The sequence below is a fragment of the Clostridium sp. OM05-6BH genome (assembly GCF_003481635.1).
Classification (GTDB): domain Bacteria; phylum Bacillota; class Clostridia; order Lachnospirales; family Lachnospiraceae; genus Butyribacter.
Window position 1 is genome coordinate 141,065 of sequence record NZ_QULH01000004.1, and the last position, 57,671, is coordinate 198,735.

Genomic DNA, 57,671 nt, shown 5'->3' on the forward strand with positions numbered 1-57,671 from the left:
GCAGAAGAAGCAGCCAGACTTAAGGCAGAACAGGAAAGAAAGGCAGCAGAAGAAGCTGCTTTAGAGCAGCACCGGCATGAGTTGGAGCTGCAGAATAAATTACAGCAGCAGCGGGCAGAGACAGAAGCGTTAGCAAGAAAACAACAACAGTTGGAAGAAGCGGAAGCACAACGTATTGCACAGGCACAACGAGAGGCAGTTGCCAGAACTCGTGCTAAACTACAGCAGCAGCGACAACAGGAGCTTGCAAAACAACAAGAAACATTACGTCAACAGGAGCTTGCAAAGCAGGAATCAATCCGAAGACAGGAATTGGAAAGACAGAGAGAGGTTCAGGCAAGGCAGGAGGCAATGCGGCTTCGGGAGCAGGAGAAGCAAGCAAGACAGCTTGCGGCGAAACAGGAGCAGCTTCAGCGTGAGGAAGAGGCGAGAGCGCATACTGCAGCAATGGAACAGGCACGTCAGCAGATGGAAGTGCAGAGTCGGAGACAGGCAGATCAGGCAGAACAGCTACGATTGCGCATAGAAGCACAAAAACAGCAGACGGAGCAGGAACAACTGCGTATAGAACAGGAACAGCAGCAGAGAATACAAAAACAGCGTGAGGCAGAAAGTGCTGCACGTGAAACCTTTATACAGAGCAATAGCTCTTTGGCAGCAGAGCGTCAGCGTGCAGCGATGGAGGCAGAAGCTGAAGCAAGAATACTACAGGAACGTGCAGAGGAGCTGAAACGTCAGGCAGAAGTTGCAGCCTTGGAAGCGCGTATTCATCAGCTTGAGCAGGAATCTGCGAGAGCCAGAGGAGAGTATGCTGCAAGTTATGGTACACAGAGTGCGACACAACAGCCGGTATATACTGATCCGCTTGCACAGAGCAGGATACAGCAGCCGGTGTATATTGATCCACATACACAGAACAGGACACAGCAACCGGTATATACTGACCCTCGTACACAAAATACAGCGCAGCAGATGTATACAGGAACCAGTGCATCTGGCTATCCGGGACAGACGCAGACTGCGGCAGGTAGTGTCAGTAAGCAGAAATTATCTGAGAAACAGATCAATGAAATCTTTGCTCAAGGATTAGAGAAAGAGCGTAAAGAATCACGTGCAAAAAGAAATGCATTGATTCAGCGGCAGGCAGATAAAGAAAATGCCAGAATTCGTCAGGAACGTGCAGAGAATGGTGTGAAACCACCGGTAGAGCGTGTACTTGATATGGTAAAGGCCGGTAAGGACAAAGCGGTCGATATTCTATCGGATGTGTTCCATACGGTGAAAGAAAAGTCCGAAGATCCAGAGTTACAGGAACAAAAGACGAAAGCTTCACGTTTATTTGGAAATCTTTTAGTCATTGCCATCTGTGTATTTATTGCATATTGTGTTGCATCAGTTGTGACCTCTTTCGTTGCAAATCCAACGAAAGTAGAAGGCGAATCCATGGAATCTACGTTGACCAATGGGGATACAGTATTGATCCAGAAAATGAGTTATTATTTTGGAGATCCCAAACGGTATGATGTCGTCGTATTTCCGGTGCCTTACTACAATTCGGATACCAAATACATTAAGCGTGTTATTGGACTGCCTGGAGAGACAGTGCAGATCATAGAGGGAAAAGTATATATTAATGGCAAAGAATTAAAAGATGACACTTATGGAAAAGATAAAGTGATCGATGATCCGGGAGATGCGGTGGAGCCGATCACATTAGCGGATGATGAGTATTTTGTACTGGGAGATAACCGTAATATGAGTACGGACAGTCGAAGCAGTTATGTAGGGCTGATAAGGCGTAAAAGCATTATCGGAAAGGCTTGTGCACGTATTTTCCCACTCTCAAAAATGGGAGGCATTGCCGGGTAAGATAACAGTAAGGAGGAGCTTATGAGTGATATCAAGTCGATCGCACAGATCAAGCAGGAGTTTGAACAGTCAGGTGACGACAAAGAGGCTCTTTATGTGCAATATGCCGGAGATTCCCGGAAAGGGGTTCAAAATCTTATTACAAAATATCAAAAAGAAGCGCAAAAACTTGTGAAAGAGCGGGAACGCTTAGAGACAATGCGTTTTTTTGAACATAAATACAGTGAATATCATGCGATCTGCGGGATCGATGAGGCGGGCAGAGGTCCGCTTGCCGGTCCGGTAGTAGCCGGAGCAGTGATCCTGCCGGAAGATGTGGAAATTTTATATCTGAATGATTCTAAAAAATTATCGGCTGCGCGCAGGGAAGAATTGTATGAGGAGATCAAGGAAAAGGCGATTTGTTATGGCGTAGGGATTGCATCGCCAGAGCGGATCGATCAGATCAACATATTACAGGCAACATATGAGGCGATGCGGGATGCTATAGCAGCTTTGATGCCGGCACCTGATCTGTTGTTAGTAGATGCCGTGCACATTCCGGAGGTTGAGACGAAACAGGTGGGCATCATCAAAGGAGATGCCAAAAGTGTTTCTATTGCGGCGGCAAGTATCATCGCAAAAGTAACAAGAGATCATATGATGATGGAAATGGATGCATTATATCCAGAGTATGGATTTGCAGGTCATAAGGGATATGGGGCAGCAAAACATATTGAAGCAATTAAAAAGTATGGACCCTGCCCGATCCATCGCAGAACATTTATTAAGAATTTTATGGAGTGAGATGGCTTATGGAACAAAAGCATCAGGGGAAAATTTATGGGCGTGATGTCATGAAACAGGTGCGGAAACGTTCGGCTGTTGCATTGGAATACGAACCGGAAAAAGATCGTGCGCCAAAAGTGGTTGCCAGTGGACGCGGGTACGTGGCAGAGCGTATTTTGGATACTGCCAGAGAGCATGATATCCCGGTACATCAGGATGCAGGGCTGACGAAGAGTCTGGAGAATGTTGAGATCGGTGAGTTTATACCGCCTGAGCTGTATCAAGTGGTAGCGGAAGTGTTGGTATTTGTAGATTCTATGGATAAGATCAAGGGTAAATGGGACGTTGATCGCTTGAAGAAGTAAGGTCACCAGTAAAAGAGATGTTTGTCATTTGAAGAAGCAGGTGCATTAGTCAAAGGGATGTATATCATTTGAGACAGAAAGTGCACCAGTAAAAGAGATATTTGTCATTTGAAGAAGTAAGGTCATGGGTGGATTTAATGGGAAAGAATAATCGTCAGATAGGATCAAAATATGAGCAGCTTGCAGCGGATTATTTGAAAAAGCAGGGATATTGCATTGTAGAACGTAATTATTATACCCCCTATGGAGAAATTGATATTATAGCACAGCAGGATGAAGTGCTGGTTTTCGTGGAGATTAAATATCGCAGCAACCGTCGTTATGGTGCAGCTACGGATGCGGTAGATCATCGCAAACAATGGAGAATCAGTAAATCTGCAATGTATTATTATGCCTATCATGGCTATGAGGAACAAAGACCTTGTCGTTTTGATGTGATCACAGTGCAGGGGAGTGCGGTAACGCATATACAAGATGCATTTGATTACTGCGGCTAAAAAGGAGGAAAATAATGCGAAAAAAATGGAGCAGAGAAGCTTTTGAGAAAAAGTTTGGTAGTGTAGAATGGAGTCAAAATAAAAATACACCGGAGGCTAAGGAATACGAACGTATGTCATCGCAGTACTCGACATATATGGAAATACAAAATGGCATCCCAGTGCTGCGATTTTCTTGTTTTGATCCTTGGAAAGACTGGATGGGGGCAGCGTTTTCGACACGGTTAGGTGGTGTTAGCGAAGGGTATTTATCCAGTATGAATTTTGGCTGGAAACAGGGAGATGACCTGGAAAATGTAAAAGAAAATTACCGTTTGTTTGCCGGGGCGATCGGTGTCAGCGCAGATGACTATGTATTTTCGGATCAGGTGCATGATACAAAGGTAGTAAGTGTTACAAAAGAGCATACGGCAGGACCGGAATTACACAGGAAACTTCAGGGAATAGATGGTCTTATTACGGCAGAAAAAAATGTTGTTCTTGCAACATCTTATGCAGACTGTGTTCCATTATTCATTGTGGATCCGAAGCACCGCATTGTAGCCGCGTCTCATTCCGGCTGGCGGGGAACAGTTGGTCAGATTGGCCGCAAAACAATAGAAATGATGGTTCAGCAATATGGTTCAGATCCGAAGGATATGGCTTGTGTCATTGGACCATCGATCTGTCAACAATGTTATGAAGTAAGTGAAGATGTAGTGAGTGCACTAAGCTGCGTATATGCAGAAGATCAGATGCGTCAGATTGCTGAACCGGGTAGAGAACCGGGCAAATATCAGTTAGATCTCTGGGCAGCCTGTTATGAAACATTAAAAGAAGCAGGTGTTCCTCTGGAGTCGATCCAGGTATCCGGAGTGTGCACCTGCTGTCATAAAGATCTGCTATTTTCACACCGTGCAACTGCCGGCAAACGTGGCAATTTGAACGGATTTATTTGGAAGAAATGTTCTTAGAACGTTCTTCTAACAATTCCTGAATACGCTTTGTTGCATTCATAATGTCATTGACAGATGTGTCGTGATTAAGAGTATCAATGATGAGTGCAATGTAACGGCTCAGATCTACGTTATGATAATAAGGACGTTCCTTTAGAGCGGAAGGGCAGTAGCAAAGGTTTGTTGTGTAAATATGATCAAATACCTTTTCTTTGTATGCCTGATCAAGTTCCTCCAGTCCGTCATTGAATAAACCAAACGTTGCACAGATAATAACGCGTGCAGCGTTTCTTTTTTTGAGTTCTTTGGCAACTTCCAGTACTGTTTTGCCGGAAGCGATCATATCGTCCACAATGATCACATCTTTGCCGGAAACATCATTACCAAGGAATTCCATGGAGATCACAGGATGCTCTCCATTCACCAGTGTAGAATAGTTGCGGCGTTTGAAAAACATACCCATATCGACACCAAGCTGGTTGGAATAAAATACCGCACGGCGCATACCGCCCTCATCCGGGCTGATCGTCATTAAATGTTCATTATCCACAATAAGATCCGGCATATCATTTAGGATTGTCGAGATAAATTGATATGATGTGAAGAAATTATCAAATCCGTTGTTAGGGATGGCATTCTGGACGCGATTGTCATGCGCGTCAAAAGTAATGATCGTTTCAACGCCCATGCGGATCAGTTCCTGCATTGCCTGTGCACAGTCTAAGGATTCATTGATCAGACGCACGTGCTGTCTGCCTTCATACAAATATGGCATGATCACAGTGATTCGTCTTGGATGTCCGCTGCAGGCCATGATGACACGCTTTAGATCCATAAAATGATCATCGGGTGACATATGCGTCTTATTGCCATGCATATCATACGTCTCATGATAGTTGACAGTATCCGATATAATGAACAGATCGCTTCCTCGGATCGATTCGTTGACGACAGCACGTCCTTCTCCGGTCCCGAAGCGAAGACATTCAAAGTCAACCAAATAGTTGTCGATGGAATAATCTGATGTCATAAAATCCGGTTTGTTTGAAGCTGCAAGAGCTTCTTTACGTCTTGCAATGATGATCTCATTTACTCGTTTACCGATTTCACTACAGCCACCCATTGCCACGATCTTAAGTGGAGCGAGAGGCATTGCATCCTGTAATTTTCTGTTTGCCATGATCTTATTTCTCCATTCTGTAAATAACCGATTTTATTCTAATGTTCTGCTCACGATCCTGTCTGGAGAGAACAAAGAATTGTCCTATAAAAATATACCGTGTTTTAGTTTTTCAGTCAATAGACTTTCTTTTTTGGTCGTTTTATGGTATAACGTAGAGTGTTGTATATTGTGACAAAGTGTTTTTTGGATCGAATTTTGTTCTAAAATAACAGGAAAATATACGGTTTGAGAGATAAATCGTGGATTGGTAAAGGCCAAAATAAGGAGGAATATTGTGAGAAATTTAAAGAAGTATTTTGCAACTGCACTGTGCGTTGCATTGTGTGTAACAACATTAGCAGGATGTGGCAAGAAAAAGACGACAGAGCAGAAGGTGGAGAATATTGATTATCAGAAAGCGGTTACTTTGACAGAATACAAAAAAGTTACGCTCAAAAAAACAGATATTGAGTCAAAGCTCAAGACGCAGATCGATCAGTTGTTGGATCAGAATAAAACGTATGAGGCTGTGAAGAAAGGAACGGTAGCAAATGGAGATACGGTCAATATTTTCTATGTAGGAAAAGTAGACGGTAAAGCATTTGACGGTGGATCTTTGACAAAAGATACCAACCCATCCGGTTACGATCTTACGATCGGTTCTAATACGTTTATTGACGGTTTCGAAAAGGCATTGATCGGTAAGAAGATTGGTTCAACCTGTGACATTAAGCTTACTTTCCCGGAGAAGTATTCGGTCAATTCGGATCTTGCAGGAAAGCCGGCGGTATTTACGGTAACGATCAATTCTAAGCGTGGTAAGGCAAATGTGCCAAAGTTTGATGATACATTTGTAAAGAACAATGTGTCCGGTTATAATACAGCCAAGGAGTATCAGGCAAAACTTCGCGAGGATGTTGTAAAAGATATGGCATGGGACAAAGTTGTATCGGATTCCAAGATTTCCAATTATCCAAAGCAGTTGATCGAGGATAACAAGACTCGTCTGGAAACTGCTTTAAATACGTATCTGAAACAGCAGAATACGACATTAGAGGATTATATTTCAGCACAGAATATGACAAAAGACAGCTATGAATCACAAAAAGAGCAAACTGCTAAGGATGCAGCCGGTGAAGAAGTTGTTTACAATGCAATTGCTGAAAAAGAGAACCTGGAAATTACGAACAAAGAGTATAAAAGCGAGTTGGACAAGCTTTTAACGAATACCGGAAGTAAGAATGAGAAAGAATTGAATAAGACATTTAAGTCTTATTATGGATTTGATGCGAAAACAATTGTAAAGAAAGATCTTTTACGTGAGAAAGTACTCTCTTATCTCGTAAAGAATGTTGTTGAGCAATAATGCAGTGATTGTGTCGGAGCACACTTGACACAGAGGTTGTAATGCATGGAAAATGTGTGCAGAAATGAGGAAAGATATGAGTAAACCAATTGTGGCTATCGTTGGAAGACCAAATGTTGGTAAGTCAACGCTGTTTAATATGATCGCCGGAGAGCGGATCGCAATTGTCAAAGATACGCCAGGTGTAACAAGAGATCGTATTTATGCGGAAGTTAGCTGGCTGAATCATAATTTTACATTGATGGATACCGGTGGTATTGAGCCGGAGACAAGCAATCAGATGCTGCGCAGCATGCGAGAACAGGCGGAAATGGCGATTGAAATGGCTGATGTCGTCATGTTTGTCGTAGATGTGCAGCAGGGTGTTCTGGATGCGGATTATAAGGTGGCTGATATGCTGCGCAAGGCGCACAAAGATATCGTATTGGTTGTTAACAAGGTAGATAATTACGACAAGATGCTCCCGGATGTCTATGAGTTTTATAATCTGGGAATTGGGGATCCACATCCTATCTCCTCTCTGAATAAGATGGGACTGGGTGATATGCTGGATGAAGTAACCGCATTGTTCCCAAAAGATCTGGAAGAGGAAGAGGATGAGAGACCGCGTATCGCAATCGTTGGTAAGCCCAATGTTGGTAAATCCTCTTTGATCAATAAACTGTTAGGAGAGAACCGTGTGATCGTATCGGATATAGCCGGTACGACTCGTGATGCGATCGATACTGACATCTGCTGGGAAGGTAAAGACTATGTGTTTATTGATACAGCGGGACTCAGACGCAAAAATAAGATCAAGGAAGAAATTGAGCGATATAGTATTTTGCGAACGGTATCGGCAGTAGAACGTGCTGATGTGGTCGTGCTGATGATCGATGCCGAGGAAGGCATTACGGAGCAGGATGCCAAGATTGCAGGTATTGCACATGACCGCGGACGCGGTATGATCATTGCGGTTAATAAATGGGATGCCATTGAGAAAGACAATCATTCGGTTAAGAAATTTACCAATGAAATCCGCAATACATTATCGTTTATGCCGTATGCGGAGATCTTATTTATCTCGGCCAAGACCGGGCAGCGTATTCCAAAGTTGTTTGATGCATTAGAGACGGTAATCCAGAATCATTCGATGCGTATTGCTACCGGAGTGGTCAATGAGATCTTGATGGAGGCAGTTGCCATGCAGCAGCCACCTTCAGACAAAGGACGCCGTTTGAAGATTTACTATATGACGCAGGTGAGTGTGAAACCACCGACTTTTGTTGTCTTTGTAAATGATAAACGGCTAATGCATTTTTCGTATACCCGTTATTTGGAGAATAAAATACGAGAAGCGTTTGGCTTTGCAGGAACGCCACTGCGATTTCTGATTCGCGAGCGCAGTAAAAAATAAAAGTGATTAGGAGAGGTAAAAGATGATGTTGTACCGTATCATTTGTCTGGTGATTGGTTATTTTTGCGGATGTATATCCAGCGGTTATTTTGTTGGCAAACTGTATCATATGGATATTCGAACAAAGGGAAGCGGTAATGCAGGAACAACGAATGTGCTTCGAACACTCGGTAAGCTTCCGGCACTTATTACATTTGTCGGCGATTTGGCAAAAGCAATCGTTCCCATTGTGATCATCCGCTGTCTGTTTCAAGGTGAAGAAGCCTATTTATTATGCTTATACCTTGGTTTAGGCGTTGTTTTAGGACACAATTTTCCATTCTATTTAAGATTTAAAGGCGGTAAAGGAATTGCAGTTACGGCGGCCGTTGTATTATCGGCAGCCAATCCGATCATGATACCGATCGGTCTTGCGATTTTTATTATTGCAGTCGCTATAACACGGTATGTATCAGTGGGATCATTATTTGTAGCCTGGTATATCCCGGTGAATACATTGGTATTTCATTGGCTGGATGGAAAGAATCCGTTGTTTTTACATATGATGATCTTAAGTTTATTATTTACCGTGTTGGCTTATGTGCAGCACAGACAGAATATTGTCAGGCTGTTCCATGGTACGGAGAATAAGATTGGGGCAAAAAAGGAGGAGAAGGTAAATGAGTAAAGTAAGCTTTTTGGGGGCAGGCAGCTGGGGTACTGCTCTGGCAATCATGTTAGCACAAAACGGACATGATGTTACTCTTTGGTCAAAAGTGCAGGCTGAGGTGGATATGCTGCAGCAGCACAGAGAACATATTCATCGTTTGCCGGGTGTGAAACTACCGGATTCTATTGTTGTCACTTCAGACTTAAAACAGGCCTGCGAGGGCAATGATCTGATTGTCTTTTCGGTAGCATCTCCGTTCGTTCGTTCGACGGCAAAAGAGGCAGCAGTTTATATACCTGAGGGACAGCGTGTTGTCAATGTTGCAAAAGGTATTGAGGAAGATACGTTGATGACATTGTGTGATATTATCAAGCAGGAAATTCCGTGTGCAGAAGTTGCTGTTTTGTCCGGACCAAGCCATGCAGAGGAAGTTTCGATTGGAATGCCGACAACCGTTGTGGTAGGGGCGAAGACGAAAGAGTTCGCCTGCTATCTGCAAGAAGTTTTTATGAACGATCGTTTTCGAGTATATACCAGCTCTGACATGATCGGCATCGAACTTGGTGGCTCAATCAAAAATGTGATTGCCTTAGCGGCGGGTGTCAGTGTGGGACTTGGCTGTGGTGATAATACCATGGCAGCGTTGATCACCAGGGGAATTACCGAAATTGCCAGACTTGGAATTGCGATGGGAGGACGTTTGGAAACGTTTGCAGGATTGTCAGGTATCGGTGATCTGATCGTTACTTGTACGAGCAGACACAGCCGCAATCACAACGCAGGTGTATTGATCGGTAAAGGCTATACGATGGACGAAGCGATGAAAGAGGTTAAACAGGTTGTAGAGGGTGTTTATTCGGCGAAAGCGGCAAAGAAACTAGCCGAGAAATATCAGGTCAGCATGCCAATCGTATCAGAAATCAATGAGGTGCTTTTTGGAAATCTATCAGCAAAAGACGCGCTGGCAAATTTATTGACGAGAGATCGCTGCGAAGAGTATCCAAACGATCCATGGCAGCAATAAATCCGACACGTGCGCAGTATCCAACTGTTGTATTGCAGTGGAAATAGGAATATCTGTGCCGGTTGTCTCATATATACTATCAAAAGTGATCAGTGTTGGAGAATATGTGATGAGACAGCAGGAATATAAAAAACAGAATAAGGTTGTTTTAGAGGGGATAGAACCGGTAGAAAGCCGGGAGGAACGTCTTCATATGGCTCGACAAGCATTTGGCCGGGAAAATATGACATATGAAACGGCAAAACGCTCTGAGCATCCCGGTCGTCTGCTCCGGTTGGTGACGGCAGGGGTGCTTTTTAGTATAGCAGTGTGCTATTGTTTACAAAATGGTTCTGTTTTTGGGTACGATAAGGAGTGGATTGAGCAATGTCTCATGGATAATCACTTGTGGGAACAGGTGTCAGATGCTGTTGCACAGGGCATAAGTCAATTTACAAAATAAAAGTATAGGATACAAAGAGGCGGGATTTTTACCGGTGAACGTCTTTTTGTCAAGAAATGAGGATGAACATGAGAAAACTGGCATTGAGCGATGAGGTACTTTTGTCGGTGGAAAAACCGGCCAGATATATTGGCGGCGAGATCAATATGGTGAAAAAGGATCCCTCAAAAGTTGATATACGTTTTTGTATGTGTTTCCCGGATGTTTATGAGATTGGTATGTCACATCTTGGGATTCAAATATTATATGATATGTTTAATACGCGAGAGGATATATACTGCGAGCGTGTCTATTCACCATGGGTGGATCTGGATAAGATCATGCGGGAGCAAAAGATCCCGTTGTTTGCATTAGAGTCACAGGATCCTATCAAAGAATTTGATTTTTTAGGGATCACGTTGCAGTATGAAATGTGTTATACCAATATTTTGCAGGTGTTAGATCTTTCACAGATACCGCTGAAAGCAGTCGATAGAACGATGGAGGATCCTTTTGTGATTGGTGGCGGCCCATGCTCGTATAATCCGGAACCGATTGCAGACTTTTTTGATATGTTTTATATCGGAGAAGGAGAGACGGTATATTTTGATCTGATGGATGCGTATAAAGAATGGAAAAAGACCGGTGAAGACAGGGTGGCATTTCTCAAACGTGCGGCACAGATCCCGGGCATTTATGTGCCGATGTTTTATGAGGCGAGTTACAATGAGGATGGAACATTGGCAGATTTTTATCCGATCTGTGAAGAGGCACCGAAGAAAGTGATAAAGCAGGTGGAGGACAAGATGTCAGACACCTTTTATCCGGAGAAACCGCTTGTACCTTATACCAAGGCAACACAGGAACGTGTCGTATTAGAGATTCAGCGCGGCTGTATTCGCGGATGCCGATTTTGTCAGGCGGGAATGCTGTATCGACCGATCCGTCCGCGCAGCTTGGAATTTTTGAAAGATCATGCCAGAAAAATGTTAGAATCCACGGGGTATGATGAGATCTCCTTAAGTTCCCTCAGCTCCAGCGATTACAAGGAACTGCCGGAATTAGTATATTGGCTGATCGATGAATACCGGGACAAAGGGGTAAATATTTCGCTGCCGTCTTTGCGTATTGATGCGTTTGCGTTGGATGTAATGTCGAAAGTACAGGATATTCGCAAAAGCAGTCTAACGTTTGCACCGGAGGCAGGATCACAGCGTATGCGTAATGTGATCAACAAAGGTTTGACGGAAGAGGTGATCTTAAAAGGTGCTATGGATGCGTTCCGCGGTGGATGGAATCGAGTAAAACTGTATTTCATGTTAGGACTTCCGGGAGAGCAGGAAGATGACATTGCGGGGATCGCAGAGCTGTCAGATAAGATTGCCAGAGAATATTATACGTTGCCGAAGGATCAGAGAAACGGCAAAGTAAACATTGTAACGAGTACGTCGATCTTTGTACCAAAGCCTTTTACACCGTTCCAATGGGCACCGATGAATACAAAGGAGCAGGCGAAGGAAAAGCGTTTCTTTTTGTTGGACAAGATCAAAAATCAGCTTAATGCAAAGAGTATCAAATATAACTGTCATGATGCGGATGTATCGGAGTTGGAGGGTGTGTTTGCCAGAGGAGACCGCAGACTGAATGATGTGATCCTTCAAGCATATCAGGATGGCTGTTTCTATGATGCGTGGAGCGAGTATTTCCACTATGACCGCTGGCAGAAAGCAATGGAAGATCATGGGCTCACCATGGCATTTTATAATGGAAGAACGCGTGACGAGGACGAGCTGTTTCCGTGGGATTTTATTGATATTGGAGTAACGAAGGAGTTTATGCTGCGGGAATATAAACGATCTCTGGCGGAAGAAGTGACACCAAACTGCCGTGCAAAATGTGCCGGCTGTGGTGCTGCAAAATTTGGCTGTGGTGTCTGCGTTGAGGCGAGAAATTAGAAAGGAACGGGAAATAGATGAAGACCAGAATTAAGTTTTCCAAGTGTGGATCGATGCGTTTTGTTGGACATTTGGATGTTATGCGTTATTTTCAGAAGGCTTTTCGACGTGCGCAGATCCCGGTCAGTTACAGTCAGGGATTTTCACCGCATCAGTTGATGTCTTTTTCTTCACCGCTTGGTATCGGATTAAGCAGTGACGGAGAGTATATGGATCTGACGCTGGATCAGGTGGAAGATGCTGACAGGATCGTAGAGCAGATGAATGAGCAGATGAATGAGGAAATCCGGGTTCGGGATCTTACCATCTTAAAGGATGATGCAAGACCGTCGATGGCAATGTTAGCGGCCTGTGATTATATGATCGCAGCCAAACCGGACAAGACTTCCTTTTTGGAGAGAGTAGATCTGGAGGAGCTGGTGCACCGCTTTATGGAGCAGACTTCGATCACGATCCTCAAAAAGACCAAGCGTTCGGAGAAAGAAGTGGATATTCGGGATAATATCTATCACTTATCAACTGGTTTGGAGCAATTGCAGGGGCATACCGGTATGAAGTACGAAGAGAGCTGCCTGGAGGGGTCTGCGTACCGCCCGCTGCTCTATATGCAGCTTACAGCAGGCAGTGTGGTAAATATAAAACCGGAGCTGGTCTTAGAGGCGATGGCGGCATTTGCCGGAGATACCTTTTCGTTTTTGGATGTTCAGATCCATCGACTGGAAATGTATGGTGATGCAGATGGCAAAAAAGGCGAGGTGCATACGTTTTCTTCAGAAACACCATGTCGTTTGCTGCCTTTGTCCGAATACGATAAAGCATAAAAGGTGAAAGGCGTGGTTAATAGCGTGAAAGAAGAGTTGTTAGTGACACGCAGAGAGGACAAGATCCTTTTTGCGAGAGTGCAGGATGGAAAGATTGTTCAATTACAGGCAGAAGATTCGGATGGCGGTATTTTGGGCAATATCTATGTTGCCAAAGTGCGCAATATAGTAAAAAATATTAATGCGGCTTTTGTCGAGTTTGCCAAAGGACAGATGGGTTATCTTCCTCTGACAGGACAGATTGCACCGATTCATACCGATGGAACACCGAGAAACGATGACCGTATATTGATCGGTGATGAATTGATCGTTCAGGTGACAAAGGAGGCAGTGAAAACAAAGCCACCGACGGTATCCTGTGCGATAGAGCTGCCTGGCAGATATGCGGTTCTTACCCGCAAAAATGGAATTGTAACGAGTGTGTCAAAAAAGATCCAAGATGAGGACAAGCGGGAAAACTTACGCTGCATTTTGCAGGAATATGCCGGTGAATCTTATGGGTTTGTGGCGAGAACCAACAGTGCCTCCTGTGAGGAAATGACGTTTCGGGGCGAGATCGAAGGACTGGTAAAACAGTATGAACAGATTACAAAACAGGGAATACATCGAACGGTATATAGTGTGTTGTACCGTGCAGCAGATGGCTATCTGTCCCAAATTAGGGATAGCTTGGGCGGTCAGTCAACCGGCATTTTGACCGACGATGAAGAATTATATGCTCAGATCCAAACATATTTGGAAGCCGGTGGGTTGCAGGACAGTATGCCGCTAACACTATGGGATCCGGATCATGGGAAAATGGATGCGGTATATGATATCAGCCGGACGATCGAGAAAGTGTTACGTCCTAAAGTTTGGCTTCGGGGCGGTGGTTATCTGATCATTCAGCCAACCGAGGCATTGATCGCTATTGATGTGAATACCGGCAAGGCAATTTCTAAAAAGAAAGATGTGGAAAAGACGTTTTTGAAGGTCAATATGGAAGCGGTAGAGGAGATCGCCAGACAGTTGCGTTTGCGAAATCTTTCCGGCATGATATTGATTGATTTTATTGATATGAAAGATCCTGAACACAAAGAAAAGGTGCTTCAGGCTTTGGAAAGGGCGACGGCGAAAGATCCCGTTCAGACAACGGTTGTCGATATGACAGCGTTAGGTCTGGTAGAGGTAACTCGCAAAAAAGTTCGCAAATCTTTCTACGAACAGTTAAAGAAAGGACAGGATTGATATGACAGCAATGAACTTTTATATGCCGACGAAGGTGTATCAGGAATGGAATGCAGTAGCGAATCATGCAGAGGAGATCGCTTCTTTTGGTAAAAAGGCGTTGATCGTAACCGGACGCCATTCTTCCAAACAAAATGGATCACTTGCAGATGTTATGGCCGCTTTGGAAACATGCGGTACAGAATATATTGTTTATGATCGGATTGAAGAAAATCCATCCATCGCAACGGTTATGGATGCAGCCGGGATCGGCAGGGAACAGGGTGCAGATTTTGTGATCGGTGTAGGGGGAGGCTCCCCGTTAGATGCGGCAAAAGCCATTGCAATGATGATCCATAACCGCGATACTTCCAGTGAAGTTTTGTATCAGAAAATCACATTGCGTGCATTGCCGGTTGTAGCAGTTCCAACAACGTGTGGAACAGGGTCAGAGGTGACACCGTATGCAATTTTGACAAGAGATGATATTCAGACAAAACAAAGCATTCCACATAAGATTTTTCCGAAACTTGCTTTGGTCGATCCGAAATACTTAAAGACTGCATCTGCGCAGGTTCTTGCCAATACTTGTATCGATGCGTTGGGACATTTGATCGAAAGCTATTTTAATTCGCATGCCGGTGAATACAGCCGTATGCTTTGCATGACAGGATTTGAAGTGTGGGGTGGCTGTAAAAATGTGTTGCTCGGCATGGATCCGGAAGAGGAAGATTATGAAAATATGATGTTAGCTTCCAGTCTTGCAGGAATGGCAATCGCACATACCGGTACGTCACTTCCGCATGGCATGAGCTATTATCTGACGTACCATAAGGGGATACCGCATGGAAAGGCAGTGGGATATTTTCTGCCCGGCTATTTGCGTCTGTTTGCGGAACAGATGGATGTTGAGGTGATGATGATCCTCAGAAGTTTGGGCATTGGCAGTTTGGAGCAGTTTGAGGGATTGATCCGTGAATGTCTTGGAACCCCGGAGATCACGGATGCTGAAAAAGAAGCTATTTTGAAGGAAATCACATCATCAGAACGTAAACTGGCAGCAGTACCGATCCCGGTGACAAGAGAACAGATCGCGGAAATGATCACAAACTAGCAAAGGATAGGAGGCAGAGATGGATATATCCTTTCAGGAAACAGGAGTAGTCAAACAAAAAGAGGACATTATTATTCGGCGAGGTATTGTACATATTTTGGACGCGACGCTCGGGTATCCGGTCTATTCGGAGCAGGAACTGGATCTAACGCCGGATATTAACGATTTCTTTCGGAGTCATATCTTTAAATTGATGTCAGGAGATGACATGAAAAAATGTTATTTTCCGGAGGAAGAAGATTCTCCGGTGTATGACATTGTTAAAGAATTTAGTGAAGATGATCTCGTTGCGGACAGTAAACGTCTGACAGACGAATTGTACCGGATCATGAATGCAAACGTTGCAATTCCCTCAGCGGATCTGGCAATTGTAACCTTTCAGGTTGCCGGACAGAAATATCTTGCGCTGCTTAAAATGAATTACAAAGAAAGTTTTGTGCATATGACGAATGCAGAGGAAGCCGGTAATGTAAATAGTATTATCCGTTATCAGGCAACTTTGCCGGGATCCGGATCCAAACTGTCCGAGGCTGTCATTATCAATTTGCAGGACTTCTCTGTCCGCATTGTGGAAAAGAAATACGAAGTGAATGGGGAAAAAGTAAATTATTTATCCGAACTGTATCTGCAGTGTAAGGCAGCGATGTCCGATAAGACAAAATTAGCAGTCGTTACCAGAGCAGTTGAGCAGGTCAACAAAAAGCATTTTTCGGAAGAACCTGTAAAGCAGATGGAAACGAAAAGCATTTTGAAACAGGAGATCGAGGAAAATGGTGCGATCCAGGTTGAGCGTATCAGCGAGAAAATGTATGGCAGTACACCGGAGATTAAAGAAGAGTTTGATGCCAAAATGGAAAAATACCATATGGAGAAGGCCGAGGTAAAGCCACAGAGCGAACAGACGACGAAAAAATTTGAAAAACAGTATTTAAAAACAGACACCGGTATTGAGATCAACATCCCAATGGAACAATATCAAGATATTGATCAGGTGGAGTTTATCACAAACGCCGATGGAACAATATCAGTACTGATCAAGAACATTAATAAGATTATGACAAAATAATGAAAAAGGAGGACAAACATGTTTCGGATCTGGGGAAAGATTTGGAAAGACAATCATTTGCTGCAAGATATTACGATCTGCGATGCTGCTACGGATAAAAATCGTACCCGCAAAGTATTTGATGCGATCGAAGAGATGTGTTATACCTTTGATCTGAGCAAGCCTATCTGGTTGGAGAGCAATATACAAGATTTTCAGCGGAGAGACAAGACAAGATTTACAAAGGACTCCTTTATTGATGAGATAGATTTTGATTATTTGGAGATCCAAATGTTGGAAGAGGATTAGTGCATAAGCAGGCTATAATAACAGCCTGTTACATATGGCAAATATTTGTGCAAAATGTATTGACATTTTTAAGACATGATGATAAACTAATCAAGTGTGCCGCTTAACGAGGTACCTTGAAGTGCTGTTTTTGTAAGAATTTGCAGGGACGGACACCGTAGTTAGCGAGTAATAATGAAGGAGGAACAGGTCTATGTACGCAATTATTGCAACAGGTGGAAAGCAGTATAAAGTTTCCGAAGGTGACGTGATCAACGTTGAGAAGCTTGCTGTAGAAGCTGGTGAGACAGTTACATTTGATAACATTGTTGCTGTAAGTGATGGCTCCCTTAAGGCTGGCGCAGACGTAGCAAACGCTACTGTTACTGCATCTGTCGTAAAAGAGGGTAAGGCTAAGAAAGTAATCGTTTACAGATACAAGAGAAAATCCGGTTATCATAAGAAAAACGGTCACAGACAGGCTTACACACAGGTTAAGATCGAGAAGATCAACGCTTAATAGGTGACAGAATGATAAATATAACCATTTATCAACGGCAAAAGGATGTGTATGACGGCTTCCGAATGGAAGGTCATGCAAGGTATGCCAAATATGGAAAAGATATTGTATGCGCCGGTGTTTCGGCATTGGTGATCAACACGATCAATTCTATAGAGAAATTTACAGGTGACACCGTCACAACGACGATGCATCCGGATCTTGTGGAGATGAGAATAACGTCCGAACAGATCAGCCCTGAAGCCGAATTGTTACTTCGTTCGCTTGTATTAGGATTACAGGGAATACAAGCAGAATATGGCAAACGATATCTGAAAATTAAGTATAAGAGAAAGCAGGAGGTGTAGAAACATGTTAAAAATGAACCTTCAGTTATTTGCTCATAAAAAAGGAATGGGTTCTACTAAGAACGGTAGAGATTCCGAGTCTAAGAGATTAGGAGCAAAGAGAGCAGACGGACAGTTTGTACTCGCTGGTAACATCATTTACAAACAGCGTGGAACAAAGATTCACCCAGGCGTTAATGTAGGACGTGGTGGTGACGATACATTGTTTGCATTGGTAGACGGTGTTGTTCGTTTTGAGAGAAAAGGTAGAGACAAGAAGCAGGCTTCCGTATATCCAGTAGAAGCAAAATAGTCTTTGAGCCGGTAGAGCCGGTTACCGATACAAGAGGCTGTCATTGTACAGCCTCTTTTTCGTAGAGACAGAAGTGGTGTCATGCAGCGTCAAACTGTAAAGCACTTGTACCATATTTCATAAAATATATATTGATAGAGATTTGTTATTTTATTGCTAGAAGGAAGGTGAGCCCATGTTTGCAGATAGTGCAAAAATATATATCCGTTCCGGAAAGGGCGGAGATGGACATGTTAGTTTCCGAAGAGAATTGTATGTGGCTGCAGGAGGTCCTGACGGCGGCGATGGTGGCCGCGGTGGAGATCTGATCTTTGAAGTCGATCCGGGAATGAATACATTAAATGATTTTCGACATATCCGAAAGTATGTTGCGGGGGATGGACAGCCCGGTGGAAGAAGACGATGCCATGGAGCAGACGGTGCAGATTTGGTCGTAAAGGTACCGGAAGGCACAGTTGTAAAAGAAGCTGAGACGGGAAAAGTGATCGTTGATATGTCTCATGACTGTAAACGTGAGGTTATCCTTAAAGGTGGCCGTGGCGGTAAGGGAAATATGAATTATGCGACGCCGACTATGCAGGTGCCAAAGTATGCACAACCTGGTAAGCCGGGGCGAGAGCTAAATGTTATATTAGAGTTAAAAACGATCGCAGATGTTGGATTGGTGGGATTTCCGAATGTTGGTAAATCAACGTTTCTGTCACGCGTCAGCAACGCAAAGCCAAAGATTGCCAATTATCATTTTACGACTTTACAGCCAATGCTTGGTGTCGTTGATCTGGAAGGTACCGATGGTTTTGTGATCGCAGATATTCCGGGTCTCATTGAGGGTGCCGCAGACGGTATCGGTTTAGGCCATGAATTTCTGCGTCATATTGAACGGACGAAGGTGTTTATCCATATGGTAGATGCTGCATCCACTGAGGGAAGAGATCCGCTCAATGATATTAATATTATTAATCAGGAATTAAAGAAATACAGCGAGGAGCTTGCGGCACGTCCACAAGTGATCGCAGCGAATAAAACAGACGTATTTTATGGGACTGAAGAAGATACCGTGATCAGCCTGCTTCGTGAAGAATTTGAGCCAAAGGGAATACCGGTATTCCCGATTTCTGCAGTTAGCGGTAAGGGTGTCAAAGAACTGTTGTATCATGTGAAAAAGATGTTAGATGATATTCATGAAGAACCAACGGTCTTTGAGCGCGAGTTTGTTCTAGATGAGATGGATTTTGCGGATGAACCATATACTGTAGAATATGACGAAAAAGAAAATATGTATGTTGTAGAAGGCCCGCGTATTGAGCGAATGTTAGGATATACGAATCTGGACTCTGAAAAGGGATTCCAGTTTTTCCAGAAGTTCCTTAAGACCAGTGGTATTTTGGAGGAACTGGAACGTCTTGGCATTGAAGAGGGAGATACCGTACGTATGTATGATCTGCAGTTTGATTATTACAAGTAATCATTGATCCCAATAACTTTAAAACCAAAGGAGATATAAGTGGCGATGGATTCCAGTGTGATTTCGGTAAAGTTAGATGCATTTGACGGACCGCTAGACTTGTTACTGCATCTGATTGAAAAAAATAAAATAGATATTTTTGACATTCCGATCGTGCAGATCACGGAGCAATATTTGGAGATCATCGCACAAATGGATCGCAAGGACATGGATGTTATGAGCGATTTTTTGGTGATGGCGGCAACGCTGTTAAAGATAAAGTCCAAAATGCTTCTTCCGGTAGAGGTGACCGAGGAGGGTGAGCCGGAAGATCCCCGTGCGGAATTGGTAGAGCGCTTGTTAGAGTACAAGACATATAAGTATGCGTCTTATGAGTTAAAGGATAAGCAGATGGATGCAGCAAGATTGCTGTTCAAAGAATCTACGATCCCCGCAGAAATTGCTGACATCAAAGAAGAAGTCAATGTTGAAGAATTGTTGTCAGATGTTACATTGGCAAAATTGCAGACAATTTTTCATTCTGTGATGAAGAAACAAGTTGATAAGATTGATCCGATCCGAAGTAAGTTTGGTAAGATTGAGAAAGAATCTGTTACACTGGCGGATCGTATGCTGTTTATCGAAGAGTATGCAATGCTTCATCAAAAATTTTCGTTTCGCCAGATGCTAGAAAGCCAGCCAAGTAAGACGATGATCATTGTAAGCTTTTTGGGAATTTTGGAATTGATGAAAGTCGGCAAATTAAAGATCGTTCAGGAAAATATCTTTGATGATATTTATATAACTTATGACAATACCGTAAAATACGAGGGAGAGATCATTCCTTCCAGTGAGTAGTGATTGTAAGCGGATAGAGTGAGAAAGGAGGTCCGTTTGGTGTGAAACTTTCGGAGCTAGAAGCTAAAATAGAGGCTATTCTCTTTACAATGGGAGAGGCAGTAGAATTGGAAAGGATCGCAGCGGCAACAGAGCAGGATGAGGATACATGCCGCAAGGTGATCCGCAGCATGATGGATAATTATGCGGCAGAGGATCGTGGTATTCAGATCATAGAACTGGATGGTGCGTTTCAGATGTGTACGAAAGCAGATATGTATGAGGCGATCGTCCGTATTGCCCATGTTCCGAAAAAGCATGTTTTAACGGATGTATTGTTGGAAACGTTGTCGATCATCGCTTATAAGCAGCCGATCACAAAGGTGGAGATCGAACATATCCGAGGTGTGAAATCGGATCATTCGGTCAACAAATTAGTAGAGTATAATCTGGTTTGCGAAGCAGGTCGCCTGGACGCACCGGGACGACCAATCCTTTTTGCGACGACTGAGGAATTTTTGCGGAACTTTGGTATTGAGTCATTAGATGATCTTCCGGTTGTCAATCCGGAAAAGATTGAGGATTTTAAGCTGGAGGCAGAAGAAGAAGTTCAATTAGAACTTGATATTTAATGATTCAAACTTTCCATACCACATCATCTTTCTTTGTTAAGTCTCTGATGAATTGTAAAAAGACTCTGGGGAACAATGATTCAACATTGTTCTTTGGAGTCTTTTGTGATGATCAGATGTTAATTTTTCTTTTTGCTGTTCGATTTTTTTTGATCCATCATATCTTTATCAATGATCGATTCGATCACGCTTTTCTTTACCCAAATATCAAAAGATAGTGAGCAGATAAAAGCAAAGTTGCTCAGGAGTTTCCTTTCTTCATCATCCTCAATATCCGCAAATGCCTTATTAGAGTCGCGCAGTTTGCGGATCATATCTCGTACTTCAAAGTCAATATTTTCGTATTGTCGTTGAAAAATCTCTTCATAAACGGTATTTAAGTTACGACCATTTTCGGAGTGAAAAAAACGTTTTGTGATCGGTGCCAAAATGCTTTGGATATCATTGATCGACAAAAAGTTCTTAAAGTAATAGATAAACAGCAGTAACACCATATGCTCCGGAGAATATTTTTTCTTCTCCGAAGGTGGGAGAAGATTGTTCTTAGAGTAATTATTGATCATTGTCTTTGTTAGGATCTTATCATCCTCAAATCGCTTGGAGGATTTTAAGTGATCGTCCATAAAAGTTGTGATCTGATCCATATACAAATCAATATTCGGAATCTCATCCGGCTCAATATAATCAATATTCTGAATGCTTCGCAACAGATCGATCATATCGCGGTCATATTTCTCATGCATAATTCGTGTCCTTTCCCAGCTAAAATACAAAAAGCCTATATAAGTATAGCGTATTTAAAAAGATTACGCAATGCAAACAGAGGTAACAATTTGGGACTGTTGCATAGAATATAAGGAGGAAGCAGCAGGATGGGAGAATACAGGTGACAACACTTGGAAAACGTGGGAATAGGCATAAACATCATCCGAAGGCGCATGTTAAACCTGCGGATGAAGAACCAAAGATTGCGTCTGCCATTTCCAGAAAGTTTCAAATGTCGGAAGATATTATTGCCGGAGCACCTTTATTAATGGGATATGGCAGAGGCAGGTTATGTATTGAAAATTATCGGAATATAATAGAGTATACGGACTCCTTGATACGGATTCAGACAAAGACAGGTCGGATCCATATTATTGGCAGAAATTTAGTCATTGCATATTTTCGGGATGACGGCATGTGTGTTGTAGGAGAAATCGGCACCATAGAATATCACTAGCCTCATTATATACACAATCCAAACTTCGCACATCAAAAGCTGCTATCGGGTCATATATTACTTATTATGACATGATGTTTTTTGAGGTGAGGAGTTTGAATACATAGCTGTAAGTTGTATAAGGGGCGTTTTTTAGTGATATTAATTGGATGGTTTCAGTGTGGAAATGAGGGCTTTCATGGTACATAAAGTAATCGGATGGCTTGCGGGCTATGTAACAATACGGCTTCGAGATGGAGAAATTGAGCGGTTTGTTAATATGTGCAGGTATAAAGAAATTCCGCTTTGGAATGTTTATTGGGATACAAAACGTAAATACCTATATGCAGATATATCCTTAAAAAATTTTTGGAGATTGCGTCCGATCGTTCGGAAAACACATGCGGTACCCATTGTTGTAAAGCGTCACGGCGGCCCTTTTTTGCTGAGTAGCATACAGAAAAGAGCAAGTTTTTTTGCTGGGCTCATTTTGTTTCTTGCCGGAATAATATTTTTGGCAGGCAGAATATGGGGCATATCATTTGAAGGAGAACAATATCATACCGAAGAAAGTTTGCGGCGTTTTCTAAATGAGAGCGGTGTGTATATGGGAATGCCGTCAAAAGGTTTAAGCTGCACAGAGCTTGCTAAACAGATCCGAAGAAGATATCAGGATATTGGATGGGTTTCTGTTGAAAAAAAAGGAAGCTGTTTGTTTGTTCGATTGCAGGAAGTAACGTTAATGAAAGAAAAAAAAGATGCTTCTTCGGCGGCTGATCTTATCGCTGCACACGATGGTAAAGTGATCTCTATTGTCACTAGGGAGGGAACGCCGCAGGTACATGCCGGAGCAAAAGTAAAAAAAGGCGATGTTTTAATTTCAGGTAAGGTAGAAGTGATCGGAGATGGCGATGTAATTCAGAATATTCGTTTTGTACGTGCGAAAGGAACTGTGGTGATCGAGGGAAAGAAAGAATATAACAAGTATTTGAGCATGACATACCAAAAGCACGGCCTTGAGAAACACAAAAAGAATGTGTATTGTCTTCGATATCAGCAAAATCGATTTTTTTTGCATAATCCGTTAAATCGTTTGGAAAGTGATAGGAAATATGCTATAATTACTGAGAGTGGGCAACTATGCTCAAAAGTGATACCGCGTTCTCCTTTTTATTGGGTGAAGGCATCTTATCAGGAGATGTATTCCAAAAAAATGGTGTATACGCGGAAACAGGCGAAGAAGAAACTGTTGAACCTGCATCGGGAATATATTCGCCGTCAAGAGGAAGACGGGTATCAGATTCAGGAGACAGCTCCGGAATTTCAGGTTCTTGATAGCGGGTACAAACTGAAAGATACGGTTATATGGCGGTCTTCGCATCATAAATACCGCAAAATATCAGTTTCCGAAAGGAAGAAACAGAAAGAGGAAATAAAAACAGATGGCAATTATGGAAACGCTCATTGAGATTCCGGCTGCACTCGAGGCTAATGTATTTGGTAAGCTGGATGAACACTTAAAGAAAATAGAACGTGCACTTAATGTTACGATGGTGGCAAGAGACGGTACGTTAAAACTGATCGGTGAGGCAGCGGATGTCAAGCAGGCGGAGAGCGTGCTGATGCAGCTGTTAGAGCTTGCAAGACGTGGCAATACAGTGACGGAACAAAATGTGAACTATGCGCTTGGAATGATTCTTGAGCATCGTACACCGGATTTGGTATCAATAGATTCTGATATTATCTGTCATACGATTCAGGGAAAACCGGTGAAACCGAAAACAGCAGGACAAAAGGCGTATATTGATCTTATTCGCAAGAAAATGATCGTATTTGGCATAGGCCCTGCCGGGACCGGTAAGACATATTTGGCGATGGCGATGGCAATCGAGGCATTTAAGCGTGATGAGGTAAGTCGTATTATATTGACCAGACCGGCGATCGAAGCAGGAGAAAAACTTGGTTTTTTACCGGGGGATCTGCAAAGTAAAGTTGATCCCTATCTTCGTCCGCTTTATGATGCATTACATCAGATCATGGGTGCAGACAGTTATTTGCGCAATGTAGAGAAGGGCTTGATCGAAGTTGCGCCATTGGCATATATGCGAGGAAGAACGCTGGATAATTCCTATATTATTCTTGATGAGGCGCAAAACACGACGCCGGCGCAGATGAAAATGTTTTTAACACGTATTGGATTTGGTTCGAAGGTAATTATTACCGGTGATCTGACTCAGAAGGATCTGCCGAGCGGAACAACTTCAGGTCTGGATCAGGCGTTAGATGTACTTGGCAAGGTTGAGGACATAGGTATTGCACATATGACTAATCAGGATGTAGTACGTCATCCGCTGGTTCAGCAGATCGTTAAGGCATATGATGATTACGATAAACGTATGGAAAAACAGCGTAAAAGAAATCAGTTCAAAGAAAACCGGGGTGCTGAACATAGAAAAACCGGACACAGATAGATGAGGAGGATGGAAGAGCATGTGGCGCAGAATATACCAGCGTAAACTTCTTTTTTGGATAGGCATGTATTTGTCAATAGCATTTGGAAGTGCGTTGCAGGGCTTTACTCAACATCAGCCGATCTATGTCTGGACAGCAAATGTTGTGTTTTCACTGCTTATTGTTTTTTTGTGGCACAAATTTTCCGGCTATATACAAGAAGTAAGAGGTCACAGCTTACAGGACAAGCTTATCCTGGTCTTTTTGTTTGCACTGTCCAATGTCATGTTAGCATGCAGTGCTTGGCAGTCGTTGGGATATTTGTGGCTGCTGCCGGTCGTTATGGTTTCGATCGGAAGTGGTATTGAACAGTCTGTTATTCTTTTTATTGCGCTGCTGTCACAAAATTTGTTGCTGCACAGTGCGTCTTTCAGCGCAAGAGAGCTGTTGATCGTTACATTTTTCGGGTTTGTCTGCATATGGCTTTTATCACAAGAGCTTACCGGACGTGTGTTATCGTATGTTGGTATTTTGATGTTAGTGTTGGAAAGTGTATTACAGATATTACGGCATCAGTTTATGCTGCCGTCAATATTGCAAGAGTTTAAGAACACTCCACAAAAGATCTTAATGGAGTATGGAAGCATAATTCTGTTGTTTCTGTTTGTGTGGTGGTATGTATTTTATCGCCAACATTCTGGAAAGATGACAGAAACAGAGTTAGCGAAGCAGCAGGAATTGAACAAAAAATTGAGCCTTATATTAGAGGCTGATTTTGGATTGTTATTGCGGCTGCAGGAATTTTCCGGACAGTTGTTTATACATTCGATGACGATCAGCAGTGTGTCAGCGCAAGCGGCCAGACATATGGGAGGAAATGTATTGCTGGCGCAGGCTGGCGGGCTATATCATGAGATTGGCAGGATTACAGGAGATTCAAATTATATTGATGCAGGTGTTAAACTTGCGGAGGAATATGATTTTCCGAGGGAATTGACAGATATTATCAGGCAACACAGTATGCGGCATGAAAAACCAAAGTCCTTGGAAGCGGCTATTGTACTGTTTACAGACTGTATTGTGTCAACGAATGAATATTTGGAAAAAAACGGTCAGAAGGAAGGTGTTTCTACACAGAAGCTGGTAGAAGGAATCTTTCAGAATCGTTTATCGAAAGGAACTTTATCAGAGTCCGGATTGTCACAACAACAGATTGATAAATTACGACATTTTTATATAAAGCAGTATTTTAATGGCTGATGTATTTGGCGTAAAGCGGATCAATGTGCTGCAGCACAGATGGTTCTGCATTGTTGGAAAGGAATGGAGGATAAGAATGACAATACTAATGGATCAGGATGTCGAGAGTGATCTTCCTGTACAGTTAAATGAGGATATAGAACGGGTGATACAGCAGACGCTGTCTTTGGAACATTGTCCATATGAATGCGAAGTAAACATCACGTTTACGGATAATGATGGGATAAGGATGATCAACCGTGAGTTTCGTGAATTGGATGTGCCGACGGATGTATTATCATTTCCGATGGTGGATTATAAAGAACCGGCAGATTATGACTATTTGGAAACAGAAGAGGCACAGATATCCTGTTTCAATCCGGAAAGCGGAGAATTATTGTTAGGAGACATTATCATATCGTTAGAACGTGCGGATGAGCAGGCAAAAGAGTATGGGCATTCCGTGCGGCGTGAGATCTGCTTTTTGGTAGCCCACAGTATGTTACATTTGTTGGGATATGATCACATGGAGGATGAGGAACGACTCGTTATGGAGGCCAAACAAAAAGAGGTATTAGATACCCTTGGAATTACAAGAAATTAGGAGGAGTAAGTAAAAAACATGGAAGCGAATCAAAACAAAGCAGAAGGATTTTTGAAGCAGGGAAGTATTCTTGCAGCCGCATCAATTTTAGTTCGTTTGATCGGTATGTTTTACCGTATCCCGCTCGCAAATATTATTGGAGATGCCGGTAATGGAATCTATTCCGCGGCGTTTGAGGTATACAATATTTTATTGATCATTTCCTCTTACGGAATGCCGATGGCAGTGTCTAAGATGGTTTCGGCAAAATGCACCAAAAAAGAATACAAAGGAGCTTACCGGGTATTTCGTTACTCCATGGTCTTTTCGATTTTTTCCGGCGGATTAATGGCACTTTTTGTGTTCTTTGGAGCCGGTTGGATTGAGAAAACCTTTTTCTCAAGTTTTCAGGGAATATCTATTCCACTGCGTGTGCTGGCACCGACAATTTTTGTCGTAGCTGTAATGGGTACGCTGCGTGGACTGTTTCAAGGAAAAAATACAATGCTTCCTACGGCAGTTTCACAGATATTAGAACAGATTGTCAACGCAGTGGTTAGTATTGTGGCTGCATATTATTTGATGAGTGATCACAGTGCTTCCAAAAACTTGTCAGCGTGGGGGGCTGCCGGTGGTACGGTAGGAACTCTGCTCGGTGCAGCGTCTGCTTTACTGTTTTTAGGTATGATCTATACTTTGTATCGCCCGGTTCTTCGCAGACAGGCGCGTAGGGATCGAATTACACCTAGGGAATCTGCTGCAGATTATTATAAGTTGATCCTTTGGACGGTCATTCCTATCATACTCAGCCAGACGGTATATCAGCTTAGTGGAATTATCGATGTTACAATATTTAACTTTGCGATGGAAGCCAGAGGTGTGAATGCTACCGTAATTAGTACTTTGCAAGGTATTTACAGTACAAAGTATCGTTTGTTAGTCAGTGTACCGATTGCAGTATCAACGGCAATCGCATCTTCTATGATTCCTAGTTTGGTGGCATCGGTTACGACCGGGGATCGTCGTGCAATCAAAGACAAAGTGACGATGGCGGTTAAATTTAATATGATCATTGCATTTCCATCTGCAGTTGGATTAGCAATATTGGCACAGCCGATCATACGTCTGCTGTTCCCGGCATCCGATTATGTGACAGGAGGAATGATGCTAATGACAGGATCGACGTGTATTATCTTCTATGCATTGTCAACTGTGACAAGTGGGGTGCTGCAGAGTATTGACCGGATGAATCTGCCGGTCATCCATTCTTTGATATCATTAGCAATTCATGTCGTTGTCGTGTTTACACTGCTTCGTTTTACCGGAATGGGAGCGTATGCGTTGGTATTTGGTAATGTAACTTATCCGTTAGTCGTTTGTTTCTTAAATGGCAGAAGCGTCAGCAGAAATTTAGGCTTCAAACAGGAAGTAGTAAAAACATTCTGTGTCCCGTTTTTGTCTTCGGTGGTAATGGGAATACTGACGTTCGTTGTATACGAGTTGTTTTTCATTGTCAGCCATCGTATTTATGTTGCAATCGTACCTGCATTGGTTGTGGCGGTTGCAAGTTACTTTGCTTTGGTGTTGAAGTTGCAGGGACTTTCCAGGTCAGAGCTTTATGAGTTCCCGATGGGACGAAAAATGTCAATCGTTGCAGATAAATTTCATTTGTTGAACGATTAGTATAGGAATGAGGGTATAATGCATGTATAAGATCACAAGAGAGGCAATTAGAAGACTTGCCACGACGGAGACTGTTTACTACCGCGGAATGCGTTATTATGCGGCACATGCAGTGTCTGATGTGACGTGGAATGAAGCTACCAAGCAGTATCATGCATTTGTGCAAGGCAGCAACATATATGGTGTTACGATTGGATTTGGCGAAGATGAACAGATCACGCATAGCTGCAATTGTCCGGCTCATGCAAAATATCCGGGTGCCTGCAAACACGTTGTGGCTGCATTATTATTTATTGCAGATTATCAGCAGAGAGCAGACGCATTGGAAAATCTCGGTTGGGAAGATCAAACAGCATACAAGATAATAGAATATTTCCGCAAACGGGAATATCGCAAACTGACACCGCAGTATTTTCATCTGGCACTGCAGGTTACGGTCAATGAACCACTAAAGTCCAGACAGTCCAAGGCATTTGTTGGTCTGTACGCCGGCAGCAGCAAGATGTATAAAGTATCCAATACCAAAAAGTTTATTCAGGATTATTATAATCATAAAGAGATCCGACTAGGCAAAGAATTTCGGTATATACCGGAAGAATGTCAGTTTGAACCGACATCGGCGGCGGTTTTGGCTTATCTGACAGAAATATATGAGATTCAGGAGACATTAGGTAAGACGTATTATTCTAATCTATTTAATCGACAGGAATTGGTCGTATCACAAAATATGCTTTGCAAACTGTTACGTCTTGCAGAGGGATTACACTGTGATATAATTCTTCGGGATAAAAAGATGGAAAATATGGAGATTATGTGTTCGAATCCAAAGTTATCCATGGAACTGCAGATGGAAGATGAAGTGTTGTCTTTACATGATATGGGACAGGAGCTGATGATCTCTATTTGTGAAGATGGTTCGATCCTCTGTTATCAGGGAGGTATTTATCTGCCGGATATGGAGTTTTTAGCCAATTTGCGTCCATTTTTTACAACATTGTTTGGCAAAAAACAATCTGAATTAGAATTTCGTGGTGAAAATATGGGCAGCTTTATCGAAAAAGTATTGCCGGTGATCAAAAAAACCATGAATATTCAAGTGCCGGAGAAGATCAAAGATCATTATATTGTGGAACAGCTCCAGCCTAAATTGTATTTTGATATAGACCGAAGCAGACAAAGACCGGTTTTAGTGGCCCGTATGATATTTGCTTATGGAGAGCATGAGGTCAATCCTTTGCAAGATGAGCATAAAGGAAGTTATATTTTAGTACGTGATCGTGAAGAAGAGGAACAGCTTTTGCGGTTAATGTATGATAAGCATTTTTCGGTGCGCAGAGAGCAGTTCGTTCTGACGAAGGAAGACGAGATATTTCAGTTGATGACGGAAGGAATTCAAGATCTATGTCGTCAGTTTGAAGTTTTTTATTCAAAAGAATATAAGGCGAATTCCATCAAGAAAGTAGGAATGCTATCGGCAGGAATCCGACTCAACACAGATATTAATTTGTTGGAAATGGATGTTGACTATGGGCATATTCCTAAGGAAGAGCTAAGAGATTTCTTCCGTTCGATCAAATTAAAAAAGAAGTATTATCGCTTGAAAAGTGGTGCTTTTATTAATCTGATGACAGAAGATAAGCAGATTGATGAATTGCGGGATCTGTTGTCGATAGGAGAGGTGACGGAGGATAATAAGATTGCTTTCTCACAGACAGCTGTGATGGAAGTGGATGAGCTGCTCCCGCATACCCAGCGAATTACGAGAGATGCGGGGTATAAACAGTTATTGGAAGATCTGAAAAATCCGGATAAAACCAATTGGAAGCTGCCAAACGGTATGGAAGATATACTGCGGCCTTATCAGATAACGGGATATCGCTGGTTGTGTTCCTTGGCTCATTATGGAATGGGTGGGATTTTGGCAGATGATATGGGACTTGGTAAGACATTACAGACAATTACCTATGTATTGGCGAATCCAGGTACCCGTACCTTGATCGTATGTCCGACTTCGCTGGCGTACAATTGGCAGGACGAGTTTTCAAAATTTGCACCGCAGATCGCCACACAGATCATTTCAGGAACACCACAGGAACGTGCAGATCTGATGCAGCAGAGTGTAGATGTTCCGGTATGGATCACTACCTATCCATTGATTCGTAAGGATGTTGATCTTTACAAAGCGCAGATCTTTGATGCGTGCTTTATTGATGAGGCACAATTTATCAAAAATCCAACCTCGCTTGGCGCAAAGGCGGTAAAGGCTGTGCAGGCAAAGCATCGGTTTGCATTGACAGGTACACCGATTGAGAATACATTGTCAGAATTATGGTCAATCTTTGATTTTGTTATGCCGGGATTTTTTGGCAGATATCGACAATTTGAAGAATGTTATGAGAAGCCGATACTGCGCGATCACGATTCCGTTCAAATGCAAAAATTACGACGCAAGATCCGTCCTTTTGTGTTACGGCGTATGAAGAAAGAGGTACTTACCGAACTGCCGGATAAGATTGAAACCAGACGTATGGCAGAAATGGGTGCCAAGCAACGTAAGATCTATGAATCGTATTTGGCACGCATTCAAATGGAGTTGGCCGGAGATGAGGAGAATACACCTGGCGGCAATCGTATGCAAGTATTAGCGGCATTGACCAGACTTCGTCAGATCTGTTGTCATCCGGCAACGTTTGCATCAAATTATCATGGTGGAAGCGGCAAGCTGGATCTGCTTATGGAGCAATTACCGGATATATTGGAGGGTGGTCACAGTGTGATCGTTTTTTCACAATTTACTTCAATGCTTTCAATTATTGCGCACGAGTTGAAACAAAGAAATATTCCGTTTTTCTATTTGGCGGGATCGACCAGCGCGCAGGAGCGTAAACGCGAGGTCAAGGAGTTTAACCGCGGTGAAGTCAAAGTGTTTTTGATCTCCTTGAAGGCGGGAGGAACCGGTTTGAATCTGACAGGAGCTGATACTGTGATCCATTTTGATCCGTGGTGGAATCCGGCAGTTGAGGATCAGGCAACGGATCGTGCGTACCGCATTGGACAAAAGAAGAAAGTACAAGTGATCAAATATGTGATGAAAGATTCGATCGAGGAAAAGATCTATGAATTGCAGAAACGCAAAAAACAGCTTTCTGATCAGTTGATCCAGGCAGGGGAGAGTTTTGTAACACAGTTGACGATGGAAGAGATCAAAGAACTGTTTTTATAAAAAATATTTCTTGCAATATATTGCAGAGTGTGGTATTCTGTTGAAGTTGTGAGTAGAGATATTCCGCTGTTACGGTTGCAAAAAGCACAAAAGTATTAAGAATGTCAACATCAAAAAGGAGGTTCAACATGAACGATATTATTAAGGCGATTGAAAACGAACAGTTAAAGTCTGACATCACAGATTTTAATGTAGGTGATACCGTAAAGGTATACGCAAAGGTTATTGAGGGTTCCAGAGAGCGTATCCAGGTATACGAGGGAACTGTTCTTAAGAGACAGAACGGTGGAGCTCGCGAGACATTTACAGTTAGAAAACTTTCAAACGGTGTAGGCGTAGAAAAGACTTGGCCATTGCATTCTCCGATTATTGATAAGATCGAGGTAGTACGCAGAGGTAAAGCTAGAAGAGCAAAATTGTTCTATCTTCGTGACCGCATTGGTAAAGCTGCTAAGGTTAAAGAGATCGTTAAATAAGTAGTTTCATAGACGGACGTATTGGACAGGCGTTATGCGTTATAGCATAACGTCTGTTTTGTTTTTGAAACAGACATCCGGGGCGATCCTTCAGGCATGTATTCATCAGAGACATAACAAAATAAGAAATCACACAAATGTAACATTCTTGATGAATATTTGTAACATATTTATGCTAATATATACATCCGTTAGTAGAAAGTATTATATTACATCAGATATGGAGGAAGAGGATTGTTATGAAGAAGGGATATCAGATAGTAATAGGAGCGGCTGTTGCTTTGGCTCTTGTTGGGGGAGGTCTTGCAGGCAGAGCGATGTATGCGGAGCATCAGAGGAATCAAGCTGCAGCAGAGCATGCAAAGCAGGAAAAACTGATGAACGATAAAGTAACTTCCCATGCAGATAAAACCTATGGAAATAAATGGATACTGGATACGGAGCTGTCCGGTAAAACGGCAGAGCAGATCACACCGCTACTCAAAGCAGTAATGCAGAAATATAGCGAACGAAAAGTGACGATCACAGTAGATGGGGAAGCACAGACGTACTCTATGAAAGACTGTAAAGAAAAGATCCGTTATGTTTGCAGTGATGGTACGAAGTTTAAGCCGGGGGAGGAAGATAAACTTGCTCAAAGGCTGATCGCAATGGACAAGGAGCTTTCTGTATTGGATCAGTATGCGATCATTCAACAGGAGATGAAACCTTCTGCAGAAAAGATTACAATTGAATGTAAATCATCTTCTAAGGGACTGAAGGCAGTACGGTCATCATTACAATCCAAGTATGTGATCCCGGTTACTAATGCACATATGAAGGCAAATGGCAAGATTACAGGTACGAAGGATGGTCAGGCATTAGATTTAGATGCTATCCAAAAAGATTTGAAAACCTATTTAAATAGTAGTGAGCAGAAAGATTATGAAAATAGTTATGCGACGAGTGTTGTGAAACCGAGCTGGTATCCAAAAGATCTTAAAAAGGTTAACACCGTGATTTCTTCGTATGAGACGACATTTGTACATACGACGGATCGTGGGCATAATATTCAAGTGGGAGCATCTCGTGTCAATGGCATTTGTTTGCTGCCGGGAGAAAGCTGTTCCTTTGATGAGAGGATCCATGATAACTCGGATGGCCAGGCTTTTCGTAAAGCAAGTTCGTATTTGCGGGGACAGGTAGTGCAAACGGATGGCGGTGGAATTTGTCAAATATCTACAACAGCGTACAATGCGATTCTGCGTGCCGGAATATTGCCGGCAAAGCGCTATCCGCACAGCATGCCGGTGCATTATGTGCCATTGGGGTTAGATGCGGCAATATCAGAAGGTGTTAAAGATTTAAAGATTACCAATACACTGGATGTACCGATCATGATCTATGCGAAAACGAAGAAAAATCGTTTGATCTTTGAAGTGAAATCTTATAAGAATGCACTGAAAGGGTATCAATATAAGCCGCGAGCAGTACAGCTTTCCAGTGTTAGCGCAAAAGCTTATCTGGATATCTATAAAGGAAAGAAAAAAGTGAGATCCATTTTGCTGCACACTGATAAATATCAGCAGCACAGCTAGGATTGCAAAGTCCCTTTCAATATTCTTCGACATATATTTAAAACAGGAAAACGCTATCGTGTATTATGTACGATAGCGTTTTTTTTCGTCCCATTCAAAATTTGATGACAGCTTGTCGACTGTACGAAGTCTGAGACCGATCATGTTTATAAGTGGGATCAACAGGTGATCACAGTACCGGTTTTACCTTGAACACCGGCCAATGCAGTGTCAATGCTTGTAATGATTGATTTGCGACCATTGCCGGAAGAAGCAAAAGAAACGGCTGCTTCGACCTTAGGCAGCATTGCACCGGAAGAAAATTGATTCTCATTAATGTATTTTGTTGCATCTTCTACGCTCATTGCATCTAATGGTGTTTCTGTTGACGTGCCATAGTTCAATGCGACTTTTTCAACACCGGTAAGTAACAATAAGATGTCTGCATCCAGACTTTCTGCTAAGCATGCGCTAGTTACATCCTTTTCGATAACAGCGCTGGCGCCCTTTAGACGTGTGCCCTGCTGCAGTACCGGAATGCCTCCGCCACCGGCAGCGATGACGATCTGCTCTGCATCCATTAATGCCTTGATTGCATCAAGCTCGTAAATTTCAATCGGACGTGGGGCAGCGATGACACGCTGATAACCTTTACCAGGAACTTCCTTTACATGATTACCTTTATCTTTTTCTTTTTTAGCCTCTGCTTCTGTCATAAAACGACCGATTTCTTTTGATGGATAGCTAAAAGCTGCATCAAATGGATCTACACGAACCTGTGTGATCAAAGTAGATACCGGTTTGTAGATGCCGCGGTTAAGCAATTCTGTGCGGATTTCATTTTGAAGATCATAGCCGATATAACCTTGACTCATTGCGCTGCAAATAGACATAGGTGCTACGGTGTTACTTGGTTCCAAACGGCTGTACTCTGTCATTGCAGAGTGTATCATGCCGACCTGTGGACCATTGCTGTGTGTGATCACAACCTGATATTTTGCTTCGATCAGATCTGCAATTGCAGCAGCAGCGTTTTTGACAGCTTCTTTTTGTTCCGGGAATGTTTTTCCTAAGGCACTGTGGCCTAATGCAACAACAATTTTTTTACTATTCATATGCAATATCTCCATTCATATTTATTTATCATTAATAATGCGATATCTTCGGTAGCTTATACCGATAGAACTGTATTTATTTTACCATGGCGTCTAATGAAAATCAACAGAAAGCCATGAAAAGGGGACTGATCAAAAGGAGAGGGAGGACTGGCGATTCAGCGAGTTCAGCTTCACAAAATAAGTTAGCTCTAACAAACTGTTAAATAATATAAATGAAATGGCTGTTTGAAACTAATTTTCTAAAAAAATCAAAAAAACACTTTTCAAACCCAAAAAAGTGTGCTATAGTATCAGCAGTTGAATAAATAACAGACAAGAACAACGGCGTTCTCAAATTTATTTGGGTGCGTCTTTTTTTTTGGAAATTGGCATTACACTTTAGAATCTTAAGAAAAGATGCTAAAATGGAGTGGTAATCTGTTGATTCAACGAAGTATATAAGGTTTGTGAGACATCATAGACGTGGCTTCGGTGTCAGTTCACGTTGACAGCAGGAAATGACAACAGCGATGGACAACAAGACGGACAGCATGGTGAGTGAGCAGACATCATAAAATATACAAACCTTATTGTAAACTACATATTAATATGAAAGGAAGGTAGTAACATGGAAAACAACGTACTTGAGCAGGTTTATGGGAAAAACGTGTTCAACGATGAAGTGATGCAGGCAAAGCTTCCAAAGGATGTGTATAAATCTTGGAAGAAGACGCTGGAGAATGGTGAGGATCTGGATGTAGACATCGCCAATGTCGTTGCACATGCAATGAAGGAATGGGCACTTGAACACGGTGCAACACATTACACACATTGGTTCCAGCCGATGACAGGCGTAACTGCTGAGAAACATGATTCTTTCCTTAGTCCGGCATCTAAGAGCAGACCGGTATTGGAATTCTCAGGTAAGGAGTTAATCAAAGGTGAGCCAGATGCATCTTCATTCCCATCCGGTGGTATTCGTGCAACATTTGAGGCTAGAGGATATACAGCCTGGGATTGTACTTCACCGGCATTCTTGAAAGAGGATGCAGCAGGAGTGACTTTATGCATTCCAACAGCGTTCTGTTCTTATACAGGTGAGGCACTTGATAAGAAAACTCCACTGCTTCGTTCTATGGAGGCAATCAGCAAGCAGGCAGTTCGTATTATGAAGCTGTTTGGTTATGACGATGTCAAAAAAGTATCTTGTTCCGTTGGACCAGAGCAGGAGTATTTTTTGGTCGATAGAGAAAAATATCTGCAGCGTAAGGATTTGATCTTTAGCGGACGTACTTTATTTGGAGCACCGGCACCGAAGGGACAGGAGTTAGATGACCACTATTTTGGTACGATTAAAGAGCGTATTGCTTCCTTTATGAAAGATTTGAATGAAGAGTTATGGAAACTCGGCATTCTTGCGAAGACACAGCATAATGAGGTGGCTCCGGCACAGCACGAGATGGCACCGATCTTCACTACTGCCAATATTTCGACAGACCATAACCAGTTAGTTATGGAAATTATGAAAAAGGTAGCGAAGAGACATGGTATGGAGTGTCTGCTGCATGAGAAACCGTTTGCAGGAGTAAATGGTTCCGGTAAGCATAACAACTGGTCTATCGTAACGGATACCGGTATCAACTTGTTGGATCCGGGCAAAAAACCTCATGAGAATACTAAGTTCCTTTTGTTCTTAGCCGCAGTTATTAAAGCAGTAGATGAGAACGCAGAATTGCTTCGTCTGTCTGCTTCTAATCCGGGCAATGATCATCGACTTGGTGCTAATGAGGCACCACCGGCTATTATTTCTATCTTCTTGGGAGAACAGCTTGAAGATATTATTGAACAGATCGTGCGTGGAGATCTTTCTTCTTCCATTCATGGTACTAAGCTGGATACAGGTGTTCATGTACTTCCGGTACTTCGTAAGGATGCGACAGACCGTAACCGTACATCACCATTTGCCTTCACCGGTAATAAATTTGAGTTCCGTATGTTAGGTTCTTCAATGTCAATTGCAGGTGTGAATTTCATCTTGAACACAATGGTTGCAGATGTACTTAATCAGTTTGCTGACGAATTGGAAAAGGCGGATGACTTCGATGTAGCAGTCAACGAATTGATCAAGAAAACCGTTACCGAGCATCAGAGAGTTATCTTTAACGGTGATGGATACTCAGATGAGTGGGTTGCTGAAGCAGAGAAACGTGGTCTTCCAAATGTAAAGTCTTTCGTAGAGGCAATTCCATATCTTGTTACTGATAAGACAATCTCTATGTTTGAGAGACAGGGCGTCATGACTAAGACAGAGCTTGAGTCTCGTGCAGAAATCAATTATGAGACTTATTCTAAGACGATCAATATTGAGGCAAAGACAATGATTGATATGGCTGGTAAGCAGTATATTCCGGCAGTTATCAGTTATGTAACAACTTTGGCTGATTCGATCAATAGCATCACAGCGGCTTGCGATAGTGCAGATGTTTCTGTTCAGAAAAATCTTTTGACGAAATGTTCTGCATTGCTTGCAAAAGCACAGAGTGCATTGGCTAACTTGGAAAATGTAGAGACTCTTGCAGCTGCTAAGAGTGAGGGACAGGAGCAGGCTATGTACTTCCGTGAGGTAGTATTCCCTGCAATGACAGAACTTCGTGCACCAATTGATGAGTTGGAAATGATTGTGGATGAAGAATTCTGGCCGGTACCTACATATGGCGAGTTATTGTTTGAAGTATAAGCGTGCTTTCATATTAATATTCCCAATTAATAAATGAAAAGTGGAGGAACCTGCGTAATGCAGGTTCTTCTGCTTTTAAATAGAATCTTCGGTTGCAAAACAAGACAAAACCAAGTATACTAAATAAGATATTGAAGGAAGTAGATGGAGAGTACACATATTCTCTCACTGGATAGGAGTGTTTTTGTGAAAGATGCAGAACAGGTAAAGCAAAGATTTTCCCTCAAAGAGGCCTTTTTGAATTGGATCGGTCTGTTTTTGGTATTAGTAGCAGTCGTGATCTTGTATTTTGTGATCAGAAATATGAGTTATTTTCTTAAAATTATAGCTGGATTTATAAAGATTTTAATGCCGGTTATTTATGGTGCAGTGATCGCTTATTTAGTGAATCCGTTATGTAAGCGTTTTTATCGGTTGCTTTGTCGTACCGGGAAAGATAAAGAGCTGTCTGACCGTACTAAAAAAATATTCTATAGTTTTAGTATTGTTTTGGGACTTGTCAGCGGTATTTTGATCATCGTTATTTTGGGATGGATGGTATTTCCGGAAGTATATAAAAGTATCCTGTCTATGGTTGATAATCTGCCGGAGCAGGTTAATCATTATTATACGGAATTGACCAAATGGCTGACGGACAATCCATATCTTGCCGGGCATATACAGAAGATGCTTTTGCAGGTGACAGATTACTTTGACGCAAAGATGAACAGCGAGTTGTATCCATGGCTTCAAAAGGAATTGCTTCCAAATGTGAACACATTTGCCGGTTATTTTGCAAGTGGAGTTATGAGTTTTGTCAGCGTTTTATATAATCTGTTTATTGGTCTGATCGTCGCTATTTATCTGCTTGGGAGCAAACGGGAGTTTTTGGGACAGGCCAAGAAGATCCTGTATAGTATGTTCCGTAAAGATCAGGCAGATGTGATCTCACATTATACGCAATTGGCAAATCAGATGTTTAGTGGGTTTATTGTTGGAAAGATTGTTGATTCGACAATTATCGGGGTGATCTGTTTCCTGTTTATGTCAATCTTTCAATTTCCATATGCATTGTTAGTCAGTCTGATCGTTGGCGTGACCAATGTTATACCGGTATTTGGTCCTTATATTGGTGCAGTACCAAGTGTTCTGCTGATCTTGATCGTAAATCCGGTACAGGCGATCTATTTTGCAATCTGGATCATTGTGTTGCAGCAATTAGATGGTAACGTTATTGGACCTGCAATTCTTGGAGAATCCACTGGCCTTAGTGCGTTTTGGGTGCTGTTTGCAATCCTTTTGTTTGGTGGCTTATGGGGTATTCTTGGAATGTTAGTCGGTGTGCCGTTGTTTGCTTTGATCTATCAGATTATTTCGGATATTGTCAATGCCAGACTGGAGCGGCGTAAGATGTCAACGATCACAGATCATTATATGGATCTGAAGGAGATCGTGACACAGGAAGATGGCATGGTTTACGTCAAGTATACAGAGGATGAGTTATCCGGCAAAGCAAAAAAGCAGGAGAGTGATTTTATGAAAAACCTGCGCCGTATATGGAATGAGAAGAGTGTCTCTGTATTAAAAAAGCAGAAGGGTGATTCTGACAAAACATCTACAGGTAAAGTTTTGGATGATAAAAAAACAGTAGATAAAACGGCAGCAAACGCATCGAAGGATGAGAATGATTCTTGACCAAATATAAGAAATATACTATAATTAAATGATTGTTGTGTTGCGAAATATGTTACAGTAGGATATTACTGCTGTAATGATCGCATGACATATAAGGTGTCTACAGAAATGGAGAGTAACATGATTAAGAGTATGACAGGATTTGGGCGGTATGAGACTGTTACAGATGAATACCGCATTGCAGTAGAGATCAAATCGGTCAATCATCGATATTGCGATCTGAATATTAAGCTGCCTAAGAAATTTAACGAGATAGAAAATACGCTTCGTATGATGATGAAAGAAATTGCTGAGCGTGGCAAGGTAGATGTATATGTAAGTTATGAGGATTACGCAGGCAAAGGAACGCATGTTCACTATCATCCGCAGATTGCCAAAGAGTATGTGAAGGTTGCGGCACAGGTAGCTGAAGAGTTTGAACTGCATAATTCCCTGTCTGCGCAAAGACTCCTTGGATTTGCAGATGTCATTAGCTTGGAAGAAGAGAGCAATGATCTGGAGTCGGTATTCCCAATAGTGACGCAGACTTTGCAAAAGGCAGGCGAACAGTTTATTGCATCGAGAGAGCGGGAAGGTGAACAGTTATATCAGGATATCAAAGGAAAGTTGGCGTATTTGCTCACATTAGTTGCTCAGGTTGAAGAGCGCTCACCACAGATGCTACAGGAACATCGACAGAAATTACTGGAGAAAGTACAGGAGCTGTTGGGTGATCGCAAGATCGATGAAGGGATTTTGGCAACGGAGCTCATCGTCTATGCGGATAAAGTATGTGTAGATGAGGAGACGGTAAGACTACGCAGTCATATTGATGCAATGAGTGAAACACTGGATATGCAGGAGGCTATTGGTCGAAAACTTGACTTTATTGCGCAGGAAATGAATCGTGAGGCAAATACGATTCTTTCTAAAGCGAATGATAAGGAGCTTTCCGGTATTGCAATCAACTTGAAGACCGAGATCGAGAAGATCCGTGAGCAGATTCAAAATATCGAGTGATATTGTGGGACATGGATAATAAAGAAGGATTTGTATGTTAATTAACATAGGTTTTGGAAATGTAGTAAATATGGACAAAGTCATCAGCATTGTCCGTGCTGATGCAGCACCTGTAAAAAGGATGGTTCAGGTTGCCAGGGATGGAGGAATGGCAGTAGATGCCACTTGTGGCCGTAAGACTAAGTGCGTGTTAGTCATGGATAGCGGTCATATTGTATTATCGGCGTTGCAGCCGGAGACAATTGAAAATCGTGTAACAGATAATCCGAGTGCAGGAGGAAAAGAAGATGACTAAAAAAGGAATACTTACTGTGATTTCTGGTTTTTCAGGTGCAGGTAAAGGTACCATTGTTCATGAATTAGTGGATCGTTATGGATATGCGGTATCCATTTCAGCAACGACGCGGGATCCGCGTGCCGGTGAGCAGGATGGGGTTCATTATTTTTTCAAAACAAAAGAAGAGTTTGAGCAGATGATCGCTGATGGTGCGTTGATCGAATATGCTTCTTATGTAGATAATTATTATGGAACACCCAAAGATTATGTTATGCAGAAACTGGAACAGGGAATTGATGTAATATTGGAGATAGAAATGCAGGGTGCATTGAAGGTAAAAGAACGTTTTCCGGAAGTGTCTCTGATCTTTATTACACCGCCTGATGCGAAAGTGCTGCGCGAACGTTTGGAGGGACGCGGTACAGAAACGCAGGATGTGATTGAAAAGCGGCTTGCCAGAGCAGCACAGGAATGCGCATATATGGATCAATATGATTATATTGTGATCAATGATGATCTTGATGTATGTGTAGAACAGATTCATGGCCTGATTCAGGCACTTCATTGGAAATGCGTAAATCAACAGGGACAAATTGCCAAGATGAAGGGTGAATTTGCAAATAAGGCATAATTTGTTATACTGTAAACGGAAGTATTATAAATGCTTCAATGGAAATGTTTGCAATCTCAATAGTGAGATTTCAATAGATATGATATGCAAGATAGAAAGGGGATTTTTATTATGTTACATCCATCTTACACAGATTTAATGCAGTTGGTAAATAGCGAGGTTGAAAGCGGAGAGGCTCCGGTTGTAAATAGCCGTTATTCTATTGTGTTAGCAACATCAAAACGAGCTCGTCAGTTGATTGATGGCGTTCCGGCAATGAGTCATCCGTCTTGTCCAAAGCCATTGTCTGTGGCCATTGATGAGTTGAATTCATCTAAGATTCATATTTTGAGCGAAGAAGAAGCTGCTGCTGCCAATGCACGCAGAGAAGCTAAAAAGAAAGAGGCAGAGGAAATGGATGAGATGGTCTTTTCTTTGGATGAAGAAGATGATGTAGAAGCGGAAGCAGCAGATACTGCAGATGAGATGTCCGCCGAAGAAGAATAATATAAAATACGGATGAGGGAAGTGAGGTTGTCATGAGCAAGGAAATTGATAGCGAAGAGGTATATGAGGATGATACTCCGGAATTGGAGCAGGCAGATGCCCTAGAGGACTATGATGCTGTAGAGGATGAAAAACAGGCTGCAAAAAATACAGAGGAATCTGATAAAGATACAGAGGATGCACAGGATGAAGTCTCCAAAAAGAAAAAGATTCGTGGCATTATAGCTGAATTGTGTTTATATGCGGCGATCATTATAGTTTGTGGTGTGTTTGTTCCAAGATATGTTATTCAGCGAACGATTGTTGATGGTAAGTCGATGATGAATACGCTCAAAGATGGAGAAAATTTATTAGCAGAAAAGGTTTCTTATCGTTTCGGAGAACCTAAAAGATTTGATGTTATTGTATTTTATCCGTATGGCAGAGACAATGATGCTTATTATATTAAACGAGTGATCGGTTTACCCGGAGAGACGGTACAGATTAAAGGATCCACAATATATATTGATGGCAAACCATTAAAGGAGAATTACGGCAAAGATCCAATTGATTATGCAGGAATAGCAGAGAAGCCGATCAAGCTTGGTGATGATGAATACTTTGTGCTTGGTGATAATCGTGAGATCAGTCGGGACAGCCGTTATGAAGAGGTGGGTAAAGTCAAACGAAAAAATATCGAAGGACGTGCAGTTTTGCGTATATATCCATTCGATAAGTTTGGTACATTTCGATAATACAAGTTTAGATCGTTCAAACAGAAGGGATGAGAGATTATGAAAAGAAGGATTAAGGCGTTAGCTGTAATTATGGCGGCTGTTTTGATGGTTTCCGGTGCGGGCAGTACGCTATATGAGAATGGTGTGAAAGCCGATGCAAAGGATACACTGAAATGGAATAGTGCGATAACAAAAGTAAAGGTTAAGAAACGTGTCGCACTTACTGTGAATGTAGAGGCGTCCAAGGTTCAGTGGTCTGTCGCAGGCAAAAATGCTGCAACAGCAGATCTTGCTTCGGCTAATGCTTATGCATCTGTTGATCACAATGGAGTCGTGACAGGCAAAAAGATTGGTAACGCAACTATCGTGGCAGTTTATCAAGGTCAGAAGATCAAACGAAAACTTCATATTGCCGGTAAAAAGAAAATTGCATTAGATGCCGGACATCAGTCCCGTGGTGATTCTCGTAAAGAACCGGTAGGACCTGGTTCTTCTGTAAGAAAAGCACGCGTTGCAGGTGGTGCAACCGGTGTTGCAAGCAGAGTTCCGGAGTATAAATTTACATTGTCTGTAGCCAAACGTCTTCAAAAAGAATTGAAGAAACGCGGCTATGAGGTATATATGGTTCGTACCAAAAATAATGTAAATATCAGTAACAAAAAACGAGCAATGCTTGCTAATAAGAGTGGTGCAGATATTTATATTCGTATACATGGGGACAGTAGTGGTTCCAGAGGAGTAAAAGGTGCCAGCATTTTTTATCCATCGGCTAGAAACCCTTATGTATCAAGGTTGAGTCGATCTTCCAAGCGTTTATCTAAGAAATTATTAAATGCTTATTGCAAAAAGACGGGTATCAAGAAAAGAGGTTGTAGTGGAAGAGATGATCTAACGGGAACCAATTGGAGCAAAATTCCAGTTACTTTAATTGAGTGTGGATTTTTAAGTAATCCGTCTGAGGATCGAAAACTGCAGAATAAAAGTTTCCAAAAGAAAATGGCAGTCGGAATGGCAAATGGCGTTGATGCGTATTTTGGATACTAAAGATTGGGGGCAGTAATTCGATGCAAACGTTAAAAAATCTTATGGAAGACACTGTGTTGGAAAAAATTGACAGCTTATGGCCACAGACAAATTATTGTATGTGCGATCGGTGCAGATTGGATATAGCTTGTTATTCTTTGAACCATCTGCCAACGCGGTATGTGACAACCAATGCAGGAGCGGTGTTACATAAATTTGATTCCTTGACCACGCAGTCGGATGCGGAGATTACAGCATGTGTATACCGTGCGATTCAAATGGTCGGAGAATGCCCAAATCATGAGGTTTTTGAGAGTTCGAATACTGATTCTGATCAAAAAAATTAAAAAAATAAAAAAAATGCTTGCATTTTGTTGGAATATGTTGTATAGTATTTTTTGTTGGCGCGTCAATGAGATGCGCACAATGAGGTCTGTTGGTCAAGCGGCTAAGACGTCGCCCTCTCACGGCGAAAACAGGGGTTCGATTCCCCTACAGACTGCTCGCTGTGTTTACACAGTAGACAATTTAATAATTAAGATGGTCTGTTGGTCAAGCGGCTAAGACGTCGCCCTCTCACGGCGAAAACAGGGGTTCGATTCCCCTACAGACTGCTATGTTTTTTGTAAAACAGCTCAACCCGTTAAAAGAACCTGTAAGAATACAGGTTCTTTTAATTTGCTATAAACTTTTTTGAAAGGGATTTTGCGTTCTTCGGCAATTGTATTAGTTTTTCTTGAATTCTAATAACTCTAAGCCCTCATTATCTTCTAATACCATGCGGATCATCCAGTCGTTGACAAAGAGCAAGAGAGGATTTCCTTTCATATCTTTAACTGCTTTGACGTTATTCATTCGTTTTAATTTTGTTACATCGGTAGTTGGATCTCCAACCCAGCGAATAAATCCGTAAGGAAGTGATTCTAAGCGGATTTCACAGCCATATTCATTTTCTAATCGATATTTCAGTACATCAAATTGCAATACACCGACAACACCGACAATGATCTCCGACATTCCGGCGGTGTATTCCTGAAAGATCTGAATAGCACCTTCCTGTGCAATCTGTGTGATTCCTTTGACAAACTGTTTACGTTTCATCGAATTAAGCTGGATAACACGTGCAAAATGTTCAGGAGCAAAGGTCGGTATCCCTTCATACTCAAATTTGCTGCCAGGCATTGTGATCGTATCACCAATAGAAAACAGTCCTGGATCAAAGACACCGATCACATCACCGGCATAGGCTTCGCTGATAACCTGGCGATCTTGAGCCATGATCTGCTGTGGCTGTGATAAACGCAGCTTACGACCGCTCTGTACGTGATATACTTCCTTGTCTGCCTGAAACTTACCGGAGCAGATACGGAGGAAAGCAATACGGTCACGGTGTGCTTTATTCATGTTGGCCTGAATCTTAAATACAAAGGCTGAAAAATCATTGGTCAGTGGATCGATTTCGCCTTCGTTAGACATTCTAGGCAGTGGAGAAGTTGTCATTTCCAAAAAGTATTTCAAAAAGGTTTCAACTCCAAAGGTAGTCAGTGCAGATCCAAAAAATACCGGTGATAATTCACCTTTTTGAACCTGTTCCAGATCCAATGGATCACTCGCACCGTCTAACAGTTCGATCTCGTCGATCAGTTGATCGTAGAGTTCTTCGGTTGCCAGCTCTTTGAGTGCGGGATCGTTGATGTCATAATCTGTCTCTGCAGCCGATTTTGCACCACCGGTAGATACCGATTCAAAAGTGCGGACGGTTTTGGCACGGCGGTCATAAATGCCCTTAAAACGTTTTCCAGATCCAATTGGCCAGTTTACCGGACAGGTGCGGATGCCGAGTACGGACTCGATATCATCCAGCAATTCGAAGGAATCCCTCGCCTCTCGGTCCATTTTATTGATAAACGTAAAGATTGGAATATGGCGCATAACGCAAACCTTAAACAATTTGATCGTCTGAGCTTCGACACCTTTGGAAGCATCAATGACCATGACTGCGGAATCTGCAGCCATTAAGGTACGATACGTATCCTCTGAGAAGTCCTGATGTCCCGGTGTATCCAGGATGTTGATGCAAAAATCATCATACTTAAATTGCAATACCGAAGAGGTAACAGAAATACCACGTTCTTTTTCGATTTCCATCCAGTCTGACACTGCATATTTGGAATTTGCTTTTCCTTTGACAGAGCCGGCTGTATTGATCGCACCACCGTAAAGCAGAAACTTTTCAGTCAATGTGGTTTTACCGGCATCCGGGTGGGAAATGATCGCAAATGTTCTTCTTTTTTTGATTTCGTTTGTTATTTCTTCCGACATATGATTCGTCTCCATTTCCATGATTTGTTCACGGCATTGATAAAACAATGCGTGACCATCTTTTTATTATACGGGAAAAGGGGCGGGGTTTCAACCGAGAAGTTCTAAATGAAATACAGGCGGCATACAATAGCGTAAGTCATGCGTGAAAATAATGGAGGAAAGTAGATGGCTACAGTAATGTTAGATGCCGGTCATGGGGGATATGACAGCGGAGCTGTTTATGGAGATCGATACGAAAAAAACGATACACTAAGTCTTGTGCTGGCAGTTGGAACGATATTAGAAAATAATGGTGTCGATGTGTTATACACACGTACTACAGATGTTTATCAGAGTCCAAATGAAAAAGCGGGGATTGCGAATCGCAGTGATGCGGATTACTTTATTTCCATTCATCGTAATTCCAGCCCGGATCCAAACACATATTCCGGAGTAGAAACGTTGGTCTATCGGGACAGCGGAATACCGGCAGTATTTGCGCAAAACATCAACAACGAGCTGGCAAGGATCGGATTTGCAAATCTAGGGACAGAAGAAAGACCAAATCTAGCTGTCCTTCGGGGGACTAGGATGCCGGCCGCATTAGTAGAGGTGGGATTTATTAATACCGATCAGGATAATCAGATCTTTGATCTAAAATTTCCGGAAATGGCGCAGGCGATAGCAAATGGTATTATGCAGACTGTGCAGGGAGCAGATGTGACGGCGAACGAAGCGGTCGTGTACCGTATCGAAATGGGAATGTTTCGACATAAGAAAAATGCAGAGACATTAGCTGCGAATCTACAGGAAGATGGCATATCCTGCTATATTGAACCACAGGGAAGTTATTTTATTGTCTGCCATGGTGCTTTTGCGGATAAGGAAAGAGCCAGGGAAATGGAAGAAAAGCTTTTTTTGGCTGGATATGAGACTAGAATCACCTGTGTGGGAGAACAATAATTGGTCAAAATACGAAAAAAAGGCATGAAATGCCCGAAATATGCGAAAAAACAGCGAAAAACTCTTGCTTTTTTGACGGCAGAGTGTTAGAATATGCTTTGTAATAGATGTTAATGAAGAGTGGACTGCGAAAAAGTCCACTCTTTCATTTTGAAGAAAAGAGGTTATGTTTTTGACAAGAAGGGAAGAATATGAAGCTAAGGCAGAGCAGATGCTTACTCCTTTAATGGAAGAACATGGATTTGAATTAGTGGATGTAGAGTATGTCAAGGAAGCCGGAAATTGGTATCTGCGTGCTTACGTAGACAAAGAGGGTGGAATTACTCTGGACGATTGTGAACTCGTCAACCGCGCCTGGAGTGATATGATGGATGCGGATGATTTCATTGAGGATGCCTACATTTTGGAGGTTAGCTCCCCAGGGTTGGGAAGACAGCTCAAGAAGGAAAAGGACTTCAAGAGAAGCATTGGAGAAGATATTGACTTACATTTTTACAAAGGGCAGAAAATACCCGGAGGGAAAAATGGCAAGGAAGTCACTGTGAAGGATCTGACGGGAACGCTTTTAGCGTTTACGACGGATACGATAACGATACAGACGGATTTCGCACCGGAATATGTGGTGAACCGGTCCGAAGTTTCCAAAGTAAACTTAACGATTGATTTTTAGATTTGGAGGAAAGAGCAATGGCTGCAAGAAAAACAAAGAGTACAAAGGCAGATCGCACAGAGCTTATTGAAGCATTAAATGCGATCGAGAAGGAGAAACAGATCAGCAAAGATATCATTTTGGAAGCGATTGAAAACTCCTTATTGGCTGCGTGCAAAAATCAGTTTGGTAAATCAGAAAATATACGTGTCAACATCGACAGAGAGACTGGCGAAGTAAAAGTGTTTGCCGACTATGAAGTGGTAGAAGACGACATGATAGAAGACGATGCACTTCAGATTGGAATTACTGAAGCAAAACTGCGTTTTCGTGATGATGTTGGGGTTGGTGAGAAAGTCAGCACCGAGGTAACACCAAAGAATTTTGGTCGTATTGCCGCACAGAAAGCAAAACAGGTTGTAGTGCAGAAGATCCGTGAGGAAGAGCGCAAAGTGTTGTATGTACAGTATTTGGAAAAAGAACGTGAAGTGATCACAGGTATTGTCCAGCGTTACAGTGGCAAAAATGTCTGCATTAATCTTGGCAGAGTTGATGCCATCTTAATGGAGAGTGAGCAGGTTCGCGGTGAGCATTTCCGACCAACAGAACATATTAAGCTGTATGTCGTAGAAGTTAAGGATACACCAAAGGGACCACGAATTACTGTTTCACGTTCCCATCCGGAATTTGTAAAGAGACTGTTCGAGGAAGAAGTTACAGAGATACAGGACGGTATCGTTACGATTGAGAGCATTGCACGTGAGGCCGGATCTCGTACAAAGATTGCCGTAAGCACAGTTGATCCTAATGTAGATGCGGTAGGTGCTTGTGTAGGTATGAACGGAAGTCGTGTTAATGCAATCGTAAATGAGCTTCGAGGCGAGAAGATTGATATAGTAAATTGGAGCGATATGCCGGAGATATTTATTGAAAATGCACTTAGTCCGGCGATGGTTATGGATGTCAGCATTGATGAGTATGAAAAGACAGCACGAGTGATCGTACCTGAAAATCAGCTTTCACTGGCAATTGGTAAAGAGGGACAGAATGCCCGTCTTGCAGCGAAATTGACCGGATACAAGATTGATATTAAGTGCGAATAAGATTAACAAGTAATTGCAGGTGAAAACGAAACTATTCGTGAAGGGAGATGTCGGTATTTGGCAGTAACAAAAGGTGTTCGCCCTAAAAAAGTCCCAATGCGTCAATGTATGGGATGTGGCGAAAAGAAAGAGAAAAAGGACTTGATACGCATTATTCGGACTCCGGATGAAGAGATTGTATTAGATGTTACCGGTAAGAAAAATGGAAGAGGTGCCTATCTTTGTGATTCGATCTCTTGTCTTTCAAAGGCGAGAAAGAAAAAAGCAATTGACCGGGCATTGAATATGACAATTCCAGAAGACGTGTATCAACAACTTGAAAAGGAGATGATGAATCATGCAGATTGATCCGGCCCTTCGTATGTTGGGTCTGGCAGCAAAAGCCGGAAAAGTTGCCAGCGGTGAGTTTATGACAGAAAACTCCGTAAAAACGGGGATGGCTGCATTGGTTATCGTCGCGACAGATGCATCCGACAACACGAAGAAGAAGTTTCGCAACATGTGTGAGTTTTATGAAGTCCCAATGTATGAGTTTGGCATCAAAGATGTATTAGGACATTCGATCGGAAAAGAATTTCGAGCATCTTTGGCAGTTAATGATGAGGGATTAGCACAAGCAATTATGAAGAAAATGGACTAGGAGGCATGTAAGTATATGGCTAAAATGAAGATATATGAATTCGCAAGAAGTTTACAGGAAAGATATCCGGATATTAAGGGAAAAGATTTGGTGAAGCTTTTGCAGGAAAATAATTTTGATGTAAAGGCACCACAGAGCAGCATTGAAGATGCAGCGATCGCTTTTTTGCTGAAGCACTTTAATGGCAAACCGGAACCTAAGAAAGAAGAGGAGCCGGCGTATACTGTTCCTGTGAAGCGTGAATCTAATGTGAAGAAGAATCAGGAAAAGAAAAAGGCACAGGAAGAAGAGAAAAAAGTAGAAGAAACAAAGAAGGAAGAAACTACGAAGAAAGAAACTACGAAGAAAGAGGAATCAGTGACTGTTTCTGAGAAAGATAAAGTAGAGAAAAAGCCGGAAGAGTCTGTAAAGAAGACTGAGGAAACGAAACCTGTTGCTGCGGCAGAAACCAAGGAAGATAACAGTGCACAAACAAAAGAGCCTGTTAAAACAGAGGACAAAGCATTAAAAGCACAGGATCAGGAACGTAAAAACGGACAGAATAATAATCATGGAAATGATCGCAAAGATGACAGACGCGGAAATGATCGTAGAGATAATAACCGTAAAGATGGACAGAATCGTGGCGGCGATCGTAGAGATGGCAACCGTGGTGGTGATCGTAGAGATGGTGGATTCCGCGGAAATGACCGAAGAGATAATAACCGTAGAGATGGTCAGAACGGTAACCGTGGAAATAACCGTAGAGATGGTGGATTCCGCGGAAATGACCGAAGAGATAATAACCGCAGAGATGGTCAGAATGGTAATCGCGGAAATGACCGTAGAGATGGTGGTTTCCGTGGAAACGATCGTAGAGACAACAATAATCGTAGAGATGGTCAGAATAATAATCGTGGTAGCAACAATCGCAATGGTTTTGGTGGCGGACGCAGTGCACAGCCAATGGACACAATGAAGTCAGAGGTAAAGCAGTCCCGTCAGCAGCGTGCCAATAAAGATTCCAGAAGTGCAAAACAGCGCTATGGTAAGGAAAGAAATCGTGACGATTATGAAGACGATATGTTCCAGAACAAAAATGCACGCAAGAAGAAAGATCCAAACCGTAAGGGTGCATTTATCAAGCCGGAGCCGGTTGTAAAGCCTGCTGAGCCGGAAGATGGAATCAGAACGATCACACTGCCGGAGAAGATGACTGTCAAAGAGTTAGCAGACATTATTAAGATTCCACCGGCTACATTGATCAAAGCACAGTTTATGAAGGGTAATGTCGTTACGATGAATCATGAGCTGTCTTATGAAGAGGCAGAGGAGATTGCATTAGAGTATAACTGTATCGCTGAGATGGAAGAGAAGGTCGATCTTGTTGCAGAGCTTCTCAAAGAGGATGAAGAAGATGAATCCTTAATGGTGAAACGTCCTCCGGTTGTCTGTGTAATGGGTCATGTCGATCATGGTAAAACGTCTCTGTTGGATGCAATTCGCGAGACACATGTTACTTCGCGCGAGGCAGGTGGAATTACACAGCATATCGGTGCATATGTTACTGAGTTAAATGGCGAGAAGATCACATTCTTAGATACACCTGGTCATGAGGCATTTACTTCCATGCGTATGCGTGGTGCACAGTCTACCGATATTGCAATTCTCGTAGTCGCAGCAGATGATGGTGTTATGCCACAGACTGTGGAGGCAATCAGTCATGCGAAAGCAGCAGGCGTGGAGATCATTGTTGCAGTGAATAAGATTGATAAACCAAGTGCTAATGTAGAGCGTGTTAAACAGGAATTGGTAGAATATGAATTAGTTGCAGAAGACTGGGGTGGAGATACTATTTTTGTTCCTGTATCTGCACATACTAAGGAAGGTATCGATCAGCTTTTAGAAATGATCCTTCTTACTGCAGAAGTGAATGAATACAAAGCCAATCCAAATCGTAAAGCACGTGGTGTTGTTATTGAGGCACAGCTTGATAAAGGAAGAGGACCTGTTGCAACCGTATTGGTACAGAAAGGTACACTCCATGTAGGTGATAACATTGCGATCGGTGCTGCTTACGGTAAGATCCGTGCTATGATGGATGACAAGGGTCAGCGCGTAAAAGAGGCAACACCATCTACACCGGTAGAGATTCTTGGCCTGCATGCCGTACCGGATGCAGGAGAGATCTTTATGGCAACCGAGAATGATAAAGAAGCAAGAAATATTGCCGAGACTTATATTAATCAGAGCCGTGAAAAACTGTTAGATGATACGAAGTCTAAACTTACTTTGGATGGTCTGTTCTCACAGATCCAGGCAGGTAATATCAAAGAATTAAATATCATTGTTAAGGCGGATGTACAGGGTTCTGTAGAAGCAGTAAAACAGAGTTTGGTTAAGCTTAGCAACGATGAGGTTGCCGTACGTATCATTCATGGTGGTGTTGGTGCGATCAACGAGTCTGATGTATCGCTTGCAAGTGCATCGAATGCGATCATCATCGGTTTCAATGTAAGACCGGATAATACTGCAAAAGAAATTGCAGATCGTGAGAAAGTTGATCTTCGTCTGTATAAAGTTATTTACAATGCGATTGAAGATGTAGAGGCTGCCATGAAGGGTATGCTCGATCCGGAATACGAAGAGAGAGTAACCGGTCACGCAGAAGTTCGTCAGACGTTCAAGGCATCCGGTGTTGGTATCATCGCCGGTTCCTATGTACTGGATGGTAAGATTGTTCGCGACTGCAAGGTTCGTATTACCCGTGAGGGCGAGCAGATCTTCGACGGTAAACTGGCATCTTTGAAGAGATTTAAGGATGATGTAAAAGAAGTAGCTGCCGGTTATGAATGTGGTCTGGTATTTGAAGACTTTAACGGTATTCAGGTAGAAGATCAGATTGAAGCCTACATCATGGTAGAAGTTCCTCGTACTTGATCGTAACCATTCAGCAAATGCAAACTGTCTTGTAATGTGACACCGGCTGGTTTCTTCATTACAAGCAGTTGGAAGTATGGAGGTAAACATGAAAAAAAACAGTATAAAATATTCGAGAATAAATGGAGAGGTACAGCGAGAACTTAGCCGTATCATTTCCCGAGAGATCAAAGATCCACGGATTCATCCGATGACATCAGTTGTGTCTGTGGAAGTTACACCGGATCTTAAATTTGCCAAAGTGTATGTCAGCGTTTTGGGTGATGAGATGGATCGTGAAAATACACGAGAGGGACTTGCAAGTGCTTCCTCACATATTCGATCTCAATTGGCAAAATCCTTGAACCTGCGCAATACACCGGAACTTCACTTTGTCATTGACGATTCGATTGAGTATGGTGTAAATATGTCGAAGCGTATTGATGAGTTGACACATCATACATCAGAAACAGAAGAATAACATATGCGTTTCCAATACGCATAAATGGAATGGGCTGGTAGTGAGTGCAAGGGGCATTTCTACCAGCCTTACGTCTGTGGGAAGGAGTTACAAACAATGGCAGAAGAAGTCAACGGAATTATAAATGTATATAAGGAAGCCGGGTATACTTCGCATGACGTAGTTGCTAAGCTGCGTGGCATTTTACATCAAAAAAAGATCGGCCATACAGGAACATTGGATCCGGCGGCGACGGGAGTCCTTCCGGTATGCTGTGGCAAGGCGACCAAGGTGTGTGAACTGCTTACCGATAAAGAAAAAAGTTATCGGGCAGTATGTAAACTTGGAGTTATAACAGACACGCAGGATACGACAGGAACAGTTTTACAAACAAAGGATATATCCGGTGTAACACAGGATGAGTTGTCTGATACGATACAATCCTTTGTGGGCGATATCATGCAGATTCCACCAATGTATTCGGCGATCAAAGTAGGTGGCAGGAAGTTATACGAACTGGCACGCGAGGGCAAGGAAATTGAGCGGAAACCAAGACCGGTCACAATTTATGCAATTGATATCAAGGACATAGATTTGGAAAATGGCAGCTTTACGATGGATGTTACCTGCTCAAAAGGAACCTATATCCGTACATTATGCCATGATATTGGCGAAAAGCTTGGTGTAGGCGCAGCAATGGATCAGTTACTTCGAACAAAGGTGTCGATATTTGAGGTTGATCAGGCGCTTACTTTAGCACAGATCGAGGAGCGAATTCAACAAGAAGATCGCAGTTTTGTATTGCCGGTAGACCAGCTGTTTACACAGTATCCAAAAATGCAGGTGGCAGATGAAGAGGCTGCTAAAATGCTTCGCAATGGGAATCCGATCACGATTGGCAAATTGAAGTCATTCAATGAAGTAAAAAAATATCAGAATAAGAGTCGCGTACTTGTATATAATGAAAATGGCGAATTTCGTGCTATATATGAACTACGTGGTAACTATTATCGTGTTGTAAAGATGTTTTAGAAAATATACTTATAAGATATTTGTTATGGCGTAGGGCATTATACAGCAAAAATATATACAGGCAGGAATGAGGTCGAGTATGGAGATACTTAGAGGAGTTACATTTCATCAAAAAAAGAGTGCCGTATCTCTTGGTAAATTTGATGGAATTCATTTAGGACATCAATTGTTGATGAATGAGATTATAAAGCAAGAAGATCTGGTCCCAACAGTATTTACGTTTGAAGGGATGAAGACCGAGCCGGAAAGTTTGCTCTATTCGGAAGCGGAAAAACAATATTTGTTAGAGCAGATGGGGATTGAGCGGGAAATTTTATTTCCGTTTAATGACCAGACGAAAATAATGTCACCGGAAAGTTTCATACAAAATATGTTATGGGATTCTTTGGACGCAAGGTTGATCTGTGTGGGGGAAGACTATCGGTTTGGCTGTAAACGTGCGGGTGATGTAGCAATGCTTGAGAGAGCTTGTAAAAAACATGGATGTGCACTGCGGGTATTTCCAAAGCGGAAGGATGAACAGGGTGTGATCAGCAGCACCAGAATACGCGAATTGATCCGTTTAGGGCAAATGCAAGAAGCGTCAAAACTGCTCGGTAGAAATTTTTTCTATTTGGGTACGGTAAAACATGGACAAGCGCTGGGGCGGACAATTCAGATGCCAACGATCAATATATTACCTCCACCGGAAAAGGTGCTTCCTCCATTAGGTGTGTATACTTCTGTCGTTACCGTTGATGGAAGACGTTTTGGTGCCGTTTCTAATCTTGGTAAAAAACCAACGGTTGGAGGCAAAGCGATCAGTTTGGAAAGCTTTTTATTTGATTTCGATCAAAATATTTATGGAAAAACAGTGCGTGTCGATTTATTAGAATTTCAACGTGCAGAGCAGAAATTCGATTCCATTGAGGCATTGCGTGAGCAGATGGAACACGATAAAAAGACCGCGCAGACCAATCTGAAGGGTGCCCGGTTATAACTATGGGCAGAGAGTGGGCTGGTCATAGTATTGCAACATAAAACAGCTGCATCGGATATTGTGAAGAGTTTGTGAAAAAATTGTAATTTGTGGGATATATTGGTATACTGGATAGAGCGGACAGATTAACCTATGATTCGAAGTGATCCATTGGTTCTTATTCGCGAGAAAAGCGTAGATTATAAAACTTAGGAGGAAACGTTATGTGGTGTCCAAAATGTAAGACGGAATACCGCGATGGCATTACAGTATGTGCTGATTGTGGAACACCGTTAGTAGAAGGAAGCGCAGAAGATTTTGACCGTATTGATCTTAGTACGTTTAAGGAAGAGAAGACGGCAGCAAAATTTTTAGAATATTTAGAATATTCTGGGATTGCAGATGCGCAGCAGGAGGAAAATGAGGATGGAACTTATTCCATAACCGTGCCTACCAAGATGGAAAAAAAGGCAGAGAAATTATACCGTGGCTTTTTATTAGCAATGGAAGAAGAGGAAGAAGAAAAGATTGCGCCGAAACAGGTGGCACAGCCAACAGAAGAATCTGCACAGAATGCAGACGAAGAATCTGTGGCAGCACAATCCGAAGAAGACAACGAAAATCGGGAATACGATTGGGATGATGAAGAGGATGAGGCCGACCAGACGCCGTACAAAGAGACGGAAGAAGAATTTGAAGAGGCAGAGCAGCTTGTGTCAGAGGAAGATATTGATGAAAATCCGGAAGATCTGCTTTATGCCAGTGAAGGCAATTACGAGACAAAAGAAGATGCTTATAAGGATACAAAATATTCAGGCATTACATTTATCGTATTTGGAATATTAGGTGCAGTGTATTTGGCATTATGCAAACTGGACATTATCCCGATCAAGTACAACACATTTGTATTTATCGTGATCTGTGCTTTATTGGCCGGATTTGTACTGTTAGGAATTGTGAATTGTGCCAAGGCATCTAAGATGAAACTGTTAATCCCGCAAGAGCAGGAAAAGACGGAGAAAATCACCCAATGGCTTTCTGAGAACATTACGGATGCATTTATCGAAAAATGGACGGATGACAGCGTTACAGAGATGGAAAATGATCTTGCGATCACTTCTCATATCCGTCAGAGTCTTCTTCATGAATTTCCAAATGAAGAAGTTGCCTTTTTGGAATATTTGGCAGATAAATACTATTCAGATACATTTTTAGACGAATAAAAGGATTGCAATTAGTGATTATTTGTTATATTATGATTATGTGATAATAGAATGACTCGATTTGTTGAGTTACGATATGTGCAGAAAAAGATTCGACAGGATGTCTTTACATCCTGTCGAATTTTTTTTAGGAATAGGAAATTGCTCTTTTGATCAATGATTCGATATATGGAATCGCATTACAGAGTAACACCATTTTTTGCTAATAGAGCACGGGCTGATTCCACAGAATCAATACCGGTCTTATTTTTGATCGGAGCAAACTCTTTGTCACGCTCTACCTCAAATGGAAGACAGGTGTCCATCATCTGGATCATATCCAAGATCAACGTCTCGAATTTGTAGCCGTTTGGTTCTTCCGGTTTGATCAATGTTCCGGCATCATCAATATATGGAATCTTTTTCTCGACAATATGGAGCGGAAGCGTATTTTCGCAAATATCTTCCAATTCAGACTCCTTGAACAAATAATTGAGGATGACACCAAAGTTATATGCAGGCTCGCCGTTTTCATCGACAGCATCACGAAGTTCCGGTGTCAATTCATAATATTCAACGATAGATGGATGATTGTCTTTTAAGCACATAACGCCAACTTTTTCATCCGGATGATTTTTGCAGACTACCTTAGCACCAACGCTGCGGTTTTCTGTGATCGTTGCACCAATAAAGCATGGGTCAGCAATGCGCTGTAATACGTTATCCACTGCAAATACATTGAGCCATTCAATACCATTTTCATGGATCAGATCTAATAATCCGGCATTTTTGAGGGAAGAGAACCAGCCGCCGTTGCCGTTTGGAGAGGTGGCTAATTTGTAAGGCTCTTCCAAAAAGATCTTTCCATCATACGTAGCAGCAGGTGCCATATCCTGCTTAAAGAAATGAATATAATCTTCTTTGTAACCAAAGAAGTTCTGTTCATTAAAAAATGTCGTTGTCGCTGTATGGTTTTTATCGCTGGTCATTACAAATAAATGGATAAACTCACCACTTTCCCGAACAACATCCATCAGATTGCAGATAAGACGTTCAAAGATATACATTGGCTTGGTGACGCCAATATCATACATTCCCTTTGGATTATCAGAGCCGAGACGTGTACCCATGCCGCCAGCCAATAAAACAGCACCGACTTTGCCGGAGCGGATCGCTGACAGGCCGGTTTCACGGTATTTGTCCTCGTTTGCATGGATTTCTTGTAGTCTAAGTGCACGGATCGGTGTGATCGTACCGGTAGAAGATTCTTCTTCGTTGCTGCCAATCTTATTCAGTACTGAAAAATCGGTTTCTTCAATTTGCTGTAATAAAGCTTCTTTTTGTGTCTCAGATAATGTGTCAAAATATTTCAGAAGATGTTCCTGACCGTACTGCTGTAATTTTTGCTTTGCACATTCTAATGTCATGAATGAATACCTAACCTTTCTTTCTTCGTAGTGATGCCCATATATGAGCAAAAGTATTTGACTTAATTACTCAAACTTCCCATAACTCAACATTTCACCCAACCACATATTACTTATTATGTCAATGACTATATAGCATTTTGCAGCCGTCAAAGAGCAAGTTCTGCCATCAGAGAACTATAGTAATTGCCTTGCCGCATTTTGTTTTAACAGTGATTTCTAAATTTTGTTGTCTCTGATGGACGATTTACATGCCTTACAGAGAACTCGATGTTCCGGAAGCAAGGTATTCATCATTTTTGAAAGGGACTTTGCGCTCGTCGTTACTTATGTCTCGTATTTCAGAGACATTAAGTAACGTGACGTAGCGCATCGTAGCGAAAGCGTCCCGACCAAAAATGAATGATACCTTGCTAAACCGGGACATCTCAAACATTCTTTCAGGCATGTATACATCAGAGACTTAACAAAATAAGAAATCACGTAAAAACATTGCGTTCTGCGGCAATTATCTTAGTTCTCTGATGGCAGAATAATTTAATGTATTGGCTGCAAAATAGTTTATTCATTGCTGACATAATAAGTAATATGTGGTTATGCAATAACTTCCAGTATGGGAAGTTTGAGTTAATTATACAGGAAATAAATTGGGGTGGCAAGTTTGACTTATTGGATAGGCAGTTTTATAATAAAGAGCAGATAATTTGGCGTTATTTAGTTTATAAGACAATGCTCGTAGTGTGGTGATATGCCACCAAGAATTGCTTTAGCAATTCTTGCAAAGCAAAGCGTTTGCTTTGCTTTTTTACAAGCGCAGAAATGGGGGAAGAATATGGCAGATCGAAGACGCAGACGCAAGGCGCAGGCAGAAGACGCAGAGCGGGCCTTACGATATATGCAGGCATTGCAGGGTAAGAAGATTCCATTGCTGACGTTAGATGCAAAATGGCATGCGTTGTTTCCGGATTTTCGCAAAACAAGAGAGATTAAGCGCTTGGAAAAAGAACTAAACCGTTTGATCGAAAAGCAG

At 42.1% G+C, this 57,671-nt stretch carries 56 protein-coding genes and 2 tRNA genes (1 of these 58 cut by a window edge); 53 read left to right on the forward strand and 5 right to left on the reverse strand.

Annotated elements, in window-relative coordinates; all coding sequences use genetic code 11:
- The 5 genes from lepB (DXB73_RS14820) to pgeF all read left to right on the forward strand — a co-directional run.
- A partial coding sequence (gene lepB, locus DXB73_RS14820) for a signal peptidase I (protein WP_243103999.1) occupies positions 1 to 1,869 on the forward strand: 1,869 nt, incomplete at its 5' end.
- 21 nt (positions 1,870 to 1,890) lie between these two features.
- Positions 1,891 to 2,655 (forward strand): ribonuclease HII, encoded by a 765-nt coding sequence (locus DXB73_RS05830; protein ID WP_022025119.1) that lies wholly within the window; start codon positions 1,891 to 1,893, stop codon positions 2,653 to 2,655.
- An 8-nt stretch (positions 2,656 to 2,663) separates the two neighbouring features.
- On the forward strand, positions 2,664 to 3,002 hold the full coding sequence (locus DXB73_RS05835) for an EscU/YscU/HrcU family type III secretion system export apparatus switch protein (RefSeq protein WP_118690422.1): 339 nt from the start codon (positions 2,664 to 2,666) through the stop codon (positions 3,000 to 3,002).
- Positions 3,003 to 3,139: 137 nt separating this feature from the next.
- On the forward strand, positions 3,140 to 3,499 hold the full coding sequence (locus tag DXB73_RS05840; protein ID WP_022025121.1) for a YraN family protein: 360 nt from the start codon (positions 3,140 to 3,142) through the stop codon (positions 3,497 to 3,499).
- A 14-nt stretch (positions 3,500 to 3,513) separates the two neighbouring features.
- Positions 3,514 to 4,452 carry a peptidoglycan editing factor PgeF gene (gene pgeF, locus DXB73_RS05845; RefSeq protein ID WP_118690423.1) on the forward strand — a complete coding sequence of 313 codons (939 nt, stop codon included), beginning with the start codon at positions 3,514 to 3,516 and terminating at the stop codon, positions 4,450 to 4,452.
- Here pgeF and DXB73_RS05850 read toward each other — a convergent pair.
- On the reverse strand, positions 4,430 to 5,617 hold the full coding sequence (locus DXB73_RS05850; RefSeq protein WP_347474512.1) for a ribose-phosphate pyrophosphokinase: 1,188 nt from the start codon (positions 5,615 to 5,617) through the stop codon (positions 4,430 to 4,432). The genes pgeF and DXB73_RS05850 overlap by 23 nt on opposite strands.
- Positions 5,618 to 5,891: 274 nt before the next feature.
- Between DXB73_RS05850 and DXB73_RS05855 the strand changes: the two genes are divergently transcribed.
- The 17 genes from DXB73_RS05855 (at position 5,892) to scpB (ending at position 20,953) form a co-directional block, all read left to right on the forward strand.
- Positions 5,892 to 6,962, forward strand: coding sequence for an FKBP-type peptidyl-prolyl cis-trans isomerase (locus tag DXB73_RS05855; RefSeq protein ID WP_147354464.1), 1,071 nt, complete (start codon positions 5,892 to 5,894; stop codon positions 6,960 to 6,962).
- A 76-nt stretch (positions 6,963 to 7,038) separates the two neighbouring features.
- Complete coding sequence (gene der / locus DXB73_RS05860) at positions 7,039 to 8,358, forward strand: ribosome biogenesis GTPase Der (RefSeq protein ID WP_118690473.1); 1,320 nt, start codon at positions 7,039 to 7,041, stop codon at positions 8,356 to 8,358.
- 22 nt (positions 8,359 to 8,380) lie between these two features.
- Complete coding sequence (gene plsY, locus DXB73_RS05865) at positions 8,381 to 9,025, forward strand: glycerol-3-phosphate 1-O-acyltransferase PlsY (RefSeq protein WP_243034660.1); 645 nt, start codon at positions 8,381 to 8,383, stop codon at positions 9,023 to 9,025.
- Positions 9,018 to 10,031, forward strand: a complete 1,014-nt coding sequence (locus DXB73_RS05870; protein WP_118690425.1) for an NAD(P)H-dependent glycerol-3-phosphate dehydrogenase — start codon at positions 9,018 to 9,020, stop codon at positions 10,029 to 10,031. The genes plsY and DXB73_RS05870 overlap by 8 nt, the downstream gene beginning before the upstream one ends.
- 109 nt (positions 10,032 to 10,140) lie before the next feature.
- Positions 10,141 to 10,473, forward strand: coding sequence for a hypothetical protein (locus DXB73_RS05875; RefSeq protein ID WP_118690426.1), 333 nt, complete (start codon positions 10,141 to 10,143; stop codon positions 10,471 to 10,473).
- A 68-nt stretch (positions 10,474 to 10,541) separates the two neighbouring features.
- Positions 10,542 to 12,407: a TIGR03960 family B12-binding radical SAM protein gene (locus DXB73_RS05880; protein WP_022025130.1), complete on the forward strand. Its 1,866-nt coding sequence runs from the start codon at positions 10,542 to 10,544 to the stop codon at positions 12,405 to 12,407.
- 17 nt (positions 12,408 to 12,424) lie between these two features.
- Entirely contained in the window at positions 12,425 to 13,228 is an 804-nt protein-coding gene (locus DXB73_RS05885; protein WP_118690427.1) for a TIGR03936 family radical SAM-associated protein, read from the forward strand.
- Between the two features lie 12 nt (positions 13,229 to 13,240).
- Positions 13,241 to 14,455 carry a ribonuclease E/G gene (locus DXB73_RS05890; RefSeq protein ID WP_118507028.1) on the forward strand — a complete coding sequence of 405 codons (1,215 nt, stop codon included), beginning with the start codon at positions 13,241 to 13,243 and terminating at the stop codon, positions 14,453 to 14,455.
- A 1-nt stretch (position 14,456) separates the two neighbouring features.
- A complete protein-coding gene (locus tag DXB73_RS05895; RefSeq protein ID WP_022025132.1) occupies positions 14,457 to 15,548 on the forward strand; it encodes an iron-containing alcohol dehydrogenase family protein in 1,092 nt (363 codons plus the stop codon).
- A 19-nt stretch (positions 15,549 to 15,567) separates the two neighbouring features.
- Entirely contained in the window at positions 15,568 to 16,614 is a 1,047-nt protein-coding gene (locus tag DXB73_RS05900) for a nucleoid-associated protein (protein ID WP_022025133.1), read from the forward strand.
- 18 nt (positions 16,615 to 16,632) lie between these two features.
- Positions 16,633 to 16,902, forward strand: coding sequence for a hypothetical protein (locus DXB73_RS05905; protein WP_022025134.1), 270 nt, complete (start codon positions 16,633 to 16,635; stop codon positions 16,900 to 16,902).
- A gap of 193 nt (positions 16,903 to 17,095) precedes the next feature.
- Positions 17,096 to 17,401 carry a 50S ribosomal protein L21 gene (rplU, locus tag DXB73_RS05910; protein ID WP_022025135.1) on the forward strand — a complete coding sequence of 102 codons (306 nt, stop codon included), beginning with the start codon at positions 17,096 to 17,098 and terminating at the stop codon, positions 17,399 to 17,401.
- Between the two features lie 11 nt (positions 17,402 to 17,412).
- Positions 17,413 to 17,748, forward strand: coding sequence for a ribosomal-processing cysteine protease Prp (locus tag DXB73_RS05915; RefSeq protein ID WP_118690428.1), 336 nt, complete (start codon positions 17,413 to 17,415; stop codon positions 17,746 to 17,748).
- A 4-nt stretch (positions 17,749 to 17,752) separates the two neighbouring features.
- On the forward strand, positions 17,753 to 18,040 hold the full coding sequence (rpmA, locus tag DXB73_RS05920; protein ID WP_022025137.1) for a 50S ribosomal protein L27: 288 nt from the start codon (positions 17,753 to 17,755) through the stop codon (positions 18,038 to 18,040).
- 175 nt (positions 18,041 to 18,215) lie between these two features.
- On the forward strand, positions 18,216 to 19,505 hold the full coding sequence (gene obgE, locus DXB73_RS05925) for a GTPase ObgE (RefSeq protein WP_118690429.1): 1,290 nt from the start codon (positions 18,216 to 18,218) through the stop codon (positions 19,503 to 19,505).
- A gap of 45 nt (positions 19,506 to 19,550) precedes the next feature.
- Positions 19,551 to 20,342 (forward strand): segregation/condensation protein A, encoded by a 792-nt coding sequence (locus DXB73_RS05930; protein WP_022025139.1) that lies wholly within the window; start codon positions 19,551 to 19,553, stop codon positions 20,340 to 20,342.
- Positions 20,343 to 20,383: 41 nt separating this feature from the next.
- Positions 20,384 to 20,953, forward strand: a complete 570-nt coding sequence (gene scpB, locus DXB73_RS05935; protein WP_022025140.1) for an SMC-Scp complex subunit ScpB — start codon at positions 20,384 to 20,386, stop codon at positions 20,951 to 20,953.
- Positions 20,954 to 21,072: 119 nt separating this feature from the next.
- Here the strand turns inward: scpB and DXB73_RS05940 are convergent, their stop codons facing one another.
- On the reverse strand, positions 21,073 to 21,696 hold the full coding sequence (locus tag DXB73_RS05940; RefSeq protein ID WP_022025141.1) for a DUF1836 domain-containing protein: 624 nt from the start codon (positions 21,694 to 21,696) through the stop codon (positions 21,073 to 21,075).
- A 143-nt stretch (positions 21,697 to 21,839) separates the two neighbouring features.
- Between DXB73_RS05940 and DXB73_RS05945 the strand changes: the two genes are divergently transcribed.
- The 9 genes from DXB73_RS05945 (at position 21,840) to DXB73_RS05985 (ending at position 33,386) form a co-directional block, all read left to right on the forward strand.
- On the forward strand, positions 21,840 to 22,175 hold the full coding sequence (locus tag DXB73_RS05945) for a YabP/YqfC family sporulation protein (protein WP_243034662.1): 336 nt from the start codon (positions 21,840 to 21,842) through the stop codon (positions 22,173 to 22,175).
- A gap of 178 nt (positions 22,176 to 22,353) precedes the next feature.
- Positions 22,354 to 23,622: a sporulation protein YqfD gene (locus DXB73_RS05950; RefSeq protein ID WP_182448249.1), complete on the forward strand. Its 1,269-nt coding sequence runs from the start codon at positions 22,354 to 22,356 to the stop codon at positions 23,620 to 23,622.
- Positions 23,597 to 24,625, forward strand: a complete 1,029-nt coding sequence (locus DXB73_RS05955) for a PhoH family protein (RefSeq protein WP_022025144.1) — start codon at positions 23,597 to 23,599, stop codon at positions 24,623 to 24,625. Before DXB73_RS05950 ends, DXB73_RS05955 begins: the two co-directional genes overlap by 26 nt.
- A 19-nt stretch (positions 24,626 to 24,644) precedes the next feature.
- Positions 24,645 to 25,865: an HDIG domain-containing metalloprotein gene (locus tag DXB73_RS05960; protein WP_118690431.1), complete on the forward strand. Its 1,221-nt coding sequence runs from the start codon at positions 24,645 to 24,647 to the stop codon at positions 25,863 to 25,865.
- Between the two features lie 76 nt (positions 25,866 to 25,941).
- On the forward strand, positions 25,942 to 26,448 hold the full coding sequence (gene ybeY, locus DXB73_RS05965) for an rRNA maturation RNase YbeY (RefSeq protein WP_118690432.1): 507 nt from the start codon (positions 25,942 to 25,944) through the stop codon (positions 26,446 to 26,448).
- An 18-nt stretch (positions 26,449 to 26,466) separates the two neighbouring features.
- The gene (locus DXB73_RS05970) at positions 26,467 to 28,110 is read left to right on the forward strand and encodes a polysaccharide biosynthesis protein (RefSeq protein WP_118690433.1); all 1,644 of its coding nucleotides are present in this window, start codon (positions 26,467 to 26,469) and stop codon (positions 28,108 to 28,110) included.
- Positions 28,111 to 28,132: 22 nt separating this feature from the next.
- A complete protein-coding gene (locus DXB73_RS05975; RefSeq protein ID WP_118690434.1) occupies positions 28,133 to 31,333 on the forward strand; it encodes a DEAD/DEAH box helicase in 3,201 nt (1,066 codons plus the stop codon).
- Between the two features lie 128 nt (positions 31,334 to 31,461).
- Positions 31,462 to 31,809, forward strand: coding sequence for a 50S ribosomal protein L19 (gene rplS / locus DXB73_RS05980; protein WP_118690435.1), 348 nt, complete (start codon positions 31,462 to 31,464; stop codon positions 31,807 to 31,809).
- Positions 31,810 to 32,048: 239 nt separating this feature from the next.
- The gene (locus DXB73_RS05985) at positions 32,049 to 33,386 is read left to right on the forward strand and encodes a VanW family protein (protein ID WP_118690436.1); all 1,338 of its coding nucleotides are present in this window, start codon (positions 32,049 to 32,051) and stop codon (positions 33,384 to 33,386) included.
- Between the two features lie 158 nt (positions 33,387 to 33,544).
- Here the strand turns inward: DXB73_RS05985 and arcC are convergent, their stop codons facing one another.
- Entirely contained in the window at positions 33,545 to 34,480 is a 936-nt protein-coding gene (arcC, locus tag DXB73_RS05990; protein WP_118507036.1) for a carbamate kinase, read from the reverse strand.
- A 610-nt stretch (positions 34,481 to 35,090) separates the two neighbouring features.
- On the opposite strand from arcC, the gene DXB73_RS05995 reads away from it, so the two are divergent.
- From DXB73_RS05995 to DXB73_RS06045, 11 genes are all read left to right on the forward strand, one after another.
- Complete coding sequence (locus DXB73_RS05995) at positions 35,091 to 37,199, forward strand: glutamine synthetase III (RefSeq protein ID WP_118690437.1); 2,109 nt, start codon at positions 35,091 to 35,093, stop codon at positions 37,197 to 37,199.
- A 186-nt stretch (positions 37,200 to 37,385) separates the two neighbouring features.
- A complete protein-coding gene (locus DXB73_RS06000) occupies positions 37,386 to 38,873 on the forward strand; it encodes an AI-2E family transporter (protein WP_182448248.1) in 1,488 nt (495 codons plus the stop codon).
- Positions 38,874 to 38,993: 120 nt separating this feature from the next.
- Positions 38,994 to 39,872 carry a YicC/YloC family endoribonuclease gene (locus tag DXB73_RS06005; RefSeq protein WP_118690439.1) on the forward strand — a complete coding sequence of 293 codons (879 nt, stop codon included), beginning with the start codon at positions 38,994 to 38,996 and terminating at the stop codon, positions 39,870 to 39,872.
- Positions 39,873 to 39,906: 34 nt separating this feature from the next.
- Entirely contained in the window at positions 39,907 to 40,167 is a 261-nt protein-coding gene (locus DXB73_RS06010) for a DUF370 domain-containing protein (protein ID WP_022025155.1), read from the forward strand.
- Positions 40,160 to 40,780 (forward strand): guanylate kinase, encoded by a 621-nt coding sequence (gene gmk, locus DXB73_RS06015; protein WP_118690440.1) that lies wholly within the window; start codon positions 40,160 to 40,162, stop codon positions 40,778 to 40,780. Before DXB73_RS06010 ends, gmk begins: the two co-directional genes overlap by 8 nt.
- Before the next feature lie 111 nt (positions 40,781 to 40,891).
- Positions 40,892 to 41,266 (forward strand): DNA-directed RNA polymerase subunit omega, encoded by a 375-nt coding sequence (locus DXB73_RS06020; RefSeq protein WP_022025157.1) that lies wholly within the window; start codon positions 40,892 to 40,894, stop codon positions 41,264 to 41,266.
- 32 nt (positions 41,267 to 41,298) lie between these two features.
- On the forward strand, positions 41,299 to 42,000 hold the full coding sequence (lepB, locus tag DXB73_RS06025) for a signal peptidase I (RefSeq protein WP_118690441.1): 702 nt from the start codon (positions 41,299 to 41,301) through the stop codon (positions 41,998 to 42,000).
- Positions 42,001 to 42,039: 39 nt separating this feature from the next.
- A complete protein-coding gene (locus DXB73_RS06030) occupies positions 42,040 to 43,026 on the forward strand; it encodes an N-acetylmuramoyl-L-alanine amidase (protein WP_243103998.1) in 987 nt (328 codons plus the stop codon).
- A 20-nt stretch (positions 43,027 to 43,046) separates the two neighbouring features.
- The gene (locus DXB73_RS06035; RefSeq protein ID WP_118690442.1) at positions 43,047 to 43,352 is read left to right on the forward strand and encodes a late competence development ComFB family protein; all 306 of its coding nucleotides are present in this window, start codon (positions 43,047 to 43,049) and stop codon (positions 43,350 to 43,352) included.
- 83 nt (positions 43,353 to 43,435) lie between these two features.
- A tRNA-Glu gene (locus DXB73_RS06040) sits at positions 43,436 to 43,507 on the forward strand.
- Positions 43,508 to 43,547: 40 nt separating this feature from the next.
- Positions 43,548 to 43,619: transfer RNA gene (locus tag DXB73_RS06045), tRNA-Glu, on the forward strand.
- A gap of 112 nt (positions 43,620 to 43,731) precedes the next feature.
- Here the strand turns inward: DXB73_RS06045 and DXB73_RS06050 are convergent.
- Positions 43,732 to 45,327 (reverse strand): peptide chain release factor 3, encoded by a 1,596-nt coding sequence (locus tag DXB73_RS06050; RefSeq protein WP_118690443.1) that lies wholly within the window; start codon positions 45,325 to 45,327, stop codon positions 43,732 to 43,734.
- Positions 45,328 to 45,495: 168 nt separating this feature from the next.
- On the opposite strand from DXB73_RS06050, the gene DXB73_RS06055 reads away from it, so the two are divergent.
- The 10 genes from DXB73_RS06055 (at position 45,496) to DXB73_RS06100 (ending at position 55,235) form a co-directional block, all read left to right on the forward strand.
- Positions 45,496 to 46,272, forward strand: a complete 777-nt coding sequence (locus tag DXB73_RS06055; protein WP_118690444.1) for an N-acetylmuramoyl-L-alanine amidase — start codon at positions 45,496 to 45,498, stop codon at positions 46,270 to 46,272.
- Between the two features lie 172 nt (positions 46,273 to 46,444).
- Positions 46,445 to 46,942, forward strand: coding sequence for a ribosome maturation factor RimP (gene rimP / locus DXB73_RS06060; protein ID WP_118507057.1), 498 nt, complete (start codon positions 46,445 to 46,447; stop codon positions 46,940 to 46,942).
- 17 nt (positions 46,943 to 46,959) lie between these two features.
- Entirely contained in the window at positions 46,960 to 48,024 is a 1,065-nt protein-coding gene (gene nusA, locus DXB73_RS06065; protein ID WP_118690445.1) for a transcription termination factor NusA, read from the forward strand.
- Between the two features lie 57 nt (positions 48,025 to 48,081).
- The gene (locus DXB73_RS06070) at positions 48,082 to 48,372 is read left to right on the forward strand and encodes a YlxR family protein (protein WP_022025165.1); all 291 of its coding nucleotides are present in this window, start codon (positions 48,082 to 48,084) and stop codon (positions 48,370 to 48,372) included.
- A complete protein-coding gene (locus tag DXB73_RS06075; RefSeq protein ID WP_022025166.1) occupies positions 48,362 to 48,664 on the forward strand; it encodes a ribosomal L7Ae/L30e/S12e/Gadd45 family protein in 303 nt (100 codons plus the stop codon). The genes DXB73_RS06070 and DXB73_RS06075 overlap by 11 nt, the downstream gene beginning before the upstream one ends.
- 15 nt (positions 48,665 to 48,679) lie before the next feature.
- Positions 48,680 to 51,583, forward strand: coding sequence for a translation initiation factor IF-2 (gene infB, locus DXB73_RS06080; RefSeq protein WP_118690446.1), 2,904 nt, complete (start codon positions 48,680 to 48,682; stop codon positions 51,581 to 51,583).
- Between the two features lie 88 nt (positions 51,584 to 51,671).
- Positions 51,672 to 52,043 (forward strand): 30S ribosome-binding factor RbfA, encoded by a 372-nt coding sequence (gene rbfA, locus DXB73_RS06085; RefSeq protein ID WP_022025168.1) that lies wholly within the window; start codon positions 51,672 to 51,674, stop codon positions 52,041 to 52,043.
- A gap of 96 nt (positions 52,044 to 52,139) precedes the next feature.
- Entirely contained in the window at positions 52,140 to 53,054 is a 915-nt protein-coding gene (truB, locus tag DXB73_RS06090; protein ID WP_118690447.1) for a tRNA pseudouridine(55) synthase TruB, read from the forward strand.
- Between the two features lie 79 nt (positions 53,055 to 53,133).
- Complete coding sequence (locus DXB73_RS06095; protein WP_182448247.1) at positions 53,134 to 54,033, forward strand: bifunctional riboflavin kinase/FAD synthetase; 900 nt, start codon at positions 53,134 to 53,136, stop codon at positions 54,031 to 54,033.
- Between the two features lie 203 nt (positions 54,034 to 54,236).
- Positions 54,237 to 55,235, forward strand: a complete 999-nt coding sequence (locus DXB73_RS06100) for a zinc ribbon domain-containing protein (protein WP_118690449.1) — start codon at positions 54,237 to 54,239, stop codon at positions 55,233 to 55,235.
- Positions 55,236 to 55,414: 179 nt separating this feature from the next.
- Here the strand turns inward: DXB73_RS06100 and DXB73_RS06105 are convergent, their stop codons facing one another.
- Positions 55,415 to 56,641 (reverse strand): UDPGP type 1 family protein, encoded by a 1,227-nt coding sequence (locus DXB73_RS06105; protein ID WP_118690450.1) that lies wholly within the window; start codon positions 56,639 to 56,641, stop codon positions 55,415 to 55,417.
- A gap of 832 nt (positions 56,642 to 57,473) precedes the next feature.
- On the opposite strand from DXB73_RS06105, the gene DXB73_RS06115 reads away from it, so the two are divergent.
- Positions 57,474 to 57,671, forward strand: partial view of a hypothetical protein gene (locus DXB73_RS06115; protein ID WP_118690452.1) — the 5' portion only. Its footprint extends 495 nt past the window's final position; only the first 198 of its 693 coding nucleotides appear in the window; it begins with the start codon at positions 57,474 to 57,476; its stop codon lies beyond the right edge, outside the window.

Coding starts and splice junctions, on each gene's coding strand:
- DXB73_RS06100 (WP_118690449.1), top strand. CDS start 54,237: ATGTGGTGTCCAAAATGTAAGACGGAATACCGCGATGGCATTACAGTA.
- obgE (WP_118690429.1), top strand. CDS start 18,216: ATGTTTGCAGATAGTGCAAAAATATATATCCGTTCCGGAAAGGGCGGA.
- DXB73_RS06105 (WP_118690450.1), bottom strand. CDS start 56,641: ATGACATTAGAATGTGCAAAGCAAAAATTACAGCAGTACGGTCAGGAA.
- der (WP_118690473.1), top strand. CDS start 7,039: ATGAGTAAACCAATTGTGGCTATCGTTGGAAGACCAAATGTTGGTAAG.
- DXB73_RS05830 (WP_022025119.1), top strand. CDS start 1,891: ATGAGTGATATCAAGTCGATCGCACAGATCAAGCAGGAGTTTGAACAG.
- DXB73_RS06055 (WP_118690444.1), top strand. CDS start 45,496: ATGGCTACAGTAATGTTAGATGCCGGTCATGGGGGATATGACAGCGGA.
- DXB73_RS05975 (WP_118690434.1), top strand. CDS start 28,133: ATGTATAAGATCACAAGAGAGGCAATTAGAAGACTTGCCACGACGGAG.
- DXB73_RS05895 (WP_022025132.1), top strand. CDS start 14,457: ATGACAGCAATGAACTTTTATATGCCGACGAAGGTGTATCAGGAATGG.
- rbfA (WP_022025168.1), top strand. CDS start 51,672: ATGAAAAAAAACAGTATAAAATATTCGAGAATAAATGGAGAGGTACAG.
- DXB73_RS06010 (WP_022025155.1), top strand. CDS start 39,907: ATGTTAATTAACATAGGTTTTGGAAATGTAGTAAATATGGACAAAGTC.
- DXB73_RS05915 (WP_118690428.1), top strand. CDS start 17,413: ATGATAAATATAACCATTTATCAACGGCAAAAGGATGTGTATGACGGC.
- DXB73_RS05960 (WP_118690431.1), top strand. CDS start 24,645: ATGTGGCGCAGAATATACCAGCGTAAACTTCTTTTTTGGATAGGCATG.
- DXB73_RS06095 (WP_182448247.1), top strand. CDS start 53,134: ATGGAGATACTTAGAGGAGTTACATTTCATCAAAAAAAGAGTGCCGTA.
- gmk (WP_118690440.1), top strand. CDS start 40,160: ATGACTAAAAAAGGAATACTTACTGTGATTTCTGGTTTTTCAGGTGCA.
- DXB73_RS06020 (WP_022025157.1), top strand. CDS start 40,892: ATGTTACATCCATCTTACACAGATTTAATGCAGTTGGTAAATAGCGAG.
- DXB73_RS05985 (WP_118690436.1), top strand. CDS start 32,049: ATGAAGAAGGGATATCAGATAGTAATAGGAGCGGCTGTTGCTTTGGCT.
- nusA (WP_118690445.1), top strand. CDS start 46,960: ATGGCTGCAAGAAAAACAAAGAGTACAAAGGCAGATCGCACAGAGCTT.
- DXB73_RS05840 (WP_022025121.1), top strand. CDS start 3,140: ATGGGAAAGAATAATCGTCAGATAGGATCAAAATATGAGCAGCTTGCA.
- pgeF (WP_118690423.1), top strand. CDS start 3,514: ATGCGAAAAAAATGGAGCAGAGAAGCTTTTGAGAAAAAGTTTGGTAGT.
- DXB73_RS05950 (WP_182448249.1), top strand. CDS start 22,354: ATGGTACATAAAGTAATCGGATGGCTTGCGGGCTATGTAACAATACGG.
- DXB73_RS05930 (WP_022025139.1), top strand. CDS start 19,551: ATGGATTCCAGTGTGATTTCGGTAAAGTTAGATGCATTTGACGGACCG.
- DXB73_RS05835 (WP_118690422.1), top strand. CDS start 2,664: ATGGAACAAAAGCATCAGGGGAAAATTTATGGGCGTGATGTCATGAAA.
- infB (WP_118690446.1), top strand. CDS start 48,680: ATGGCTAAAATGAAGATATATGAATTCGCAAGAAGTTTACAGGAAAGA.
- DXB73_RS05870 (WP_118690425.1), top strand. CDS start 9,018: ATGAGTAAAGTAAGCTTTTTGGGGGCAGGCAGCTGGGGTACTGCTCTG.
- DXB73_RS05905 (WP_022025134.1), top strand. CDS start 16,633: ATGTTTCGGATCTGGGGAAAGATTTGGAAAGACAATCATTTGCTGCAA.
- DXB73_RS05885 (WP_118690427.1), top strand. CDS start 12,425: ATGAAGACCAGAATTAAGTTTTCCAAGTGTGGATCGATGCGTTTTGTT.
- arcC (WP_118507036.1), bottom strand. CDS start 34,480: ATGAATAGTAAAAAAATTGTTGTTGCATTAGGCCACAGTGCCTTAGGA.
- DXB73_RS06075 (WP_022025166.1), top strand. CDS start 48,362: ATGCAGATTGATCCGGCCCTTCGTATGTTGGGTCTGGCAGCAAAAGCC.
- DXB73_RS06035 (WP_118690442.1), top strand. CDS start 43,047: ATGCAAACGTTAAAAAATCTTATGGAAGACACTGTGTTGGAAAAAATT.
- DXB73_RS05900 (WP_022025133.1), top strand. CDS start 15,568: ATGGATATATCCTTTCAGGAAACAGGAGTAGTCAAACAAAAAGAGGAC.
- truB (WP_118690447.1), top strand. CDS start 52,140: ATGGCAGAAGAAGTCAACGGAATTATAAATGTATATAAGGAAGCCGGG.
- rplS (WP_118690435.1), top strand. CDS start 31,462: ATGAACGATATTATTAAGGCGATTGAAAACGAACAGTTAAAGTCTGAC.
- plsY (WP_243034660.1), top strand. CDS start 8,381: ATGATGTTGTACCGTATCATTTGTCTGGTGATTGGTTATTTTTGCGGA.
- DXB73_RS05880 (WP_022025130.1), top strand. CDS start 10,542: ATGAGAAAACTGGCATTGAGCGATGAGGTACTTTTGTCGGTGGAAAAA.
- rpmA (WP_022025137.1), top strand. CDS start 17,753: ATGTTAAAAATGAACCTTCAGTTATTTGCTCATAAAAAAGGAATGGGT.
- rplU (WP_022025135.1), top strand. CDS start 17,096: ATGTACGCAATTATTGCAACAGGTGGAAAGCAGTATAAAGTTTCCGAA.
- DXB73_RS06050 (WP_118690443.1), bottom strand. CDS start 45,327: ATGTCGGAAGAAATAACAAACGAAATCAAAAAAAGAAGAACATTTGCG.
- lepB (WP_118690441.1), top strand. CDS start 41,299: ATGAGCAAGGAAATTGATAGCGAAGAGGTATATGAGGATGATACTCCG.
- DXB73_RS06030 (WP_243103998.1), top strand. CDS start 42,040: ATGAAAAGAAGGATTAAGGCGTTAGCTGTAATTATGGCGGCTGTTTTG.
- DXB73_RS05995 (WP_118690437.1), top strand. CDS start 35,091: ATGGAAAACAACGTACTTGAGCAGGTTTATGGGAAAAACGTGTTCAAC.
- ybeY (WP_118690432.1), top strand. CDS start 25,942: ATGACAATACTAATGGATCAGGATGTCGAGAGTGATCTTCCTGTACAG.
- DXB73_RS05940 (WP_022025141.1), bottom strand. CDS start 21,696: ATGCATGAGAAATATGACCGCGATATGATCGATCTGTTGCGAAGCATT.
- DXB73_RS05875 (WP_118690426.1), top strand. CDS start 10,141: ATGAGACAGCAGGAATATAAAAAACAGAATAAGGTTGTTTTAGAGGGG.
- DXB73_RS05970 (WP_118690433.1), top strand. CDS start 26,467: ATGGAAGCGAATCAAAACAAAGCAGAAGGATTTTTGAAGCAGGGAAGT.
- DXB73_RS05955 (WP_022025144.1), top strand. CDS start 23,597: ATGGCAATTATGGAAACGCTCATTGAGATTCCGGCTGCACTCGAGGCT.
- DXB73_RS06005 (WP_118690439.1), top strand. CDS start 38,994: ATGATTAAGAGTATGACAGGATTTGGGCGGTATGAGACTGTTACAGAT.